This window comes from Leifsonia sp. GW821-FHT13C05, from assembly GCF_058806515.1.
Genome location: NZ_JBXAPT010000004.1, coordinates 165,581 through 220,467 on the forward strand (window position 1 = coordinate 165,581; position 54,887 = coordinate 220,467).

General features: G+C 69.0%; 56 protein-coding genes and 1 tRNA gene. 27 read left to right on the forward strand and 30 right to left on the reverse strand.

Annotation, left to right across the window (positions count from 1 at the left end; genetic code table 11):
* Positions 1–421: 421 nt before the first annotated feature.
* The 3 genes from AC1ROC_RS13040 to AC1ROC_RS13050 all read right to left on the reverse strand — a co-directional run bounded on the left by AC1ROC_RS13040 (position 422) and on the right by AC1ROC_RS13050 (position 2,954).
* Complete coding sequence (locus AC1ROC_RS13040; protein WP_493000627.1) at positions 422–979, reverse strand: hypothetical protein; 558 nt, start codon at positions 977–979, stop codon at positions 422–424.
* A 186-nt stretch (positions 980–1,165) separates the two neighbouring features.
* A complete protein-coding gene (locus tag AC1ROC_RS13045) occupies positions 1,166–1,930 on the reverse strand; it encodes a zeta toxin family protein (protein WP_493000629.1) in 765 nt (254 codons plus the stop codon).
* Positions 1,931–2,027: 97 nt separating this feature from the next.
* On the reverse strand, positions 2,028–2,954 hold the full coding sequence (locus AC1ROC_RS13050) for a hypothetical protein (protein WP_493000631.1): 927 nt from the start codon (positions 2,952–2,954) through the stop codon (positions 2,028–2,030).
* Positions 2,955–3,563: 609 nt separating this feature from the next.
* Here AC1ROC_RS13050 and AC1ROC_RS13055 point away from each other — a divergent pair.
* Positions 3,564–6,059: a DUF4268 domain-containing protein gene (locus AC1ROC_RS13055; protein WP_493000633.1), complete on the forward strand. Its 2,496-nt coding sequence runs from the start codon at positions 3,564–3,566 to the stop codon at positions 6,057–6,059.
* Between the two features lie 410 nt (positions 6,060–6,469).
* Here the strand turns inward: AC1ROC_RS13055 and arfB are convergent, their stop codons facing one another.
* Positions 6,470–6,907 carry an alternative ribosome rescue aminoacyl-tRNA hydrolase ArfB gene (gene arfB, locus AC1ROC_RS13060; protein WP_493000635.1) on the reverse strand — a complete coding sequence of 146 codons (438 nt, stop codon included), beginning with the start codon at positions 6,905–6,907 and terminating at the stop codon, positions 6,470–6,472.
* A 36-nt stretch (positions 6,908–6,943) separates the two neighbouring features.
* The gene (locus AC1ROC_RS13065; RefSeq protein ID WP_493000637.1) at positions 6,944–7,504 is read right to left on the reverse strand and encodes a dihydrofolate reductase family protein; all 561 of its coding nucleotides are present in this window, start codon (positions 7,502–7,504) and stop codon (positions 6,944–6,946) included.
* Between the two features lie 106 nt (positions 7,505–7,610).
* On the opposite strand from AC1ROC_RS13065, the gene AC1ROC_RS13070 reads away from it, so the two are divergent.
* The 3 genes from AC1ROC_RS13070 (at position 7,611) to AC1ROC_RS13080 (ending at position 8,804) form a co-directional block, all read left to right on the forward strand.
* On the forward strand, positions 7,611–7,838 hold the full coding sequence (locus tag AC1ROC_RS13070; protein WP_493000639.1) for an RNA-binding S4 domain-containing protein: 228 nt from the start codon (positions 7,611–7,613) through the stop codon (positions 7,836–7,838).
* On the forward strand, positions 7,835–8,395 hold the full coding sequence (locus tag AC1ROC_RS13075; protein WP_493000641.1) for an MOSC domain-containing protein: 561 nt from the start codon (positions 7,835–7,837) through the stop codon (positions 8,393–8,395). The genes AC1ROC_RS13070 and AC1ROC_RS13075 overlap by 4 nt, the downstream gene beginning before the upstream one ends.
* 61 nt (positions 8,396–8,456) lie before the next feature.
* On the forward strand, positions 8,457–8,804 hold the full coding sequence (locus tag AC1ROC_RS13080; protein ID WP_168689867.1) for a LysR family transcriptional regulator: 348 nt from the start codon (positions 8,457–8,459) through the stop codon (positions 8,802–8,804).
* 9 nt (positions 8,805–8,813) lie between these two features.
* Here the strand turns inward: AC1ROC_RS13080 and dinB are convergent, their stop codons facing one another.
* The 3 genes from dinB to AC1ROC_RS13095 all read right to left on the reverse strand — a co-directional run bounded on the left by dinB (position 8,814) and on the right by AC1ROC_RS13095 (position 11,210).
* On the reverse strand, positions 8,814–10,010 hold the full coding sequence (gene dinB, locus AC1ROC_RS13085; RefSeq protein WP_493000643.1) for a DNA polymerase IV: 1,197 nt from the start codon (positions 10,008–10,010) through the stop codon (positions 8,814–8,816).
* 104 nt (positions 10,011–10,114) lie between these two features.
* Positions 10,115–10,975, reverse strand: coding sequence for a CHAP domain-containing protein (locus tag AC1ROC_RS13090; protein ID WP_493000645.1), 861 nt, complete (start codon positions 10,973–10,975; stop codon positions 10,115–10,117).
* Positions 10,968–11,210 (reverse strand): hypothetical protein, encoded by a 243-nt coding sequence (locus tag AC1ROC_RS13095; protein WP_493000647.1) that lies wholly within the window; start codon positions 11,208–11,210, stop codon positions 10,968–10,970. Before AC1ROC_RS13095 ends, AC1ROC_RS13090 begins: the two co-directional genes overlap by 8 nt.
* A gap of 122 nt (positions 11,211–11,332) precedes the next feature.
* Here AC1ROC_RS13095 and AC1ROC_RS13100 point away from each other — a divergent pair, with 122 nt between their 5' ends.
* Entirely contained in the window at positions 11,333–12,469 is a 1,137-nt protein-coding gene (locus tag AC1ROC_RS13100) for an SRA domain-containing endonuclease (RefSeq protein WP_493000649.1), read from the forward strand.
* A gap of 9 nt (positions 12,470–12,478) precedes the next feature.
* On the opposite strand, the gene AC1ROC_RS13105 is transcribed toward AC1ROC_RS13100, so the two are convergent.
* From AC1ROC_RS13105 to AC1ROC_RS13115, 3 genes are read right to left on the reverse strand one after another with little or no spacing between them, the layout of a single operon-like run.
* Positions 12,479–12,922, reverse strand: coding sequence for an SRPBCC family protein (locus tag AC1ROC_RS13105; RefSeq protein ID WP_085370708.1), 444 nt, complete (start codon positions 12,920–12,922; stop codon positions 12,479–12,481).
* Between the two features lies 1 nt (position 12,923).
* The gene (locus tag AC1ROC_RS13110; RefSeq protein ID WP_493000652.1) at positions 12,924–13,391 is read right to left on the reverse strand and encodes an SRPBCC family protein; all 468 of its coding nucleotides are present in this window, start codon (positions 13,389–13,391) and stop codon (positions 12,924–12,926) included.
* Entirely contained in the window at positions 13,388–13,786 is a 399-nt protein-coding gene (locus AC1ROC_RS13115; RefSeq protein WP_493000654.1) for an ArsR/SmtB family transcription factor, read from the reverse strand. The genes AC1ROC_RS13110 and AC1ROC_RS13115 overlap by 4 nt, the downstream gene beginning before the upstream one ends.
* A gap of 147 nt (positions 13,787–13,933) precedes the next feature.
* On the opposite strand from AC1ROC_RS13115, the gene AC1ROC_RS13120 reads away from it, so the two are divergent.
* Positions 13,934–14,806: an aldo/keto reductase family oxidoreductase gene (locus tag AC1ROC_RS13120; protein ID WP_493000656.1), complete on the forward strand. Its 873-nt coding sequence runs from the start codon at positions 13,934–13,936 to the stop codon at positions 14,804–14,806.
* A gap of 125 nt (positions 14,807–14,931) precedes the next feature.
* Here the strand turns inward: AC1ROC_RS13120 and AC1ROC_RS13125 are convergent, their stop codons facing one another.
* Positions 14,932–15,615 (reverse strand): FadR/GntR family transcriptional regulator, encoded by a 684-nt coding sequence (locus tag AC1ROC_RS13125; RefSeq protein WP_493000658.1) that lies wholly within the window; start codon positions 15,613–15,615, stop codon positions 14,932–14,934.
* 168 nt (positions 15,616–15,783) lie between these two features.
* On the opposite strand from AC1ROC_RS13125, the gene AC1ROC_RS13130 reads away from it, so the two are divergent.
* The gene (locus AC1ROC_RS13130) at positions 15,784–17,289 is read left to right on the forward strand and encodes a 2-isopropylmalate synthase (protein ID WP_493000660.1); all 1,506 of its coding nucleotides are present in this window, start codon (positions 15,784–15,786) and stop codon (positions 17,287–17,289) included.
* Positions 17,290–17,346: 57 nt separating this feature from the next.
* Positions 17,347–17,991 (forward strand): DnaJ family domain-containing protein, encoded by a 645-nt coding sequence (locus tag AC1ROC_RS13135; RefSeq protein ID WP_434949140.1) that lies wholly within the window; start codon positions 17,347–17,349, stop codon positions 17,989–17,991.
* A gap of 87 nt (positions 17,992–18,078) precedes the next feature.
* Here AC1ROC_RS13135 and AC1ROC_RS13140 read toward each other — a convergent pair whose 3' ends face one another.
* The 3 genes from AC1ROC_RS13140 to AC1ROC_RS13150 are packed head-to-tail and all read right to left on the reverse strand — an operon-like array spanning position 18,079 to position 19,942.
* Entirely contained in the window at positions 18,079–18,774 is a 696-nt protein-coding gene (locus AC1ROC_RS13140) for a hypothetical protein (RefSeq protein ID WP_493000662.1), read from the reverse strand.
* A gap of 47 nt (positions 18,775–18,821) precedes the next feature.
* On the reverse strand, positions 18,822–19,355 hold the full coding sequence (locus AC1ROC_RS13145; RefSeq protein WP_493000664.1) for a DUF6114 domain-containing protein: 534 nt from the start codon (positions 19,353–19,355) through the stop codon (positions 18,822–18,824).
* On the reverse strand, positions 19,346–19,942 hold the full coding sequence (locus AC1ROC_RS13150; RefSeq protein ID WP_493000666.1) for a DUF6230 family protein: 597 nt from the start codon (positions 19,940–19,942) through the stop codon (positions 19,346–19,348). Before AC1ROC_RS13150 ends, AC1ROC_RS13145 begins: the two co-directional genes overlap by 10 nt.
* Before the next feature lie 125 nt (positions 19,943–20,067).
* Between AC1ROC_RS13150 and AC1ROC_RS13155 the strand changes: the two genes are divergently transcribed.
* Complete coding sequence (locus tag AC1ROC_RS13155) at positions 20,068–20,652, forward strand: TetR/AcrR family transcriptional regulator (RefSeq protein WP_493000668.1); 585 nt, start codon at positions 20,068–20,070, stop codon at positions 20,650–20,652.
* A 121-nt stretch (positions 20,653–20,773) separates the two neighbouring features.
* On the opposite strand, the gene AC1ROC_RS13160 is transcribed toward AC1ROC_RS13155, so the two are convergent.
* Positions 20,774–21,865 (reverse strand): LacI family DNA-binding transcriptional regulator, encoded by a 1,092-nt coding sequence (locus tag AC1ROC_RS13160; RefSeq protein WP_493000670.1) that lies wholly within the window; start codon positions 21,863–21,865, stop codon positions 20,774–20,776.
* Positions 21,866–21,957: 92 nt separating this feature from the next.
* Between AC1ROC_RS13160 and uriH the strand changes: the two genes are divergently transcribed.
* From uriH to AC1ROC_RS13175, 3 genes are read left to right on the forward strand one after another with little or no spacing between them, the layout of a single operon-like run.
* Positions 21,958–22,914 (forward strand): uridine-preferring nucleoside hydrolase UriH, encoded by a 957-nt coding sequence (gene uriH / locus AC1ROC_RS13165; RefSeq protein ID WP_493000672.1) that lies wholly within the window; start codon positions 21,958–21,960, stop codon positions 22,912–22,914.
* 5 nt (positions 22,915–22,919) lie between these two features.
* On the forward strand, positions 22,920–24,350 hold the full coding sequence (uriT, locus tag AC1ROC_RS13170; RefSeq protein ID WP_493000844.1) for a uridine transporter UriT: 1,431 nt from the start codon (positions 22,920–22,922) through the stop codon (positions 24,348–24,350).
* Positions 24,347–25,279, forward strand: coding sequence for a ribokinase (locus AC1ROC_RS13175; RefSeq protein ID WP_493000674.1), 933 nt, complete (start codon positions 24,347–24,349; stop codon positions 25,277–25,279). The genes uriT and AC1ROC_RS13175 overlap by 4 nt, the downstream gene beginning before the upstream one ends.
* An 84-nt stretch (positions 25,280–25,363) precedes the next feature.
* On the opposite strand, the gene AC1ROC_RS13180 is transcribed toward AC1ROC_RS13175, so the two are convergent.
* Positions 25,364–25,702, reverse strand: coding sequence for a hypothetical protein (locus AC1ROC_RS13180; RefSeq protein ID WP_493000676.1), 339 nt, complete (start codon positions 25,700–25,702; stop codon positions 25,364–25,366).
* 137 nt (positions 25,703–25,839) lie between these two features.
* Positions 25,840–26,673, reverse strand: a complete 834-nt coding sequence (locus AC1ROC_RS13185; protein WP_434949126.1) for a DsbA family protein — start codon at positions 26,671–26,673, stop codon at positions 25,840–25,842.
* A 191-nt stretch (positions 26,674–26,864) separates the two neighbouring features.
* On the opposite strand from AC1ROC_RS13185, the gene AC1ROC_RS13190 reads away from it, so the two are divergent.
* Complete coding sequence (locus AC1ROC_RS13190) at positions 26,865–27,491, forward strand: class I SAM-dependent methyltransferase (RefSeq protein WP_085369817.1); 627 nt, start codon at positions 26,865–26,867, stop codon at positions 27,489–27,491.
* A 16-nt stretch (positions 27,492–27,507) separates the two neighbouring features.
* On the opposite strand, the gene AC1ROC_RS13195 is transcribed toward AC1ROC_RS13190, so the two are convergent.
* The gene (locus AC1ROC_RS13195; RefSeq protein ID WP_493000679.1) at positions 27,508–28,941 is read right to left on the reverse strand and encodes an MDR family MFS transporter; all 1,434 of its coding nucleotides are present in this window, start codon (positions 28,939–28,941) and stop codon (positions 27,508–27,510) included.
* A gap of 104 nt (positions 28,942–29,045) precedes the next feature.
* Here AC1ROC_RS13195 and AC1ROC_RS13200 point away from each other — a divergent pair, with 104 nt between their 5' ends.
* The 4 genes from AC1ROC_RS13200 to AC1ROC_RS13215 all read left to right on the forward strand — a co-directional run bounded on the left by AC1ROC_RS13200 (position 29,046) and on the right by AC1ROC_RS13215 (position 35,213).
* Positions 29,046–29,645 carry an ArsR/SmtB family transcription factor gene (locus AC1ROC_RS13200; RefSeq protein WP_085369815.1) on the forward strand — a complete coding sequence of 200 codons (600 nt, stop codon included), beginning with the start codon at positions 29,046–29,048 and terminating at the stop codon, positions 29,643–29,645.
* Positions 29,642–30,904, forward strand: coding sequence for an MFS transporter (locus tag AC1ROC_RS13205; protein WP_493000681.1), 1,263 nt, complete (start codon positions 29,642–29,644; stop codon positions 30,902–30,904). Before AC1ROC_RS13200 ends, AC1ROC_RS13205 begins: the two co-directional genes overlap by 4 nt.
* Before the next feature lie 112 nt (positions 30,905–31,016).
* The gene (locus tag AC1ROC_RS13210) at positions 31,017–34,742 is read left to right on the forward strand and encodes an AAA family ATPase (RefSeq protein ID WP_493000683.1); all 3,726 of its coding nucleotides are present in this window, start codon (positions 31,017–31,019) and stop codon (positions 34,740–34,742) included.
* A gap of 315 nt (positions 34,743–35,057) precedes the next feature.
* Complete coding sequence (locus AC1ROC_RS13215; protein WP_179150799.1) at positions 35,058–35,213, forward strand: hypothetical protein; 156 nt, start codon at positions 35,058–35,060, stop codon at positions 35,211–35,213.
* A 6-nt stretch (positions 35,214–35,219) separates the two neighbouring features.
* On the opposite strand, the gene mscL is transcribed toward AC1ROC_RS13215, so the two are convergent.
* From mscL to AC1ROC_RS13230, 3 genes are read right to left on the reverse strand one after another with little or no spacing between them, the layout of a single operon-like run.
* On the reverse strand, positions 35,220–35,648 hold the full coding sequence (gene mscL, locus AC1ROC_RS13220; RefSeq protein ID WP_085369811.1) for a large conductance mechanosensitive channel protein MscL: 429 nt from the start codon (positions 35,646–35,648) through the stop codon (positions 35,220–35,222).
* 45 nt (positions 35,649–35,693) lie between these two features.
* Positions 35,694–36,026 (reverse strand): FmdB family zinc ribbon protein, encoded by a 333-nt coding sequence (locus AC1ROC_RS13225; protein ID WP_493000686.1) that lies wholly within the window; start codon positions 36,024–36,026, stop codon positions 35,694–35,696.
* A gap of 54 nt (positions 36,027–36,080) precedes the next feature.
* Complete coding sequence (locus tag AC1ROC_RS13230; protein WP_085369809.1) at positions 36,081–36,665, reverse strand: 5-formyltetrahydrofolate cyclo-ligase; 585 nt, start codon at positions 36,663–36,665, stop codon at positions 36,081–36,083.
* A gap of 59 nt (positions 36,666–36,724) precedes the next feature.
* Here AC1ROC_RS13230 and galU point away from each other — a divergent pair, with 59 nt between their 5' ends.
* The 4 genes from galU to AC1ROC_RS13250 all read left to right on the forward strand — a co-directional run bounded on the left by galU (position 36,725) and on the right by AC1ROC_RS13250 (position 39,707).
* The gene (gene galU / locus AC1ROC_RS13235; RefSeq protein ID WP_085369808.1) at positions 36,725–37,714 is read left to right on the forward strand and encodes a UTP--glucose-1-phosphate uridylyltransferase GalU; all 990 of its coding nucleotides are present in this window, start codon (positions 36,725–36,727) and stop codon (positions 37,712–37,714) included.
* A 22-nt stretch (positions 37,715–37,736) separates the two neighbouring features.
* Entirely contained in the window at positions 37,737–38,399 is a 663-nt protein-coding gene (locus AC1ROC_RS13240; protein WP_085369807.1) for a GNAT family N-acetyltransferase, read from the forward strand.
* A 114-nt stretch (positions 38,400–38,513) separates the two neighbouring features.
* Positions 38,514–39,584, forward strand: coding sequence for a hypothetical protein (locus AC1ROC_RS13245; RefSeq protein ID WP_493000689.1), 1,071 nt, complete (start codon positions 38,514–38,516; stop codon positions 39,582–39,584).
* 50 nt (positions 39,585–39,634) lie between these two features.
* A tRNA-Ala gene (locus tag AC1ROC_RS13250) sits at positions 39,635–39,707 on the forward strand.
* Between the two features lie 82 nt (positions 39,708–39,789).
* On the opposite strand, the gene AC1ROC_RS13255 is transcribed toward AC1ROC_RS13250, so the two are convergent.
* Positions 39,790–40,410, reverse strand: coding sequence for a LysE/ArgO family amino acid transporter (locus tag AC1ROC_RS13255; RefSeq protein ID WP_493000691.1), 621 nt, complete (start codon positions 40,408–40,410; stop codon positions 39,790–39,792).
* A gap of 69 nt (positions 40,411–40,479) precedes the next feature.
* Between AC1ROC_RS13255 and AC1ROC_RS13260 the strand changes: the two genes are divergently transcribed.
* Entirely contained in the window at positions 40,480–41,391 is a 912-nt protein-coding gene (locus tag AC1ROC_RS13260; RefSeq protein ID WP_493000693.1) for a LysR family transcriptional regulator ArgP, read from the forward strand.
* Positions 41,392–41,430: 39 nt separating this feature from the next.
* Here the strand turns inward: AC1ROC_RS13260 and AC1ROC_RS13265 are convergent, their stop codons facing one another.
* Both AC1ROC_RS13265 and AC1ROC_RS13270 read right to left on the reverse strand, forming a co-directional pair.
* A complete protein-coding gene (locus tag AC1ROC_RS13265; protein ID WP_493000695.1) occupies positions 41,431–42,591 on the reverse strand; it encodes an epoxide hydrolase family protein in 1,161 nt (386 codons plus the stop codon).
* An 89-nt stretch (positions 42,592–42,680) separates the two neighbouring features.
* The gene (locus tag AC1ROC_RS13270; RefSeq protein ID WP_085369802.1) at positions 42,681–45,560 is read right to left on the reverse strand and encodes an aminotransferase; all 2,880 of its coding nucleotides are present in this window, start codon (positions 45,558–45,560) and stop codon (positions 42,681–42,683) included.
* Positions 45,561–45,657: 97 nt separating this feature from the next.
* On the opposite strand from AC1ROC_RS13270, the gene AC1ROC_RS13275 reads away from it, so the two are divergent.
* Entirely contained in the window at positions 45,658–46,041 is a 384-nt protein-coding gene (locus tag AC1ROC_RS13275; protein ID WP_256921998.1) for a DUF3054 domain-containing protein, read from the forward strand.
* Between the two features lie 71 nt (positions 46,042–46,112).
* On the opposite strand, the gene AC1ROC_RS13280 is transcribed toward AC1ROC_RS13275, so the two are convergent.
* The 4 genes from AC1ROC_RS13280 to AC1ROC_RS13295 are packed head-to-tail and all read right to left on the reverse strand — an operon-like array spanning position 46,113 to position 50,476.
* Entirely contained in the window at positions 46,113–47,384 is a 1,272-nt protein-coding gene (locus tag AC1ROC_RS13280) for a DUF445 domain-containing protein (RefSeq protein WP_085369801.1), read from the reverse strand.
* Complete coding sequence (locus AC1ROC_RS13285; RefSeq protein WP_085369800.1) at positions 47,381–48,493, reverse strand: aminopeptidase P family protein; 1,113 nt, start codon at positions 48,491–48,493, stop codon at positions 47,381–47,383. Before AC1ROC_RS13285 ends, AC1ROC_RS13280 begins: the two co-directional genes overlap by 4 nt.
* Complete coding sequence (locus tag AC1ROC_RS13290; protein WP_085369799.1) at positions 48,490–49,668, reverse strand: acyl-CoA dehydrogenase family protein; 1,179 nt, start codon at positions 49,666–49,668, stop codon at positions 48,490–48,492. The genes AC1ROC_RS13285 and AC1ROC_RS13290 overlap by 4 nt, the downstream gene beginning before the upstream one ends.
* 52 nt (positions 49,669–49,720) lie before the next feature.
* Complete coding sequence (locus AC1ROC_RS13295) at positions 49,721–50,476, reverse strand: SDR family NAD(P)-dependent oxidoreductase (RefSeq protein ID WP_085369798.1); 756 nt, start codon at positions 50,474–50,476, stop codon at positions 49,721–49,723.
* Positions 50,477–50,536: 60 nt separating this feature from the next.
* Here AC1ROC_RS13295 and AC1ROC_RS13300 point away from each other — a divergent pair, with 60 nt between their 5' ends.
* Entirely contained in the window at positions 50,537–51,112 is a 576-nt protein-coding gene (locus AC1ROC_RS13300; protein WP_493000699.1) for a TetR/AcrR family transcriptional regulator, read from the forward strand.
* 13 nt (positions 51,113–51,125) lie between these two features.
* Complete coding sequence (locus AC1ROC_RS13305) at positions 51,126–51,920, forward strand: alpha/beta fold hydrolase (protein ID WP_085369796.1); 795 nt, start codon at positions 51,126–51,128, stop codon at positions 51,918–51,920.
* Between the two features lie 20 nt (positions 51,921–51,940).
* On the opposite strand, the gene AC1ROC_RS13310 is transcribed toward AC1ROC_RS13305, so the two are convergent.
* Positions 51,941–52,534, reverse strand: a complete 594-nt coding sequence (locus AC1ROC_RS13310; protein ID WP_085369795.1) for a TetR/AcrR family transcriptional regulator — start codon at positions 52,532–52,534, stop codon at positions 51,941–51,943.
* 100 nt (positions 52,535–52,634) lie between these two features.
* Between AC1ROC_RS13310 and AC1ROC_RS13315 the strand changes: the two genes are divergently transcribed.
* Positions 52,635–53,729, forward strand: a complete 1,095-nt coding sequence (locus AC1ROC_RS13315; protein ID WP_493000702.1) for an ABC transporter permease — start codon at positions 52,635–52,637, stop codon at positions 53,727–53,729.
* A gap of 41 nt (positions 53,730–53,770) precedes the next feature.
* The gene (locus AC1ROC_RS13320; protein ID WP_493000704.1) at positions 53,771–54,754 is read left to right on the forward strand and encodes an aldo/keto reductase; all 984 of its coding nucleotides are present in this window, start codon (positions 53,771–53,773) and stop codon (positions 54,752–54,754) included.
* Positions 54,755–54,887 lie beyond the last annotated feature (133 nt).

Here is a 54,887-nt window from a genome sequence, read left to right on the forward strand (position 1 = left end):
CGCAATGCGCCCTAACTTGGGAACGGATTGAGGAATTCCAAGACGCGCTTGATGCATTCGGCGAAATCTGTGATGCCTATTTAGGCTGAGTGGCCGGCGGCACAGAACTTGCCACCGCTTGAATGATCTCGGGGAGGTCGAAATGGGCTCGCGCACTGCGAATCGTATTTGCCGGCAAGTCCCGGGCCGAAGTGCTGAAGTGATGAAGTGCCTTAACCGAGGTGAGGTCAGGCCCACTCCAGGTCCTGGTGGGCTTCGACGCGGTGAGCGCGTGGCGTTCTACCAAGGGCGGTCCTGGTACTAGCGAGGGTCGGCGCTTTCCGCATGTTGCTCGCGCGGGACTCCACGTTGCGCAACCGACCACGGGACGGCGCACCAAACATTAGCGGCGGAGGTTTCGCTATTGAGTGCCGCGATTGAACTACTTGATGCGTGCGTAGCTCTGTACAAAGGGAAAGACCTTGTTGCGCACGATCGCCGCGAGCTTGTACCGCTGGCGGGACGTGATGGTGTCCTTCTTCCGCTTGTTGAACATCGTCAGCAGAAAATCGTAGTCGTTCCAGCCGTCGCCTTCGTTCCATTGGTCTGGTGTGAACACGTTCTCGTCGTAGAGCCACTCCAGCAGGGCACGAGAGAAGTACTGCGTGTCGAAGGACACGGGCCTGCCTGACTGGAGTGCGCTGCGAATTTTGGCAAGAGCCTCCAGGAGGTTAACTTCTTGATTGAGGTCGGTGCGGCCGAAGTGATTGATGCAGGAGCTCCCGATCGGGAACAGAGACTGGCCGGTGATGGAGTTCTTGATGGTGAAGAGCCTCACAAGATTGAGCTGCCCGCAGACGCAGATACCCGCGCCGCTCGGATCTTCCTCCAGATCGACGATCTGCCACTCGTTAACCGCGCTGCTCCAGTGCGTGTGATGTGACCTGGCCAGCACCGCGCGCTTCAAGTCGTCGAAGTTCGATGTTGTGCCACTCGTCATGGTTCGATTCTGGCCGAAACCGCGGGAAAATGGGCGAGAGCTGAACCGGACAACCCACGAGTATTGGGGCCGCTCGTCCGACGCACAGAGCAGAAACGACAGCGGCCTCCAACCAGGATCCGAGCATGAACCCCTCGGCAGTTAGTGCAGGGTTGTCATAACTGGCCGAGCGGTACTGCAGTCCGGCTATTTGGACCCCTCGATTCCAGCGAGCGAGCCCTCGTCCGTGCCGGGTCCGCGGGTACGGATTGTCTGCGTCGCAACACCGTCGCCGTTTTGGAACGTCCTCAGCTCGGTCTTCATCTGCTCGGAAAGAGCGAACATTACTTCAGCGTTCGCGCGACATCTCGTGGAACCGTCGGGAAGGTAAAGGTCCTTGATTACGCTGCTAGGGACAAATCTTCCGCCGAGGGCGTCAAACGGGTCGTTTCGTCCAACCCACCAGCGTTCAATCGACCGATCGAGCGCCGTCGAAAGATCGACCTCGACGTCCACGATGATTAGTTCCTGATACTCCGATGCGTTAAATGAGGTGAGCAGCACGCGAGGCTGTTCGTCCCACGCCAGGGTGCCTTGTACGATCACGTTCTCCCCTCGACGAAGGCAGATTTCTGTAAGATCGGCTGCGATCGCGGTCGATTCTCGATGCACGAGCGTCGCAAGCTCCCGGGGATGAACCGTCTTACCATCCGGGAGTTGCCGCTCGAGGAACGCATCGAACGTCCCGTTGATGAGCGAATCCTGAATCAGCATGTCTTTTATGACGTCGGCATCGATGTTGCGGTACAGATCGAAGCCGATGGGCAGGCCGCGTATTGCTGTTGTCTTCCCGGCGCCTGGAGGCCCTGCGGTTACAACTGCTGCTTTTCCATCGCGATCGACATCCTTTTGAAGTTCGAGGTACTCCCGACCGATCTTCGCGCCTCTTCTCACCCTCTCTGTGGGAGTCATCGTGTGGATCGTAGCGTTTGGGCCAGCCGCGTTATGCGGTCCTCCGGCTTGGCTAAGTAGCTCCAGCTCGTCCGCGACTTCGGCAGCTATCGGGGGTCTACCCATTTTGGGCCGCCAACGCGTCGATGCCGGCTAGAACGGCATCCAACTCCTCAGCGGTTATAGAACCCTCTGCAGCGAGTTGAATGAGCTGGTCGTAGCTGCCGGGAACGTATCCCCAATCTGGCGCATCGTCCGGAAATGAGCCAGCTTCGTAACGGTATGCGGCTAGCAAGCCGAGCAGCTGCGCGCGATCGACATGGCCTGCGAGGTAGTGATCGTAAATCTCGCGCGGAGTCATGGCGATTGCCCTCGGATCGGCGTCGATCTGTTGAAGCTGACGAAACACGTAAGTTTGCGGCCTGCGGAGGGACTCGGCAACTTGCCGCTGCGTTAGACCAGCCTCTCTTGCCCAATAGATCACTCGCAGGATGGCACGTTCACTGGTTCCGCGCGCGGCCGAGAACGTTGACAGCAAGTCGGCGATGACCACTTTGTTTGGGAGTCGTGGGCGTTCCGTATAACCGACATCTTCGACGTCAGTGAGCGAGAAAAGAACCGGTTTCAGGTCGAACGGCGACGACAGGCCCGCATACGGTGATGTGTAACTCATGCAACGCTGCGCCAGCCTGAGACTCTGGACGTTCTCAACGAGCCACGCACGCACTTCCGAGAGGGGTTCGCCGCTCAGCTCATGATCAAAAGTGATGCCGGCGCCACTCAAAAGTTTCCGGTTAGCGAGCGGGACTTGTAGAGCCTCGGGTGAAAGTACTGAATTCCAATAATCAGTCCGGCGCGCCACAGACAGCCCTAGAGTGCATGCCGCCGCCGCGAACGTTAGCTGGCTGCCGGCTCGATCCATCTCATCGCCCTCGATGCCCGCAGCGTCCTCCAAAAGAGTACGCAGCTCCTCCATTGCCCCCGCGTCTAGCAATTCGAGTGCGCGCAACGCGAGGTAGTGCGATTCGCCCGTGACAACCACCATGCCGCCCTCCTCCGTGATTCATTATGAATCATAGTAACCGAAGTCCTTCCACTTGACGCAAGTATCGGCGTAGCGACTGCGTTCCGCTCAGACCCAGAACATCGTTGTGCCAATCACCGGTCAAAGCTCGGAAAGTAGGTTCAGGACCACTGACAGCCCGGCAAGCCGACTGGAGTTTCCCGGCGCCCAGCTGCGCCGATCTACAGGCGGTTCAGGATCTCGCTCGTAGCCATCATCTGGTACCGGCTGATCGTGATCGGGGTCATGTACGTCTCCGCTTCCGCCGAAACGCGGGCTGACGAACTTGAGCATCCCGAAGCGCCCATGGCTAGAAGTGCCATCGTCCGAAATGGCGACGAGCGGATGGGCTCTCACATAGGCGCGTGACCTTCGCAAGAAGACACATCGGTTTCGGGCGTTGTGAGCGTATGGACTGGCACTCGCGAACGCGTTGGCTGTTATCGAATTCCCTTCAGCCAGTTCGAGGGATACGACCCGATAGAAACTGCCGCCGCTCCAAGCTGGGGTCCCGGCAAGATCGGAGTCGTTGCCGGTCGGCACTACGGTAGAGGCCGAGTGTTCCTGCAGTGAGCGCAACGCGGAGGATTGATGGTCAAGGCGGCAGAGACGAACCTGGCTGGTGTTCTCGAGGGCAAGAAGCAGTATCAAGTTCCGCTTTACCAGAGGGTTTACTCGTGGGGAACGAAGCAGCTCGACCAACTCTGGAGCGATGTCGTGGAGCTTGCGGCCGTCCGCAGAAACGAGCCCACTGCCACCCACTTCATCGGCTCGTTGGTACTCTCTCAAAGCCCGGACTATTCCGTCGTCGGCGTCTCTAAACTGCTCGTCGTCGACGGGCAGCAACGGCTGACGACTCTCACGCTCCTCCTCGCCGCGCTTCGCGACCACCTCATCGAGACCGGCGACTCCGAGCGCGCGAACGGGATCCAGGCGCAGTACCTGGTCAACGTTTACGACAAGGACAAGCCCGCGAAGGTGCTTCCGACGCAGGCGGATCGGGTTTCCTACCTCTCGGTGGTGCGATCGGCGCCCGACGCGGGACGCGGTGACAGAGTCGGCGAGGCGTACAACCACTTCCGAGCCAAGATCGCTGCCGCCGACGACCCAGATGACCCGCACGATCTTGAGGAGATTGAGAACGCAGTGGTCAATGGCCTCGCGCTTGTCGTCGTGACGGCAGAGCCTCGGGACAACGCCCACCGAATCTTTGAGTCGCTCAACAACACCGGTTTGCAGCTTACCCAGTCGGACTTGCTCAAGAACTACCTCTTTATGCGCCTCGGCGATCGCGGCGAGGACGTCTACGCGAGCATCTGGCTCCCTCTAGAGAAAAAGCTCAGTGCCGAAAATCTCGAGCTGCTGTTCTGGCTGGATTTAGTCCAGACCGACGAGCGTGCGAAGCAGTCCGACACCTATGTGGGACAGCAAAAGCGCCTCGAGAAGCTGCGCGGACCGTCCGAGATCGAGGCCGAGATTCTGCGAATAGCCAAACTCGGAGACGTCCTCGCGACGATTCTCGCACCATCGCTCGAGACCCATCCTGGTATCCGGCGGCGCCTCGCCCGCATCCGCGCGTGGGGATCGACCACTGCTTACCCCGTCGCCATGCGGATCCTAGATCGGCGAGCTGTGGGGACCGCTACCGATGACCAGGTACTGCGGGCCCTGACGTACCTGGAGTCGTACTTTGTTCGCCGCATCGTCATCGGGCGCGCGACCGCCAATCTCAACCGGACTCTCCTTCAGGCGGTGGGGGAAATCACCACCGGCGACGAAGTCGACATCTCCCTCCGCGACTTCCTCTCCCGCGGTCGCAAGTACTACGGGACAGACAGTCAAGTGCGCGAGGCGGTAGTGACAGTGCCGTTCTACTGGCAAGGTCGAGGCTCGCAGAAGAAGCTCATTCTGCAGTGGCTCGAAGAGTCCTATGGGGCCAAGGAAGTCGTAGACCCAAAGAACCTCACAATTGAGCACGTCTTGCCCCAGACGCTGACGGACTCGACACGTGAGACGTTTGCGCTGGGTCTGCCCGACGGCTCAGACGCTACATATGAGCACGAGCGACTTGTGCATACGATCGGCAATCTGACCCTCACCGGGTACAACAGCGAACTGAGCAACCGGCCTTTCGATGAGAAGCGGAGCATGCTCGCTGAAAGCGGCCTCCGATTGAACCAGGAGATTGCCGCCCACGAGGTTTGGGGCGGGGCACAGATCCAGAAGCGCGGTGCCGACCTGGCCGAGAAGATTATCGCGCTGTGGCCCGGCCCAGATGAGACACTGGCGACGGCAGGCGTCGATGAGCCCTCCGCGACACGTCGGTTGGTGGCATCGATCGTTGCTGAGATTCCTGCCGGACGCTGGACATCGTATGGAGAGGTCGCCCTGGTGGCTGGCTCCTACCCTCAACCCGTCGCGGCAGTCCTCACCAGCAATCTCATGCAGGGCGCGTGGCGAGTGCTACAGACGAGCGGAACTATCTCGCCGGGATTCAGATGGCTCGACCCGGACCGCACCGAGGATCCGCGCGAGTACCTGGAAGCCGAGGGCCTGATATTCGACGGCGACGGGCGCGCTGCCGCGGAGCAGTTCCTCAGCGGCGAGGAGCTCGCTGCACTGACGGGGTTGGAGATAGATCCGAATCGACGTAAGACGCCCACGTCGCGCCCTCTTCTCGAGCAGAGGAAGGCATTCTTCGAGCGAGTCCACGACCTCGGATCAGCGAAGTCGACCAGGGCCAAATCCTGGGGCAACGGCACGGTGAACAACTATGTTGATGTCCGCATCGGTATTGCGGGCGCGCACGTGGTTCTTTCCGCTACGATCCGTGAGCCGGCCGTCCACTGCAGCTTTTACATCGGTGACGACAAAGCCCTGTTCACACGGCTGCGCGCGCAACGTGACGAGATCGAGTCGGCCCTTGCTGTGCCGCTCGAGTGGAACTCAGACGATGGTCAGAAGTCGACCACCATCAGCTTGAGCAAAGAGGGCGATTGGCGCAACGAAGTCGAGGCACCTTCGCTCGCTTCTTGGCTTGTCGATATGGCTGAGAAATTTGCCGAGGTCTTTGCCGCTCGTATTTGACGAGTGGTTAACTGAGCTCGCTGCGTGGTTCCTATGGTGGCGCGAGCGGCATCCGAACGAGCAATGGCGGCCTCCCGCGACAACGATCGCCAGCGTTGCGAGGGGTTTCCCCGCAGGTATGTGACTGCCTCGCATTTCGCAAACGCCATTGTCCGCATCAAATTTGAGGCCCGGTCGTGTTCAGGCTGGTTTTGCCCACAATATGCCCACAACCGAGTGAGTTCGCATGTGATCGTAGTCATCTCTACGGGGTCGAAAAGCGCGGAATTCCGCGATTTTTGGCATCACGCGAACGGCTCTTGAAGGGTGATCGCAGTTTTCGAGTCCCTCCAGAGGAACCAGTCTGAGAACACCCATCTCCGGCCTGAACTCATTAGAAGGACAAATTCCGAGCGCACCGCCCGACCCACTCAGTCCTGCGGCGGCCGCCGCAGGCGCTTCACCTCGGTGCGGTGCTTCTTCGCATCCAAGCGTCGCTGCTTGACGCCGTGGCTGGGGCGCGTCGGCCGACGGGCGGCGGCCGGCGGGCGGAGGGCGTCGGCGACGAGGGTGGCGAGGCGGGTGGTGGCGGCTTCGCGGTTGCGGAGTTGGGCTCGGTGTTCGGAGGCCGCGATTGTCAGGGTTCCGTCGACGAGGCGGGTGCTGAGCCGGTCGAGGAGACGCTCTCGCTGGACGGGGGTGAGGGCGGCGGAGTGGGCGACGTCCCAGACGAGTTCTGCGCGGGAGTCGGCGGTGTTCACGCCTTGGCCGCCGGGGCCGGAGGAGCGGGAGAAGCGCCAGGACAGCTCGGAGTCCGGGATGGTGAGGCCGGAGGTGACCCGGAGGCCGGGGCGGTGGGCGGCGGGCATGGGTCCATCATCCTCTTGTCCGGCGGCGCCGTGCCGCTACGGGATGGGGCGGTAGCGCAGCGCGGAGACGCCGGAGCGGAAGTCCTGCCGCTCCACTAGGTCCAGGGAGATGTGCTCGCGCAGGCCGGAGAGCAAGGTCGGGCCGTGGCCGGCGAGGAGGGGCTGCACGACGAAGACGTACTCGTCGATCAGGCCCAGGTTCGCCAGCGCCAGGGGGAGCGTGACGCCGCCGACGAAGAGGCCGTTGCCGGGCTGCTGCTTGAGCCGCGTGACCGCATCCCGGAGGTCGCCGGGGAGGAGCTCGGCGTTCCAGTCGACGTCGGTGAGCGTGCTCGACACGACGTATTTTGGCGCGCCGTCGATGGTTGACGCGAAGGGGCGCTGCCAGTCGTCCATCCAGTCGGGCCAGGTGCCAGAGGCGGGCTTGCGCCAGGCTGACTCCATCATCTCGTAGGTGGTGCGGCCGAAGAGGAGGGCGTCTGCTCGCTGCAGCTCGGCGGTCCAGAAACGCATCGACTCCTCGTCGGGCGGGAGGCCCGCCTCGTGGTGGCAACAGCCGTCGAGGGTGACGTTGATGGCGTAGCGAAGTGGTCTCATCCTGTGCTCTCCCTTGATGCACACCGGACGCCGGATACCGGACACCGGTCCGCACCCAAACTACCGCCGGTGCCCGCTCCGGGATGCGGTGGGTTAGCATTTTCGAATGACGAAACCGGCACCGATCGACGACGTTCCGATCGACGGCGACGTCGTTCGGCTGGGGCAGTTCTTGAAGCTCGCCGGACTGCTCGACTCCGGCGGGGACGTCAAGGAGGCCATCATCGACGGGTTCGTGACCGTGAACGGTGAGGTCGACCGGCGCCGCGGACGGCAGCTGCATGTGGGCGACATCGTCGGGTTCGAAGGACGCAGGGTCCGCGTCAGCTCGTGACGGAGGCACAGGATGCTCGGGCGCAGGTCGTCGCGGTGAGCACGGACAGCGAGCACCGCTTCAGCAAGCGGGTGGTCGACCGGATCGTCCTCATCGAAGGGTGGGGCGTGGAGGGCGACGCCCACGCCGGGACCACGGTGCAGCACCGCTCCCGTGTCGCCCGGGATCCGTCGCAGCCGAACCTGCGGCAGGTGCACCTGATGCACGCCGAACTGTTCGACGAGGTCGCCGACGCCGGGTTCGAGGTCGCGCCCGGGCAGCTGGGGGAGAACGTGACGACGCGCGGAATCGACCTGCTCGGCCTGCCGACGGATACGCTGCTGCACCTCGGCGCCGACGCGTGCGTGCGAGTGACCGGGCTGCGGAACCCGTGCCAGCAGATCAACGGCTTCGAGCCGGGGCTGCTGCGCGAGGTGCTCGGGCGGGCCGAGGACGGTTCGGTCGAGCGGAAGGGCGGCGTGATGGGGGTCGTGGTTGCGGGAGGGACCGTTCGCCGGGGCGACACCATCCGGGTCGAGCTCCCGTCGGGCGAGCACAGCCCGCTCAGTCCGGTATGACAATGCAACCGCGGCGCGGGATCGCGGGCCACGCGCACCCGGGACCGATGAAGGGCCAGCCATGAACATCACACTGCTCGTTCGGTTCGTCGCCGTGGCCGAGGAGCTGCATTTTCCGCGCGCGGCACGGAAGCTCGATATTCCGCTGCCGTCGCTCTACTCGTCGATCGCGAAGCTGGAAGACGAGGTCGGGTCCCCGCTGTTCGTCCGCGGGGCGACGCCGACGAAGCTGACCGGCGCCGGGGTCCTCTTCCTCGCGACGGCTCGGGAGGAGATTGCGGCGGCCCCGCCAGCGGCCGGGAAGCCGGTGGCGCCGGCGGGCGGGAAGGCGAAAGCCTCGAAGGGCAAGGGACGCGCGCCCGCGGTCAAGGGGCAGCCGAAGCCGTTCAAGAAGCGCCAGGGGCGTTAACCCTCCGCCTCACTCGTGCTCCGGCAGCAGCGGGGTCGACCATCCGGGATCGCGGCCAAGCTGGGCTGCTCGGGAGACGGACGCTGCACCGAAGCGGTCGCGGACCGCGTCGAGGACGGTGTCGAGGCGGGCGCCGTCGTCCCAGTCGATCGGGAGTTCGGGCTGGAAGGTGTCCGACCGTCCCAGCTGGGACAGCGAGAGGCCGATGAGGGTGATGCCGCGCTGCGTGATCTCGGGCTGAGCCGCCGCCAGGAGGGTGCGGGCGATCCCGAGCAGCACGGAGGTCCGGTCGGTGGGGAAGCCGAGCGTGCGGGAGCGGGTGGCCTTGGCGAAGTCGCCGAAGCGGAGGCGGAGGACGACCGTGCGGCAGGTGCGGTCGCCGTCTCGCAGGCGGCGGGCGAGACGGTCGACGATCTGGGTCAGGATGGTGTCGAGCTCCTCGGGCGAGCGCGGGCGGCTGCCCAGGGCGCGCTGGGAGCCGATGGATCCGCGGCGCCGGGTCGCGTCGACGGGGCGCGGGTCGCGGAGGCGGGCGAGCGCGTGCAGGTGGGTGCCCGCTGCGCGGCCGAGGAGGCGTTCGGCTGTCGCCTCCTCGAGCTCGGCGAGCTGGCCGACGGTGCGGATGCCGAGGCGGTGCAGCTTCTCGGCGGTGACGGCGCCGACACCCCAGAGACGTTCGACGGGGAGGGGGAGAAGGAAGGCCTGCTCGCGGTCGGGCTCGACGAGGAGGAGTCCGTCTGGTTTGCTGACGGCACTGGCGACCTTGGCGAGGAACTTGGTGCGGGCGATGCCGACCGAGATGGCGAGCCCGGCCTCCGCGCGGACTCGCTCCCGCAGACGCGTCGCGATCTGCTCCGGCGTGCCCGCGATGCGCCGCAGGCCACCGACCTCCAGGAACGCCTCGTCGATCGACAGGCCCTCGACGAGCGGGGTGGTGTCGCGGAAGATGGCGAAGACGTCGCGGCTGGCGGCGGAGTACGCCTCCATCCTGGGCGGGACGACCACCGCATCCGGGCACAGCTCGCGCGCCTGCCTGCCACCCATCGCGGTGCGCACGCCGCGCGCCTTCGCCTCGTAGCTGGCGGCGAGCACGACCCCGCCGCCGACGATCACCGGACGGCCGCGCAGCTCGGGCGCATCCCGTTGCTCGACGGAGGCGTAGAAGGCGTCGAGGTCGGCGTGCAGCACGGTCGCCTCGCCCCGCATCCCGGTCCTCCGCTCGCTCGTGCGTCGAGAGCATGGTCGCACGGACCGCGGACACCGGCCGCGGGTAGCGGCGGCGGCGCGGTCCGTCGGTCAGCCGGCGACGACTAGGGGTTCGCCGCCAGCTGGTTCGTGAACGCCGAATCCTTGCCGAGCGCGAAGTCGATGAGCTTGCGGAAGCGGTCCGGTTCGATCCCGGCGCTCATCGCCTGCTCGACCGTGTCCGCCGTCTGGTAGTACAGCTGGTTCCAGTTCCGGGCCTGGGCGACACCGCCGTCCGCATCCGCGTTGGCGTACAGGATGTTGTTGGTGGTGCGGTCCCAGAAGATCACGACGAAATGAGGGAGGCCGGGCGGCGGGTTCGGGCAGTAGTACAGCCGTCCGCGGCCCTCCCTCCGGATGGCGGTCTTCTCGTTCTGCCTGGACTGGCCGATCGCGCCGATGGCGTTGCTGACCGCAGCATCCACGATCTGCCGGAGGTCGTCGAGGGAAGCCATGTCGAACTCGTCTCCTTGCCCCGGCGAACCCGTGTACGGCGGCCGGATGTAGCTCAGGATGTACCGCGCCGAGCGGGTGCGGTCGCGCAGGTCGTCGCCGGGGTTCGAATTCGTGCCCCGCGACGTGACGACGGAGCCGCCGGGAGACACGTCGACCACGATCTCGGTGTGGTCGTAGTCGCCGTCGCCGTTCCAGTCGAAGCCGATCACGTCGCCGCGCTGCACCCCGGAGGAACCGTCGTGGTAGACGCCGGCCTGGCGACCCCAGTTCTGGATCTGCGACACGTACGTGAAGTAGGGGCCACCGGACGGGGTCAGCCCGAACAGATAGAAGCTGACGCACGCGGCGCAGTCGTCGTATGCGCTGTTCCCGCTCGGCCACCACGGGTTCGGCCAGGTGACGCCCCAGACGCCGGGCGCGCCCATCGCGGCGAGCATGTCCTCGACGGTGCGGGGGAGCAGATCAGGCATCCTCGGGCACCTCCTCTCCGAAGCTGGAGCTGATCGCGGGAGGCGCAGGCGTGCGGTCGGCGTCGAGGGGAGCGAGGAGGTTGCCGGAGTCGTCGATGCGGCGATGTGCGTCGGACGGGACGGGCGGTAGGGGGTCGGCAAAGGCGCCGGCCGCGGGGTCGTCCGGGGTGTCGGCGGACGTGTCGCCGGAGGTGTCGCCGGGGGTGTCGTGCGGGGTGGGAGCGGCGTCGGTCATCGCATCCCCTTGTCTGGTGGTGTCGGGGTTACGAGAGCGATGGTAGCGCTGCGCGGGGGTGGGCGGAAGGGAGTGGAGCGAGCGAGCAAACGCAAACATCCGTGATGCAATAGCCTCGCGATATGCCAACAACGTCGCCCGCGAGCCTTTCGCTCGAGTTAGCGGTCTCGCAGAAGCGCGTGCGCGCCATCGCGCGGGAACTCTATGGCACCCTCCCCGAGGGCACGACGCGCTGGGAGCTCACGGAGGAGCAATCGGATGCGGTGCGTGCGCGGTTAGGCGGGCGCGCGACACGTACAGAACGATCGTGGACGCTCGAACCGGGAGATACCGTTCGACGTCGAGCAATTCACGAGGCGTATGGCGGTCAGCAACAAGGTGGGATCTCAACGCCCCGCAGCCTGCCGGACGTGCTTGTGTTTACCGACCCGAAGTCGGGTGCCCGATACGGATACGACGCATTCGAAGGGCTGCGAGGAGACGGCACATACGCATACACGGGGGAGGGGCAGCATGGCCAGCAAACCTTCGTGCGTGGCAATCGTGCGCTTCGAGACTCCGCGGAAGACGGAAAGACGATTCGGCTGTTCACAACCGCGGGCGTCTATGCCACGTACGTGGGCTCATTCGCACTCGCCGATCCGCCATTCGCGCTCCAAACAATTCCGGATGTCGACGGCGTACCCAGGGAAGGGATCATCTTCAACCTCGCTCCTCTGGATGCCGACGTTAAACTCCTGCCCTCCTATGGCGGACCGCTGGAGAAAGCCGAGGGCGCCCTCATGGACTACGCGGCGTTTCCGCGAGTATGGTCGCCACCCGACTACTCCGACGTCATACTCCCGGGCAGCAGCGCGCAGATGGACGCCGGAGAACGCGTCGTTTCCCGTGTTGAATTCGAGTTGCAAGCGGCGTTCGGGTCCTGGCTCATCGAGTCGGGGACGCCGCCCCAGCGCCTGCCACTTCGGACAGAAAACGTCATCATCGAACCGGATTTTCATGTTCCGGACCGGGGGTGGGTTGTCGAAGCGAAGAAGTCGTCAGCTCGCGGATATGTGCGCGCTGCGATTGGCCAGGTGCTGGACTACGTCTACGTCGCTCGGAAAGCCGGCATGACCGCGACACCCGTCATTCTTCTTCCAGGAAAGCCTGTTGCCGACCTCGTCGAGCTGATGGGCGAGCTCAGAATAACGCTTGTTGTGCGATCTGACGAGGCATTTGACGTTTTCGTCCCGAAGGAGAGGCGCGCAGGGCGATGAGCGCCCCCCTCAGTTCCACGCGTCGATCTTCTGATCGCGCGGCGCCGGCGCCCCCTTCCCGGTTTCGAGCAGCGACTTCAGGCTCAGCATGAACACGCCCCACTTCGTTGAACAGTGGTGCATGAACGGCACCGGCTCTGCCCAGCCCTCGTGGATGAAGCGGACCAGCGTGTATTCGCCGTCGCGTTCGAGGGAGAAGTCGACGTGGGTGCCGATCCATTCGGCCGGTCCGTCGACGACCTCCCAGCGCACGCGCGAGGCGGGGGAGAGCTCGACCACCTTCATGTCGATGTCGCCGGGCTCGAAGCGGAAGTGGATGACGCCGTCGACGGACGGGTCGCCGGAGGTGTTCTCTGTCCACCATCCGGAGAGTCCGTCGATGGTGGTGAGGGCGCGGTACGCGTCGTCGGGGGTGGCGTTCTCGACGCCGACCTGGTGCAGGATGTCGACCATGTCAGTTTCCTTTCGGTGAGTGGTGCGTCGGTGATTCGTGCGGTGATTGGTGTGTCGCGTATGCGTCGAGGCCGGTGAGGCAGTCTGTCCAGCCGTCGGTGTGCGCATCCACTGCTGCCTGGTGGGGGAGGCGTTCGTGGGTGACGATGACTTCCGTTCCGGATGCGCGGGGCTCGAAATCGACGGTGACCAGCGTCTCCTCGTCCTCCGTGACCGGCGAACGCCAGGTGAAGGCGAGGCGGCGGGGGCGGTCGATGGTTCGGTACGTTCCGCGGTGGACGATGGGCGCATCCAGGTTGTGCATGACGATGCGGAACTCGCCGCCGACGCGGGGGTCTGCGGTGACGTCGGTGTGGGTGGCGGTGCCCGGGCGCATCCAGACCGCCAGGGCCTCGGGGTCGAGCCAGGCGTCGAAGAGCGGTTCCGCGGCTGCGGCGATCAGGCGGGAGACGACAAGCTGGTCGGTCATGAGTGCTCCTCGGGGGTCGGGGTCGGGGCGACGTCGGTGGCGCCAGCGGCGGCGGCCCCGGTGGCCCCGCCTGCGCCGGTCACGAACCGGTCGAGCGCGGCCAGGCGGTCAGTCCAGAAGGCGCGGTAGTGGTCGATCCACTCGGCGGCTTCGGCCATCGGGTCGGCGTTGAGGGAGAGGACGTGGTTGCGGCCCTGGATGGTGCGGGTCACGAGACCCGCCTGTTCCAGCACGCGCACGTGCTTGGAGACCGAATTGAGGGAGATCGGGAAGTTGCTCGCGACCTCCGTGACGCGTTCGTCTCCGGAGGCGAGCCTGTTCAGGATCGCGCGCCGGGTGGGGTCGGAGATCGCCCCGAACACCCGGTCGAGCGTTGCTGCTTGATATTCACCCATGTGGGTGAATATAGCACCGACGATGGATGCGCGCCACCGCATCCTGGTCCCGCTGGACCCAGGATGACGGGGATACTGCCTCAGCGCGCACAGGAGGAGAATCGTAGGACTGTCGCCCGGCAGCGCGCCCCGCGGCAGAAAGGAACCATGTCCTCTTCGACCCTCCCCGGCGGCCTCTACACCGTCGGCGACCTCGAGGTCACCCGCGTCGGCTACGGCGCGATGCAGCTCGCAGGACCCGGCGTCTTCGGCCCGCCCGCCGACCGTGCAGAGGCGATCGCGGTGCTCCGCGAGGCGGTCGAGCTCGGCATCCGGCACATCGACACCTCCGAGTACTACGGACCGCACGTCACCAACGAGATCATCAGGGAGGCGCTCGCGCCGTACCGCGACGACCTGCACATCGTCACGAAGGTCGGCGCCCGGCGCGACGCACAGGGCGGCTGGCCGCCCGCCCGCACCCCCGACGAGCTGCGCACGCAGGTGCACGACAACCTCCGCACCCTTGGGCTGGATGCACTGGATGTGGTCAACCTGCGGATGGGCGGCCTCGAATCCCCGGAGCCCGGCAGCATCGCACCCCAGGTCGAAGCGCTGGCAGAACTGCAGCAGCAGGGACTCATCCGGCACATCGGACTCAGCACGGTCAGCTCCGAGCAGCTCGCGGAAGCGCAGACGATGGTGCGGGTGGTGGAGATCCAGAACTTCTACAACATCGCCAGGCGCGACGACGACGCGCTCATTGAGGAGACGGCCAGGCAGGGCATCGCGTACGTGCCGTTCTTCCCGCTCGGCGGCTTCACGCCGCTGCAGTCCGACGCGCTCGCCGACGTCGCAGCACGGCTCGACGCGACGCCGATGTCCGTGGCGCTGGCGTGGCTGCTGCAGCGCTCGCCGAACATCCTGCTGATCCCCGGCACCTCATCGGTGGCGCACCTGCGGGAGAACGTCTCGGGTGCTGGACTGCAGCTGCCGGTGGATGCGCTGGAGCAGCTGGACGCGATCGGCGCCGGGGTCTGACGCTGGTGCGGTGAGCGGGGGCGCGCGTCTGCGCTCCGATGGTCCCGGTTTCGCCTGCGCGCGACGCGTCGCACTCGTGCGCCGTATCTCCTGAGCGCGACGCGCCGACCTCGCACCCCGCGGCGTCAGCGCAGCGCGCGCACCAGGTGGTCGCCGAGCCGCCTGCTCGCCGCCGCGGCGGCGTCCGCGTCGCCCCGGCAGATCGCATCCACGATGGCCGCGTGCTCGTCGAGGTCGGCGCCGATCGGGCTGTCGTCGCCCGTCTCGAAGGTCGCGAGTTCGCGGGCGGCCCGGTCGAGCGCCGGCGCGAACTGTTCGAACAGCGCCACGATGACCGGGTTGCCCGAGGCGTCCACGATCGCCCGGTGCAGCTCGACGTCGGCCGCGGCGAACGCGTCAGGGCCGGCGGAGTGGGCTGCCGTGCGACGCCGTTCGGCGGTGCGCAGCGCATCCACGGCGGCCGGCCCGATGCGGAGGGCAGCCAGGCGCGCGGCCTCCGCCTCGAGCGCGACCCTCGCCTCGAAGACGTCGGCCAGCTCGGCGCGGCTGAGGAGGCGCTGCACCTCGGATTCGGCGACGAGCGCGAGGACGTAGACGCCGTCACCCTGCCGCGACGCCACCAGGCCGCGCGCGGCGAGCGTGCGGATCGCCTCGCGGACCGTCGAGCGGCCGACGCCGTACGACTCGGCCAGCGACTTCTCCGACGGCAGGCGCGTATCCACAGCCCACTCGCCGTCCGCGAGTCGTGCTGTCAGATCGTCCGCGACCCGGAGGGGAAGGGATGCGCGGTCGAGCGTTCGATCAGCCATGACTGCCTCCACTTGTCTGATGACCTGATTAATTCTATGCTGGCCAGATCATGTTCCGTCTCACGCTCCTCCTCCTCCTTCGTCGCCACGACGCGCGTTAGCCGAGACCGAGCGCCGTCGTGGGGGTATCGCGACGGTCGCAGGACACTTCTCGAAGGACAGCAGAACATGAGCGCCAGAATCACCAGCACGATCAATCCGACCTGGAACCCGCAGACCCCCAGCGGGATGCCGTACCGCAAATACCGTTCGCCGCACGACCGCGTGGCGTTGCCGGAACTCGCCGACCGCCGTTGGCCGGAGGCGCGGCTCACCGAGGCGCCGCTCTGGGTGCCGGTCGACCTGCGCGACGGCAACCAAGCGCTCGCCGACCCGATGGATGCGGCACGGAAGCGCCGCATGTTCGACCTGTACGTGCGCATGGGCTACAAGGAGATCGAGGTGGGCTATCCGTCGGCCAGCGCCACCGACTACGGTTTCGTCCGCGAACTCGCCACCGGTGACGCCGTGCCGGACGACGTCACCGTGGTGGTGTTCACCGCGGCACGGAGCGACCTCATCCGGCGCACCATCGAGTCGGTGCGCGGACTGCGGAAGGTCGTCGTGCACGTGTACATCGCGACGGCGCCGCTCTGGCGGGAGGTCGTGATCGGCCGCGGGAGACAGGAGCTCACCCGGACCGTGCTGGCCGCGGCGGAGGAGATGCAGCGCGGTGCAGACACCCTGCGCGGAACGTCCACCCGGTTCCAGTTCTCGCCGGAGGTCTTCAACCTCACCGAGTCCGACTTCGTCCTCGACCTGTGCAACAGTCTCACCGCGTTCTGGGACGCATCGCCGGAACGTCCCGTCACGCTCAACCTGCCGGCCACGATGGAGATCGGGACGCCCAACCTCTACGCCGACCAGATCGAGTACGCCGACCGCAACCTGGAGCGGCGCTCGGGCGTCATCCTGTCCATTCACCCGCACAACGACAGGGGAACGGGCGTGGCGGCCGCCGAACTGGCCATGCTCGCCGGGGCGCAACGCGTCGAAGGGTGCGTGTTCGGCAACGGCGAGCGAACCGGCAACGTGGACATCGCGACGCTGGCGCTCAACCTGTACTCGCAGGGGGTCGACCCGGGCATCGACTTCTCGGACATCGATGCGGTGAAGGCCGTGGTCGAGGAGTGCACGCGCATCCCGGTGCATCCCCGTCATCCGTACGTCGGCGAGTACGCGTACACGGCGTTCTCCGGCACCCACCAGGATGCGATCAAAAAGGGCTTCGCGGCCCGCGCGGTGGAGCTGGAGGCGGTGCAGGATGCGTCCGAGCACCGGTGGAACGTGCCATACCTGCACATCGACCCGGTGGATGTCGGCCGCGACTACGAAGCGGTGGTGCGGGTGAACTCGCAGTCGGGCAAGGGCGGGATCGCGTATGTGCTGAGCGCCGACCACGGGATCGAGCTGCCGCGTGCTGTGCAGGTGGAGTTCGCGGGCGTGGTGCAGCGGCGGGTGGACGCCAGCGGGGTGGAGATCACGAGCGCGGAGATCGTGCGGTTGTTCGAGGAGATGTATGTGGGGGAGATGGGTGGCGCGGTGGCCGAGCGGGTGGACGGCGGGCGCTACACGTTCGTTCGCGTGGTGACGGGGGAAGCGGAGCGCTGGGTGGCGGTGCCGAGGGCGGACTGACGGGCCCGGCCCCGCGCATCCATCGCCCGGGTGCGCGCGCCGTCGTACGCTGGAAGCATGGCGAAAGGTCAGGAGCACGGGGACTCCCGGGTCGAGGCCGCACGCTACCTGGTCGACCGTCTGGTCGACGAGGAGCGGCGGCAGGCGGGGGAGGAGCCGCGGGAGGAGAAGGAGCCGAGCAACACCGGGGCGCCGACGATGGATCAGCGTGCGCACGTCGTGGAGAACGCCATCCAGCAGGCCATCCGGCGCGGCGAGTTCGACAACCTCCCCGGCGCCGGCAAGCCGCTCGAGAACCTCACCGGCACGCACGATCCCGACTGGTGGATCCGGCGCAAGATCGAACGCGAACGCCTCACCGGCCTCGGCCCGCCAGCACTCACCCTGCGCACCGAGAACGAGCAGCTGGACGCGAAACTGGATGCGACGGGGTCGGAGGCGCGCGTGCGCGAGATCCTCGGCGACTTCAACAAGCGCGTCGTCGAGGCGCGGAGGCAACTGCAGGGCGGCCCACCGGTCGTCACGCCGACCAGGGACGTGGATGCGGAGGTCGCGCGCTGGCGGGACCGACGCGCCGCGCGCCTCCGGGCCGCGCAGCAGGAGCGGGAGCGGCAGGAGGCGGAGACCGAGGCGCTGACCTGGCGCGAGCGCCGGGCACGGCGGCTCGCGGAGCGGCGGCGGGCGGGACGCGACGGAGAGTAGGGCGTCTCGGACACCATGCGTCTCGGGCACCACGCGTCTCGGACACTCCGCGTCTCGGAAACCGGCGCCTGCAACCGGGCGCCCGCCCTACTCGGTCAGGTGCTGGTGCGGGTTGGTGAACGTGATCTGGTCGGCGGTGACGCCGACGAGTCCGAGGGTCACCTTCAGGAGTTGCGGGGGGAGGCCGTCGGCCGGGGGAGGCGTGCTGGCGCCGAGGGTGAGCGAATTTCCGTCTTTCCCGGTCGCGGTGACGGAGTCGAGGTAGACCTGCACGTTTCCGCGGAGGCGCATCCGGTCGGCGGTGGTCGCCAGGATCGGTCCTGTCGCCTTGCGGACGGTGAGGCTGAAGCCGTCGATGGTGATCTCGTCGGCGGCGAGCTTCAAAACGGGGATGCGGGTGCCGTCGGCGAGCGGGACGGTCACGACGCTGAGCGAGCGCAGACCGGAGAAGGAGAGGGAGGAGCTGCCGAGCTGCGCGGGCGGCTGGGTGAAGACCGGGGCGGCGGTGTCCGGGCCGGCGGGCGGCGCGGGGGTCGCGGGGGCCGCTGGGGCGCCCGGGGTCGGCTTCGGGGTCGGTGTCGGAGTGGTGCCGGGGATGGCCGGGGCCCCAGGGATTCCTGGAACGCCGGGCACGCCCGAGCCGCCCGTCGGCGTCGGCGTGGGGGTCGGGGTGGGTGTGGGTGAGCTGCAGTCCATCAGCAACGGGATGCACCACGAGCCCTCCGGCACGATCATCGGCGCGCGGGCGAACCCGAACCCGACGACCGCGACGGCGAGGAACACGGCGAGCGTTCCTCGCATCCGGTCGCGGCTGGGGTGATCGCGGCGGCTCAGGATGCTGCCCCTTCGTCGGCCCCTTCGTCGGCGCGGCGGAGTGCGGGGTCGCCCGCGGGGACGCCACCTGCCTCGTCGTTCGTGCGAGGCATCCACGCGACCGCGAGCACACCGCCGACGGTGCTCAGCAGCATCCCGATGAAGAAGCCGCCGAGGTTCACCCCGACCAGCGAATACACCGCGACCACCAGTGCGATCACGCCGTAGAAGATGCGGTGGGCTGGCATCGTGACGATGAGCACGCCGAGGAGCACCAGCACGATCGGGATGATCGTCGCCTGCAGCCCCTCGATGCCGAGCTGCACGTGGATCTTGCCGATGTCCAGCTGGCCGGAGAAGAACAGCTCGACGCCGCCGAGCGCGATCAGCAGGCCGCCGAGGAACGGACGCTGCCTGCGCCAGTGGGAGAAGCGGGACCAGGCGGTGGGGGTGGTGGAGTCGCTGTCGGAGGTGGAGGCGTGCTCGGCGCGCCCGGCCCGCGCCCGGCGCCTACCACCCACTCCCGCATCCCCGGTCGCGTTCAGAAGCATCCTTTGGATCCGTCCGTCAGCTGCACGTGCATCCCGGTCAGCGTGAACACCGACGCCTGGGTGCTCCACGCGGTCTGCTGCAGGTTGGCGATCTTCACCGTGTCGGCATCCTGGGCGAAGTCGCCCACCCCGCCCTTCGCGGCCGTGTTGACCGTAGAGGCGTCGACGCCGATCCGGATGTTGCCGAAGGTCGAGTCGCCTTTGAGGTCTGTCATCCCGATCTGCAGGTCGGAGGCGCTGGCCGGGGATCCGCCGCCGCCCGCCGTGATGAGGAGGCCGACCTTGCCCATCGGCGTGTCCGTGACGACCGACTGGCAGAGGTCGGCGAGTGTCGCCGATTTGATGTTGGCGATGGCGACCTGGTGGTCTGTGCCCGCCGTGTCGGGGGCGACGCCCGCGTACTGGCTGAAACCGGTCCCGTCGAGCTGCGATGCGCTGATCTGGAACTGGCTGCCGGACACCGCGAACGACACGGGGACGGCGCCGTTGGCGACACCCGCCATCAGCAGCGACGACACCACGGCCACGGGGGCGGCAGCGAGCACGACACGTCCGGTGTGGGAGCGGGTGAGTGAGCGGAACTTCATCGATCCTCCTCGTTTTGGGGTATTGACAGCGGCGGTGCTGGTCAGGTCGGAACCCCACGAGCGAGCATATTCACTATTGACGACTTGTCAATAGAGCGCGGGATGCGGGTGGCTAGGCTCGTCGCATGGAGATCGACCGGCGCACCCGCCTGACCCCGGATGAACGCCGGGCCCAGCTGGTCGCGCTCGGCGTCGCGTTCCTGGTCGACAACCCGCTGGATGCGCTCACCATCGAAGGCCTGTCCGCCCAGGCCGGCGTGTCGCGGGCGCTGCTGTTCCACTATTTCGGAACGAAGCAGGGGCTGCACCGCGAGGTGGTGCGCACGGCACGCGACAGCATGCTGCGCGCGACGCAGCCGCAGGAGGACCTGCCGCCGCTCGACCGGCTGCACGACACCCTCAGCAGGATCGTCCAGTTCGTGCGCGACCACCGCGGCACCTTCTACTCGCTGGTGCGCGGCGTGGCCAGCGGGGACACCGAGGTGCGCGAGGTGGTCGAGGAGGCGCGCACGGAGCAGGCGGAGCGGGTGATCGCGGTGTTCGTCGAGCTCGGCGTCCCCGACACCGAGCTGCTGCGCATCGCGCTGCGGTCGTGGGTCGCATTCGCGGAGGAGGCGCTGGTGCGCAGCGCCCTCGGCACCGACCTGGCCTCGGACGAGGTGGTCGCGTTCCTCGAGCGCAGCGCGCGCGCCGTCGTCGCCGCCCTCTGAAGCGCCCGCTGGCATCGCGCGCGCGCCTCCTGCGCCGAGATGCCAGTAACTGTCGCGCATCCCGGGCGTTTCGCGACAGTTACTGGCATCTCGCGGGATGGGGCGGGCGGCCGGGGCCGGGTCAGGCGGTGGAGCCGCGGGCGATGAGGGTCGCGATGAGGTCGGGTGGCGGGCCGGCGGCCGGGCCGGCGGCCGGGCCGCCGGCGGCGTCGGCGCCGTCGATCTGCGCGACCAGGCGGCGCGCCGCGGCGCGGCCGAGCGGCTCGCCGGGGAGCCGCACCGTCGTCAGCGGCGGCGCCGTCACGCGCGAGTATGGGAGGTCGTCGAAGCCCGTCACCGCCACGTCGTCCGGCACCGACAGTCCGGATGCGCGCGCCGCTTCGAGCACGCCGTACGCGTGCGTGTCCGTCGCACACACCACCGCCGTCACCCCGTCGGCCCGCCACTCCGGCCACGCCGCACCGAAGGCCGCCGCCGCCGCGCCGAGCTCGATGATGCTGCGGGCCGCATCCGGGGCGCTCACGGTCATCCCGTTGCGTTCGGCCGCGGCGGTGAGCTGCTCGCGGCGCAACTGGAAGGTGCGGGTGTCCGTGATGCTGTCGAGGTAGCCGAGTGTGCAGTGGCCGCGGGAGGCGAGGTGCGCGGCGAGCGCGTCGATCGCGTCGCGCATGTCGTAGTTGACGGCGGCGACGTCGGTGCGCAGCTCCGGCGCATCCAGGACCACCAGCGGCGCGTCGTCCCCGAGCTCGTCGAGGAACGCGTCGGAGGGCGCATCCACCAGGTAGCCGGCCGGCCGCAGCCCGGCGAACCTGCGCACGTCGGAGGCGGACGGCTGCACCCCGCTCTCCGTCACGGACAGCACGAGCTGGAAGCGTGGGCCGAGTTCCTGCTCGATGCCCTGGATCACCGAGCCGAAGAAGGGGTTCGACAGGTCGGGGGCGACCAGCACGACGAGGTCGGAGCGTCCGCGGGCGAGCGCGCTCGCCCCCTGGTCGACCACGTAGCCGAGCTCCGCGACCGAGGCGCGCACCCGCTCGATGTTGGCGAGGGAGACCCGCCCGTCCGTCTTGCCGTTGAGCACGAGCGACACCGTCGCCACCGAGAGCCCGGCGTGCGCGGCCACCTGCGCGGCCGTCACCCTGGTCGTCGCCCGGGATGCGCGGGGTGCGCTGGATGCGCCTGATGCGCGGGACGCTCGGGATGGGCGGGGCATACGTCGATGCTATCGGCGGGCGATTTCACGTCAAGCGCTTAACGTGATAAGCATTAAGCGCTTAACTCATCCCCCGACGAAGTGGAGCCCCCGTGGCCAATCCGGGCAAGAAAATCATCCTCGACTGCGACCCAGGGCACGACGACGCCATCGCGATGCTGCTGGCGCACGGCAACCCAGACATCGAGCTGCTCGCCGTCACCACCGTGGTCGGCAACCAGACGCTGCCGAAGGTCACGCGCAACGCGCTCGCGGTCGCCGAGATCGCCGGAATGATCGGCGTCCCGATCGCCGCCGGAGCGACCCGCCCGCTCGTGCGCACCATCGAGAACGCTCCGGACATCCACGGAGACTCCGGCATGGACGGCCCCGTCCTCCCCGAGCCGACCACCCAGGTGGATGCGCGTCACGCGGTCGACCTGATCATCGACACGGTCATGGCCAACGAGCCGGGCACCGTCACCCTCGTGCCGACCGGCGGCCTCACCAACATCGCGCTGGCCGTGCGCAAGGAGCCGCGCATCGCCGAGCGCGTGAAGGAGGTCGTGCTCATGGGCGGCGGCTACCACGTCGGCAACTGGAGCGCGGTCGCGGAGTTCAACATCAAGATCGACCCGGAGGCGGCGCACATCGTCTTCAACGAGAGCTGGCCGGTGGTGATGGTCGGTCTCGACCTCACCCACCAGGCGCTCGCGACGCCCGACGTCGTCGCGGCGATCGGCGCGGTCGGCACGAAGCCGGCGCGGTTCGTCGTCGAGCTGCTCGAGTTCTTCGGCCAGACGTACAAGGAGGCGCAGGGCTTCGACGCCCCGCCCGTCCACGACCCGTGCGCCGTCGCGTACGTGATCGACCCGAGCATCGTCCGCACCGTCAAGGTGCCCATCGACATCGAGCTCACCGGCACGCTCACCCTTGGGATGACCGTGGCGGACTTCCGTGCGCCCGCACCGGACGACTGCACCACCTGGGCGGCGACCGACCTCGACCACGAGCGCTTCTGGGCGCTCGTCGTCGACGCACTCGAGCGCATCGGGGAGGTCGGCGCATGAGCGGCCTGACCGCATCCACCGGCGCCACCCGCACCGGCTCCGGCCTGACGAGCGGCGGCAAGAGCCTCGCCGCTCTCACCGCCGCGCTGCTCGCCGCCTGCGTCGCGTTCCAGCTGAACGCGAGCATGCTGAGCCCGGTGCTCGTCACCATCGCGCACGAGCTGAAGACCGACGACGCCTCCGTCGGGCTGTCGCAGACCATGTTCTTCACGCTCGCCGCCCTGTTCTCGTTGTTCCTCCCGCGGCTCAGCGACATCGTCGGACGCAAGCGCATCCTGATCGGGATGCTCGTGGTGATGATGCTCGGAAGCATCGTCGCCGCCCTGGCCGTCAACCTGCCGATGCTGTACGTCGGCCGCGCGATCCAGGGCGTCTCCGGGCCGGTCGTCCCCGTCTGCCTGCTGATGCTGCGCGCCGAGATCTCCGACCCGAAGAAGTACGGAGCGGCGATGGGCCTGCTCACCGCTGTCAATGGCGGCATCGCAGGCATCGACGCCATCGCGGGCGGCTGGCTCGCGACCACGCTCGGCTTCCGTTCCGTGTTCTGGGTCATCGCGGTGGTCTCGGTTATCGCCGTGGCGCTCGTCATGATCTGGGGCGTCGAGTCGAAGCCGTCCGCCGGAACCCGAATGGACTGGTGGGGCGTCATCCCGCTCGTCGTCTCCATCGGCGCACTGCTGATGGCGCTCAACGAGGCGGGCAAGCTCGCCGCGGCCAACTGGGCGCTCGTCATCGGCGGCATCGTGCTGTCGCTGGTCGCGTTCGTGGTGTTCTGGTTCGTGGAGAAGCGCATCCGGGAGCCGCTGGTGCCGCCGAAGTACCTGCGCCAGCGCAGCACCTGGGCACTGCTGGTCACCACGCTGCTGACCATGACCGGCGTGTTCGCCGTCGTCAACGGACTCGTGACCTCGATCGCCCAGAACGGCGACGCCGGGTTCGGGATGCAGGCCGACCTCGCGTCGCTCGCCTTCCTCACCCCGTATGCGATCGTCGGCTGGATCGTCGGCCCGTTCGCCGGACGCCTCGCGCCGACGCTCGGCTACCGCACCGTGCTGCGCGTCGGACTCGTCGGCAGCATCGTGGCGACCCTGATCATGGCGTTCGTCGGCGTGCACTCGATGCCGGTGCTGATCGTCGCGACCGTGCTGATCGGCATCTGCTACGCCGGCATCGCGAACATCATGCTCAACGGACTCGGGATCGTGCTTTCCCCGGCCGACAACCCCGGCTTCCTGCCCGGCCTCAACGCCGGAGCGTTCAACCTCGGCGCCGGCCTCAGCTTCGCGCTGCTTCCGGTGCTGCAGGTCGTCCTCAGCCCCGCCGGAAGCACCTCGACGGTCGGCTACAGCGCCGGGATGCTCGTGGGAGCGGCGATCACGGTCGTCGCCCTCGCGGTGTCGTTCCTCATCCCGAAGCCCGTGACGGCGGAGGCATGAGCGGCGGTGGCACGACCGGCTCCGGCATCCTGATCGTCGGGTCGCTGAACGCCGACCTGGTCGTGCGCGCCGAGCGCTTCCCCGGGCCGGGGGAGACCGTGCGCGGCTCCGAACTCGTCACGCTGCCGGGAGGCAAGGGCGCGAACCAGGCCGCGGCGGCCGCGCTGCTGGGCGGCGACGTCCGGATGCTCGGAGCCGTCGGCGCCGACGCCCACGGCGAGCTACTGACCGGCTCGCTGCGCCGCGCGGGGGCCGACGTGGACGGGGTGCGCAAGATCGACGGCACCGCGACCGGCACGGCGATGATCACGGTGAACGCCGACGGCGAGAACACCATCGTGGTCAGCCCGGGCGCCAACGACCGCCTGACCGCCGAGGACGTGCGCGACAGCGACGCGTTCACGGGTCGCGGCGTGCTCGGGCTGTGCCTCGAGATCGACACGGCCGTCGTGGTCGCCGCCGCCCAGCGTGCGGCGGCCGACGGTGCGACCGTGCTGCTCAACCTCTCCCCGTACGCGGAGGTTCCGGACGCGCTGCTCGCGGCGACGGACGTGCTGCTCGTCAACGAGCACGAGGCATCGACGCTGCTCGGCGTCGACGTGGAATCCGTGGACGCGGCGGAGGTCGCATCCCGGCTCGCCGGTCAGGGCATCCGGCGCGCGGTCATCACCCGCGGGTCGGAGGGCGCGTTCGTGTTCGACGACGGCGACCACACCACGGTGCCGGCGGTGCCGGTCTCCGCGGTCGACACCACGGGATGCGGCGACGCGTTCATGGGAGCGCTCGCGCTGCGCCTCGCCGCCGGGGAGACGCTCGCGGCCTCCGCGGCGTTCGCAGCCGTCGTCGGCGCGTACGCGGCCACCGGCCCCGGCGCCCAGTCGTCGTACCCCACCATCGCCCAGCTGGAGGCCTTCCGCGCCTCCCGCTGACCCAAAAAATCGAGCCGGGAGTTATGTACGCGCCGCTCGGCGTGTCGCGTACATAACTCCCGGCTCGATGGCTTGGGGGTGGGGTCAGGCGTCGGGGTCGCGGGCGGCGTCGATGGCCGTGTCCGGGTCGGCGTCGATGTCGGCGGGGTCCGCGTGCTCGTCGTAGAGCGGGGAGGCCTCGCCCGGGGAGCCGCCCGTCGGGCCGTCGTTGCCGTCTCCGGCACCGGGCCAGACCGTCTCTCCGGCGACCGCGTCCGTGGTGACCAGGTCGTCCGCGAAGTCGGCGGCGGCGATCGGGTCGTCCGCCGCGTAGTCGACGTCGCCGTCGGCCGGGTCCACCCAGCCTGCCGTGTCTCCGGCGTCCGCGTCGCCGAGCAGGTCGTCGTCGAGGCCGTCGATGCCGTCGTCCGGGATGCGGTCCATGGTGTTTCCCTTCGCCGTCCGTGCTGAGTGTCCGTGCTGGTGTCCGTGCTGGTGCAGCGAACGCTACACCGCGCCGGCGAACGACAGAAGCGCCCGGTCAGAAGACCGGGCGCTCCCGTGCTGCGCTGCTGCGCGTGCTACTTCTTCGGCGTCGGGGTGGGGAAGGTCACGCTTCCGCTGGCACCGGCGTCCTTGACGGCCGTTCCGACGAACGACGCGAACGTGGTGGCGTCGGTGAAGCCGCCCGAGTAGCGCTGGCCGTTCACGAACACGGTCGGCGTTCCGAACCCGTTCGCTCCCCGCAGCTGCGGGTCGCTCACCGCGGAGGCGGTCCGGTTCGTGACGAACTTGGCGAACCGCTGGTCGTTGACGCAGTCGGTGACCTTCTGCGACGAGACCCCCTTGTCCTTGAACAGCTTCAGCATCTCCGCGTTGGTCAAGCCGGAGCCTGTCTGCTCATCCGGCTGGTTGGCGAACAGGGCGCTGTTGATGTCGAAGAACTTGTCCGGCTGGTAGTTGGCGACACAGGATGCGGCTGCCGCAGCCCTGGTCGAGTACTTCTTGTTCGTGGACGAGTCGAGGATCGCGACAGGGTGGATCTCCAGGGTCGCCTGGCCGTCCGCCATCCACTGCTTCATCTGGTCGGAGTTCGTGGTCTCGAACTGGTTGCAGTAAGGGCACTGGTAGTCGAGCCAGATCTGGATGTGCGCCGTCTTGCCGTCGAGTGTCTGCTTGGTCGGCGTCGGCTCGGCGCCCTTCGCGATGGCGGGCGTGGTCACCGCCTTGTCCGACGCGGTGAGCAGGATGCCGCCGCTCTGCATGTTCTTCGGGTTGGCGACGTTGTTGGCCGCGTTGACCCCGGCGAAGATGAACCCGCCGACGATCGCGAGCACGGCGACGATCCCGACGATCACCGAACCCTGCACGATGATCTTGCGGCGCTTGGCCTTCTTGGCGGCTTCCTCGCGCATGAGGCGGGCGTGCTCCCTCGCCTCTTCCCGGCGGTCGCGTTTATTCGGCCCCGAAGCGCCCCTGCCTGTTGCCATTCGGCTCAATCCCATCAACGGTGAACAGTTCCGTGACGATGTTATTGGCTGAATGCTTTGAAGGGGCTGTGCCGGTGCCGTAGCGTTGCAGAGATGCGAGACGAAGGTGAGCGACTGTGACGGCAGCGAAAGCTGAAGAGCCGGGAGGCTCCGGCAGCGGAACGGCCGGCCTCGATTACGCCGAGCGACTCCGCAGGCTCGACAACTCCTGGTGGAGGAGGACGCTCAACGTCCAGGCGCCGTACCGGTACAACATCCGGCACATGCACCTCGGCAGGGTCCTCGACATCGGCTGCGGTCTCGGCCGCAACCTCGCCCACCTCGGCAACAACGGCGTCGGCGTCGACCACAACCCCGAGTCGATCGCGACCGCACGCGCCCGCGGCCTCACTGCGTTCACGAGCGACGAGTTCCCGTCCTCTCCGTATGCGGTGCCCGGCAGCTTCGACGCCGCCCTCGTCGCGCACGTGGTCGAGCACCTGGATCCCGACTTCGCCGTGGAGCTCATCCAGAGCTACCTGCCGTACGTGCGTTCGGGCGGGCAGGTGGCGTTCATCACGCCGCAGGAGCGCGGATATCGCAGCGACGCGACGCACGTGACGTTCGTCGACTTCGATGGCCTGCGCGAACTGAGTGTGAAGCTCGGGCTGACGCCGATCCGGCAGTACTCGTTCCCGTTCCCTCGGGCCGCGGGCAAGGCGTTCCCGTACAACGAGTTCGTGATGCTGGCGCGCAAGCCGTAGCGAGACGAAGCGGTCCTCAGCTCGCCGGCGTGAACGCCACGTCTTCCACCCGCGAGCGCGGCATCGACGCCCCGGCGGCGATGGTCAGCGCCGAGACCACCGCGACCGACACGAACACCGCGGTCGCCGCGGCCTGAACCGTCGCGGGGTCGTGCTCGCCTCCGGCCGAGCCGGCGATGATCGAGTTGGCGATCGCGCCGAAGACCGCGACGCCGACCGCGCTGCCGATTGAGCGGGCGAACATGTTGGTGCCCGTCACGACGCCTCGTTCGTTCCAGTCGACGCTCGACTGGGCGGCGATCAGGGTCGGGGTGGCGATCAGGCCCATCCCGAGGCCGACGATGAAGCAGCTGATCGCGACGAATGCGACGCTCGGGTGCACGCTGGTCGCCGCGAGCGTGATCGCCCCGACGAGCGCGATGGCCGAGCCGAGCAGTGCGGTGTTGCGGAAGCCGATGCGCAGGTAGAAGCGTCCGGACTGGGAGGCGGCGATCGGCCAGCCGATGGTGAGCGCCGCGACCGCCAGGCCGGAGATCAGCGGCGTGACGTGCACCGTCCCCTCGAGGTAGGTGGGCACGTAGGAGGTCAGCCCGATCAGGATCGCGCCGACGCCGAGCGATACCAGCGTGGTCGTCACCAGCAGCCGCCGGGAGAACACCCAGAGCGGGAGCACGGGTTCCGCCGCGCGCCGCTCGACCAGCACGAACACCACCAGGATGAGGCCGCCCAGCACGAACGAGCCGATGCTCCACACCGAGTTCCAGGCCCAGCCGGTCCCGCCTTCGAGCACCGCCAGGATGAGCAGCGTCATGCCGGAGGTGAGCAGGATCGAGCCCGCGTAGTCGATCCGGTGCTTGCGGCGTTCGATCTTCTCGTGGAAGGTGCGCATCAGCATCCACCCGGCCAGGATGCACAGGGGCACGTTGACGAAGAAGATCCACCTCCACGAGGTGAACTCGGAGAACAGGCCGCCGAGCGTCGGCCCGACCACCGAGGAGATCGCCCAGACGCTCGCCAGGTAGCCCTGCGCCTTCGCGCGTTCTGCGACGGTGTAGATGTCTCCGGCGATGGTGACGGCCATCGGCTGGATGGCTCCGGCGCCGAGGCCCTGCACGGCGCGGAACGCGATGAGGGCCGGCATGCTCCAGGCGAACCCGCACAGCACGGAGCCGACGAGGAACAGTCCGATGCCGATGAGGACGATCGGCTTGCGCCCGATGGTGTCGGACAGCTTGGCGTAGAGGGGGACGGAGACGGCCTGCGCGAGCAGGTACACCGAGAACAGCCAGGGGAACTGCGAGAACCCGCCGAGGTCGGCGACGATCGACGGGACGGCCGTGGCCAGGATGGTCGAGTCGATGGCGACCAGTCCGGTGGTCAGCATCAGCGCGATCAGGATGGGCCCTCGCTCGGACCGGAATCCGATATTGGCCGTGGTGGTGCTCGACATCGCTCTCCCGCTCTGTTGCGTTCGTTAACGTTCTACAACAACGCGTTGCCCGGTCAACCATTCCCCGCTTGACGTGAAAGAACGGACAGCCGACAATGTGAAACATGTCTTTCACATCGAGCAGGCCCGAGGACCGGCGGCAGGTCACCGACGCCCGCGCGCTCCGTGCCCTCGCGCATCCACTGCGGCTCGCCCTGCTCAATCACCTGATGGCGTTCGGCACCCAGACGGCCAGCCAGTGCGCGGAGGTCGTCGGCTCCACCGCCTCCAACTGCAGCTACCACCTGCGCTCGCTCGCGCGCTACGGCCTGGTCGAGTCCGTCGACCCGGTGGATGGACGTGAGCGGCCCTGGCGCTCCACCGCCACGGGGCTGCAGTTCGGCAGCAGCGATGACCCGGCCACCGCCCTCGGCTCCGACACCGTCGAACGCGCCCTGGTCGAGAAGCAGATCGACGACGAGGCGGCGCTCACCCGCCGCGCCGTCGCCGGCCGCGACGCGCAGCCGGAGGAGTGGAAGGACGCGATGACGCTCTCCGGCTACGCCCTGCGCATGACGCCGCAGGAGCTCCGCGATCTCGGCGAACGACTGGATGCGCTCATCCGCCCGTACATCGGCCTCACCCGCGACGACGCCCCGGAGGGCAGCGACGTCGTCGCCCTCCACCTCAACGCGTACCGCCACCCGGATGCGAGGACATCGTGACGGAGACCCGGCCACCGCAGGCGGGGGAGCGGAAGCGCTCGCCGCTGTTCCGGCGCGACTTCGCCCTGGTCTGGGCCAGCAGCTTCATCTCCGACACCGGCGACTGGCTGCTGATGATCGCGCTGCCGCTGTTCGCGTTCGCCGTCACGGGCAGCGCGCTCGGCGCATCCACCGTTTTCCTGGCCGAGCTCGTGCCGATGCTCGTGCTCGGCAGCTTCCTCGGCGTGCTCGTCGACCGCTGGGACCACCGCAGGACGATGATCGTCGCCAACCTGCTCCAGGGCGCTCTGCTGCTCCCGCTGCTGGCGGCGTCCGCCGACCGGATGTGGATCGTCTACGTCGTCGCAGCGCTCGAGGCGTGCCTCGGCGCGATCGTCAACCCGGCCAAGCAGGCACTGGTGCCGCGCCTCGTCGACGACAAGCAGCTCGGCCAGGGCAACGCGCTGATGGCGGTGAGCGACAACCTGGCCAGGCTGATCGGGTCCCCGCTCGGCGGCCTGGCGTTCGTGCTGGTCGGGCTGCCCGGCGTGGTGGTGGTGGATGCGGCGAGCTACTTGCTCAGCGCCGGACTGGTCGCGCTCAGCCGGCCCCGTGCATCCACTGCGCCGGACGCCGACCACCCGCCGCTGCCGCGCGTGCACTTCCTGCGGCAGTGGCTCGATGGCCTCTCCACCATCCGCAGGGTGCGTCCGCTCGGCGCTGTGACGGCGATCACCACGCTCGGCCAGTTCGCGCAGGGCATCTTCCTGGTCCTCTTCATCGTGTACGTCACCGACCGGCTCGGGGCGAACGGCACCGAGGTCGGTCTGCTGCGCGGCGTGCAGGCCATCGGCGGCGTGATCGGCGGGCTGCTCAGCGGGGTGCTGCTGCGCCGGTTCGCCCCGCGCATCCTGGTCGGCGCCGGCTACCTCGTCTTCGGGGCGATCTCGCTGCTCACCTGGAATCTGTATCCGGTGACCACTGCCGTCGGCGTGTACGTCGGCCTGTTCATCGCCGTCGGCATCCCGGCCGTCGCCACCACCACCGGCCTGATCACGATCGTGCAGCGCGTCACGCCGCCGGAGGCGCTCGGCCGCGTATTCGCGTCGGTCACCACCTTCGGCGGCGCCGCTCAGGGCGCCGGGCTGCTGGTGGCCGGTTTCCTCGCCGAGCATTTCGACGTCGTCGCCATCCTGAACGGCCAGGCGCTCGTGTACATCGCCTGCGGATTGCTCGGCCTCGCGCTGCTCGGGGAGAGGGTGCGTCGCAGCGAGCGGTAGCCTGGACAGTGCCCTTTAGCGCGAAACTCGCCCGGATTGCAAGGGGAATACTGGAATCAGCCCGTAGGGTGGCCGTGTGTGGCGACTGGACAGGAAGAACGAGGATGACGACATGATGTCGGACATTCCGGACGATGACGCCCTCAACCCGCAGAACACCACGTCACCGCACGCGATCAGCCTCGGTGACCCTGCTCTCGTGGCCGGCAACATCGCCGAACCCGTGTGGCACAGGTGGCGTGAGGAGATCGCGACCCTCGGCGGCGCATCCCCTCTGCTGCACTTCGAGGACAGCCCGCGGACGCGCATCGAGCTGAGCTCGACGCATCCCGGCGGCCTTCCGCAGTTCATCACCGGTCAGTCGACGCTGCTGTCGAGCCTGATCCGCGACGAACTCGCTCTGCGCACCGCGCGCGCCGCCGCCAACGCGATCACGGCCAAGGGCATCGAGCTGCGCTCGGTGCGCGGCATCGAGTCCGTCCACCTGGCGATCGGTCTCGCCCAGTGGCGCCACGGCGGGGAGGAGTACACCGCTCCGATCCTGCTGCGCCCGCTCGCGATCCGCCGCTATGGCCGCGACTTCGAACTCAAGCTCAAGGGCCAGCCGTACCTCAACCCCGAGCTGGCGCGTGCTCTCGCCGAGCAGTTCCAGATCACCCTCGACGCCGACGCGTTCGTCGCGCTCGCGCTCACCAACGGCGTGTTCAAGCCGCAGCCCGTGATCGACCGCCTGCGCGGACTGACATCGCACCTGCCCTGGTTCAACGTGCAGCCGCGCCTCGTCGTGTCGTCGTTCGCCGATGTGGCGACCGCCATGCGGGCCGAGGCGGAAGACCTCGACAACGTGGTCCTGGATGCGCTGGCCGGCAACCCGTCCGCCCGCCGCACGGTCGAGAGTGCCTTCAACCCGGTGCAGCCCGTTCGTCAGGATGAGCGCCCTCCCGCCACGGACACGCTGCTGCTGGATGCGGACGAGGAGCAGGAGAACGTCGTCGCCCAGATCGCGGCGGGCAACTCCATCGTCGTCAAGACGCTGCCGGGCACCGGCGGAACGCAGACCATCGTCAACGCCGTCGGAGCGCTCGTCGCCCAGCACAAGCGCGTGCTCGTCGTGACCCCGCGCCGGTCGAGCATCGAGGACATCACGCACCGGCTCACCCAGGTGGGGCTGCCCGGCCTCGCCGTGACGCCGCGCACCCTCCGCCGCGACGTGATCCAGTCGATCGGCCGCAACGAAAAGGCCACGCAGCCGAAGGTCACCGACGTCGACGAGGCGCTCGTGCGCCTCCGCAAGGTGCTGCTCGACTACCGCTCTGCGCTCACCCGCCGCGATCCCGTGCTGAAGGTGTCCGTGCTGGATGCGCTCGGCGAGCTGTCCCGCCTCTCGCTGCTGCCCACCCCGCCGTCCACGACGGCGCGGCTGGACCGCGCATCCATCGAGTTGCTGGCGAACGACAGGCCGGCCGCCGCCGACGCGCTCATCCGCGCGGCCAGGCTCGGCGAGTTCCGCTACGGCCCGAACGACTCGCCCTGGTACGGCGCATCCTTCGGCACGACGGCCGAGGGCAACGCGGCGCACGAGCTGGCGAAGAAACTCAACCGCTCCGAACTGCCCCGCCTGCTCGAACGCGCGAAGTCGCTGATCGGCCAGACCAGGATGCGGCCGTTCGAGTCCATCGCGGAGCTCGGCGTCTACCTGCGCCTCCTGATGGATGTGCGCGAGACGCTCGACAAGTTCCAGCCGGCCGTCTACGACCGCTCGATCGCCGAACTCATCGCCGCGACGGCGACGCGCCGCGAGTCGCCGACCATGTCCGGCGCCAACCGCCGCCGCCTGCGCAAGCTGGCGCTCGAATACGTGCGCCCCGGCGTGCACGTCACCGACCTCAACGAGAGCCTGCGGCGCATCCAGCAGCAGCGCATCCTGTGGCAGCGGTTCGCCGCCGCCGGCGTGGTGCCGGAGGTGCCGGTGGGCATCGCCGACGTGCAGGTCGCGTACCAGCGCGTCGCGGAAGACCTCGCACGGCTCGACATCCCGCTGCGCCGCACGGGGACGCCGTTCTCTCTGTCCGTGCTCCCCGTCGACGAGCTGACCAGGCAGATCGCCGGGCTCGCCGCGGAGTCGGAGGTGCTCGCCAACCTGCAGGAGCGCACGGCGCTCCTCACCGAGCTGCGCGAGCGGAAGCTCGACCCGCTGCTCTCCGACCTGTCGCTGCGGCACGTGCCGGAGACTCAGGTGTCCGCTGAGCTCGAACTGGCCTGGTGGCAGTCGGTGCTGGAGACGCTGCTCGCCTCCGACCGCGCCCTGCTCAACGGCAACACCGGTGTGCTCGACCGCCTCGAAGCCGACTTCCGCCTGGTCGACGAGGCGCACGCCTCCGCCACCGGGCAGCAGCTCGCGTGGATGCTCGCAGAGACCTGGAAGATCGGCATCGTCGACTGGCCGGAGGAAGCTGCGGCGCTCAAGAAACTGCTGAAGAGCGACAAGACCACGGCGGCGACCCTCAACGAGGTCGCGCCGCACCTGGCACGCCCGCTCGCGCCGGTGTGGCTGGTGTCGCCGTACGAGGTGACCTCGATCAGCCAGGATGTCGCGTTCGACGCCGTCCTGCTCGTCGACGCCGGTGCATCCATGCTGTCGGAGAACGTGCCGGTCATCCGCCGTGCCCGCCAGATCGTGGCGTTCGGCGACCCGGTGACGCAGACGCCGTCTCCGTTCGACATCGGCGCGCACGAATACGGCACGACGGTCGACCAGGTGGACGTGGATGCCGCGCACGCGGGCTCGGCGCTGGCCCAGCTGTCCGAACTGCTCCCGGTCTACACACTCACCCGCAGCTACCGCGCGGGCGGGGAAGACCTCGCCGACCTCGTCAACCGCCGCTTCTACGGCGGGATGATCGACTCGCTGCCCTGGGCGGGAACCTACCTCGGCCACGGTAGCCTCACCCTCAACTACGTCACCGGCGGCCAGGGGATGCCGGACAGCGACACCGGAGCCGTGGAGAGCACGGACGCCGAAGTGTCGAAGGTGGTCGAGCTGGTGCTCGAGCACGCCACGGAGCGTCCCCGCGAATCCCTGATGGTGATCACGGCGAGCGAGCGGCACGCCGTGCGCGTCAACCAGGCCGTGCTGGCCGCGTTCGCCAAGCGCACGGAACTGGCCGACTTCATCCTGAAAGACAGGGCGGAGCCGTTCACGGTGGTCACGCTGGAGCAGTCGGTGGCGCAGAGCCGCGACCGCGTCATCTTCTCCATCGGATACGGCCGCACCCCGCACGGGCGCCTGCTCTCCAACTTCGGGGCCCTCGCGGAGCCGGGAGGGGAGCGTCTGCTCGCCGTCGGCATGACCCGCGCCCGCCGCGGCATGGACATCGTCTCCTGCTTCAAGCCGGAAGACATCGACGAGACCAGGATGCGCCACGGCATGGCCGCGCTCGCCCAGGTGCTCGGCGAGGCCGACCAGATCCAGGCGGCGACCGCCCAGTACCTCAGCCACGACGCGGACCCGATGGTGCTCGACCTCGCCAAACGCCTCACCAGGCGGGGGCTGGATGTGCAGCTCGGCTACCGCGGCAAGCTCGCGCTCGTCGCCTCCCACGCCGGACGCGCGGTCGCGGTCGAGACCGACGACGACGTCAACAAGGGCAGCCTCCGCGAATCCCTGCGCCTGCGCCCCGACGTGCTCCGCCGCCTCGGCTGGCACTACCTCCGCGTGCACAGCTTCGAACTGTTCGCCGACCCGGACGCGGTCGCGTCCCGGATCGCCCGGCTGATCGGCATCACCGAGCCGGACACGCAGACGGCCCCGATCTCGATCCCGGTGCAGCAGGGCTAGGTTTCGTCCGGGTAAGGTCGCTGCGACCGCAGCGGAACGTTCATCCCGTCAGGCCTAGCATCATTCTCGGGTACCATAGTTCATATGCCAGATATCGAGCAGGCTGACTATGAGCGAATGTTCGAGGAGTGGGACGCGTCGGAAGACAAAGCGGTGTGGGAGCACACTCACGCCGATTGCCTGCGCTAGCCACAGGAGGTCCCGGATTAGCGCGAGTTGGTTGCCGCTTTTCGCGGTCTAGACGTGGCGAGGGCGGTGTTCGATCGCGGCTACCCTGGGAGGGTGAGCGAGACGGGCAGGCGGAAGCATCGGCGGGTGCAGGTGGGTGCCGCGCCCGGGACCGATCCTGAGCCGCAGAGCGGGCAGGCCGGCGGGCCGCAGCGCGCGTCGGAGGACACCGACCGGGCGTGGAACGACCGGGGGGACAGCAACGACGAGCGGCTGCGGCAGGACGTTCCGCCGCACTGGTGACGCGCGCTACTCGGCGTGCTTTCCCGATGCGGACGGCGGGGCGGCCTGGGTCTGCAGCAGGTCGCGGATCTCGGTGAGCAGGTCGAGCTCGGTGATTGGGGCATCCGGTTCGACGACGCCCTGGTTGCGGAGCTTCTGCGCGCGGTTCTTCGCGAGGTTGATCGGGTAGACGAAGACGAAGTAGACGACGACCGCGATGATCAGGAACTGGATGATCGCGCCAAGCACCGCACCGAACTTGATCTGCGCGTCGCCGATGGTGAGGACCAGCGCATTGGTCAGATCGCTCGTCTTCGCGAACGCCCCGATGATCGGGTTGAAGATGTTCGTGACGATCGAGTTCACCACGGCCGTGAACGCAGCGCCGATGACGACCGCGACGGCCAGGTCGATCACGTTCCCGCGGAGGATGAACTCCTTGAATCCTTTGAGCATGGCCGGTTCCTTTCGAAAGGCTGGTGGTGCAGGGATCGAGGGGGACTAGCTGGACGACGTGGAGGCGGCCGGAGCGCTGGACGAGCCGGACCCGGAGGACGAGCCGGAACCGGACGAGGACGACCCGGAAGAAGAGGAACCGGACGACGACGAACCGGATCCCGCCGACGACGACCCCGGCCCCGTGCTGGAGCTCTTCGTCCCGCGCGAGTCCGTGCGGTAGAACCCGGACCCGTTGAACGTCACGCCGACCGTGCCGAACACCTTGCGCAGGCTGCCGCCGCAGGTGGGGCAGACGGTGAGCGCATCGTCGGTGAACGCCTGCTGGATGTCGAAGGCGGTCCCGCAGTCGCGGCACGAGTACGAATAGGTGGGCATTGTGTCAGGCTCCGGGATGGTCGGGGTGTCGGGCGGGTTCGCCCGGTGCTGCTGTCACGAGAACTGGACGATCCTGGTCGGGGTGACCGCGCCATCGACCGGTTGGTCGTGTCGTTCGCGGGGCACCTCGTCGACCAGCTCGGCGTCGAACAGCACAGCGTACACCGGGGGACATTTTTCCATGCTGCCGAGGGTCTTGTCGAAATAGCCTCTGCCCCAGCCCATCCGCATCCCGGATGCGTCGACGGCGGCGGCGGGGATCACGATCAGGTCCACGTCGTTGATGGCGATCGGGCCGAGCAGCTCTCCGACGGCCTCCGGCATCCCGAACAGGCCTTCCGTCTCCGTCTCGCCGTCGCCGGTCGTCCAGTCGAGCAGACCGTCCTCCCGCGAGATGGGGAGCAGCACCCGGATGCCCTGGGCGTGCATCCAGTTGAGGAACGGGCGGGTGTCCGGCTCGATCGGCGTGGACAGGTAGCAGGCGACGGAGCGTGCGGAGAGGTCGGTCGCGAGGTCGGTGAGGTTGCGGGTGATCCCCGCGGTCGCTGCAGCACGCTCGGTGCTGGTGAGGTTCTGTCGTCGTTCACGCAGTTCGGCGCGCAGTGCGCGCTTGCGATGGGCGGCAGTATCCGAATCCATAAGGGCAATCCTAAGAGATTGCATCCGGGGGTGCCGCGAATTGCCGATACCCTGAGCAGATGGCAACGCACGTCACTAAAGCAGTCATTCCAGCTGCGGGCCTCGGCACCCGCTTCCTTCCGGCCACCAAGGCCATGCCGAAGGAGATGCTCCCCGTCGTCGACAAGCCCGCCATCCAGTACGTGGTCGAGGAGGCGGTGGATGCGGGGCTCCACGATGTCCTGATGATCACCGGGCGCAACAAGAACGCGCTCGAGAACCACTTCGACCGCAACGCGGAGCTGGAGGAGACCCTCACCAGGAAGGGCGACACCGACCGCCTCGAGAAGGTCAACTACTCCACGGCTCTCGCCGACATGCACTACGTCCGTCAGGGTGACCCCAAGGGCCTCGGCCACGCCGTGCTGCGCGCGAAGATGCACGTGGGCCGCGAACCGTTCGCCGTGCTCCTCGGCGACGACATCATCGACTCGCGCGACGAACTGCTGTCCAGGATGCTCGAGGTGCAGCAGGAACGGAACACCACCGTCGTCGCGCTGCTCGAGGTCGACCCGAGCCAGATCCACCTGTACGGCGCCGCCGCCGTGGAGGAGACAGAGGACGACGACGTGGTGCGGATCACCGGCCTCGTCGAGAAGCCGGACCGCGAGCACGCGCCGTCGAACTACGCGATCATCGGACGCTACGTGCTGCGCCCGGAGGTCTTCGACGTGCTGGAGAAGACGGAGCCGGGCAAGGGTGGCGAGATCCAGCTGACGGATGCGCTGCAGTCGATGGCACAGGCGCCGGACTGGACGGGCGGCGTCTACGGCGTCGTCTTCCGCGGCCGCCGCTACGACACCGGCGACCGTCTCGACTACATCAAGGCGATCGTGCAGCTCGCGTCCGACCGTGAAGACCTCGGACCGGACCTGCGCCCGTGGCTGCGCGAGTTCGCGGCAGGCCTCGACGACGAGCCGGACGAGGTCCTGCCCGAGATGCCCGCCGAGCCCGCTGAGCCGCTGGAGTCCGCAGAGCCGGCGGAGTCCGTCGCCGACGCGGCCCGCTAGCCACACCGAGAAGGAGAGGTCCGTGGCGATCGTCGTACCGTCACTCAGCGAGGGTAAGGTCGGCCTCCGGCCCATCCGGCTCCGCGACGCCCGCGGTCTGGAGCGTTCCCTGCTCGACAACCGCAGCTGGCTGCGCCAGTGGGAAGCGACCAGCCCGTATGCGCCGATGTCGTTCGACACGCGGTCGAGCATCCGGTCGTTGCTCGCGAACGCGCGCGCAGGGCACGGGCTGCCGTTCATCGTCGAGTACGACGGGCAGCTCGCCGGTCAGCTCAACGTGTCGTCGATCACCTACGGTTCGCTGTCGAGTGCGACGATCGGCTACTGGGTGTCCGAGGAGTTCGCCGGTCGCAACATCACGCCGACGGCGGTCGCGCTCGCCACGGACTACTGCTTCTACCAGCTGGGCCTGCACAGGATGGAGATCTGCATCCGCCCGGAGAACGGCCCGAGCCTGCGCGTGGTCGAGAAGCTCGGCTTTCGCTACGAGGGGCTGCGCCGCCGATACATCCACATCAACGGCGACTGGCGCGACCACTTCTGCTTCGGCCTGGTCACCGAGGAGCTGACCCAGGGCGTGCTGCGCCGCTGGCTCGACGGCAACGCCCCACTGGATGCGGCGAGCATCCCGGCCGAGGACAGGGCGGCCGCGGCGATCCCGCTGCCGATCGCCCGCCAGCGCTGACCGAACCCTGCCAGCGCTGACCGAACGCTGCATCGGGCCTGAAAGAACTCTCCATCGCGAACACACCCGGCGCGCTGCCGGGGCGCCGGACGCGCGGCCCCCTACCGTAGAGGCATGACTGGGGACGTGATGGGCGGTGGGGTGGTCGTAGCCATCGCCGCTGCGCTGTGGCTGGCCTATCTCATCCCGGTGTGGCTGCGCAGGCGAGAGTACCTGGCGACGGAACGCAACGCGGTGAGGCTGCAGCAGACGCTGCGCATCCTCGCGGAGACGAGCGAGGTGCCGGAGCAGGTGCGCATGGAGGCGACGGCCCGCACCGTCGCCGAGCAGCAGCGCATCCTGAAGCGTGCAGAGCAGAAGAAGCTCGCCGAGGCGCGCGCCGCCGCCGCTGCGCACGCTCGCCGCGAGCAGGCCATCGCCGAGGAGGAGCGCCGCATCGCCGAAGAGGCGGAGGCTGCAGCCTCGCAAGCCATCGCCCTCGAACGTGCGGCCCGCGCCGCCGCCGCCCAGCGCGCCCGCGTGCTCGCAGTGGCCACCGCCGTGCCGAAACTGTCCCCGCAGCGCCGCCGTCGTCTGCGCCGCTCCCGCGGGCTGAGCACGCTGGTGCTCGTCGCGTCCGTGATCGGCGGCATCGTCGGAACCGCCACGCTGGTCTCCACCGGCGCCTGGCTCACCCTCGCGGTGTCCGCCGTGGTCGGCCTCCTGGCCATCGGGATGCTCGTCCGTCTCGCCGGCGCAGAGAACTCCGCGACCGCCTCGGCCGCGGTCCCGCTGGCCGCCCCGATCGCGCCCGCGCTCTACGACGACGCCCAGCACGACGTGCAGGAGGTCAGGGCTCCCCGCCAGGAGAGCTGGACGCCCCGCCCGCTGCCGAAGCCGCTGCACCTGTCCCGCGGCACCATCGCGGCCACCGCGATGGCGTCGATCGACGCGGCCACCGAACTCCGCCGGTCCGCCGCGCGGGCCGAGGTGGAGCGCAAGGCGGGGGAGCGCGTGCCTGCGCCGACGCCGCTGCGCCCGGTGGCTGTCGCACCCGCTGCTGCGCCTGCCGTGGCCGCTGCGCCTGTCGCCATCGCGCCCGTGCAGGAGCCGAGCCGCTACGCCAGCATGGGCCTCCTCGACGACCTCGACACCAACGCGATCGACCTCGACGCCGTCCTCCGCAGGCGACGCGCCGCGAGCTAGCCCGATTCGATTTCGACCCCGCGGGGTGCTATCGTTTCAGAGCAGTTCACGGGGCTATGGCGCAGTTGGTAGCGCGCTTCGTTCGCATCGAAGAGGTCAGGAGTTCGAATCTCCTTAGCTCCACCGGAACAGCGAGGGCCGCACTTCATCGAAGTGCGGCCCTTCTGCTTTTCCTGCACCGTGTCGCGCGCCTTCTCCCCGCCGCTCACACCACCAGCAGCACCGCCAGCACCACCATCAGCACCGCGATCGCACCGTCCAGGATGCGCCACGCCAGCGGCCGCGCGAAGACCGGGGCGAGGTAGCGGGCTCCGAAGCCGAGCATCCCGAACCAGAGGATGCTGGCGGTGACGGCGCCCGCGCCGAACACCCAGCGGCCCGGGTCGCCGTGGGAGGCGCTGAGTGAGCCGAGGAGCAGGACCGTGTCGAGGTAGACGTGCGGGTTCAGCCAGGTGAGGGCGAGACAGGTTCCGACCGCCGCGAGCAGGGTGGTGGAGGTCGCGGGGGCGCCGTTCGGGTCGAGGCGCTCGGGGCGCAGCGCGCGGCGGGCGGCGAAGACGGCGTAGAGCAGTAGGAAGGCGAAGCCTGCCCAGCGGATGATCTCAAGCGCGACGGGTGCCGAGCGGATGATCGCGCCGATCCCTGCGACGCCGGCGGCGATCAGGACGGCGTCGCTGGCGATGCAGATCAGCACGATCGGCAGCACGTGCTCGCGCCGCAGTCCCTGGCGCAGCACGTATGCGTTCTGCGCGCCGATCGCGATGATGAGGGAGGCGCCCGCGCCGAGGCCGGTGACGAAGATGGCGAGGGAGGAGGCGGGGGTCACAGGTTCGAGACTAGGCAGCGGAGTAGCTTCAGGGAAGCTAATGATTCTTACGAACCATTAGCATGGCTGATGATGGATGCCAGCACCGATCAGCTCCGCACGCTGGCCGCGGTCATCGACCACGGCACCTTCGACCGCGCCGCCGCCGCGCTGCACATCACCCCGTCCGCCGTCAGCCAGCGGATGCGCGCCCTCGAATCGCAGACCGGCCGCGTGCTCGTGCGGCGCAGCAAGCCGATCGAGCCGACCGCCGCCGGGCGCATCCTGCTCACGCTGGCCAGGCAGGTCGCGCTGCTCGAGAGCGAGGCGGTGGATGCGCTCGGCGCCGACGAGGCGGGCACGGGCGAGACGGGCGCGGGCTCGGGCGGCGCCGGAGTCGCCCCGCGCATCCCGCTGGTGGTGAACGCCGACTCGCTGGCCACCTGGGTGCTGCCTGCGCTGGCCGAGGTGCACGGTGTCGCGTTCGACATCGTGCTGGACGACCAGGAGCACACCCTCGACCGGCTGCGCGACGGCACGGCGATGGCCGCGATCAGCTCCGACAGCGAGCCGGTGCAGGGCTGCACCGTCACGCGACTCGGCGCGATGCGCTACCGGGCGGCGGCGAGCCCGGCGTTCGTCGCGCGGTGGCTGCCGGACGGCTGGACGCCCTCCGCGATGGCGGTAGCGCCGATGCTGGTGTTCGACAGGAAGGATGCGCTGCAGGACAGATACCTGGCCGCCCGGGCGCCGGACGCGCATCCATCCCGGCACTACGTCCCCGCCTCGGCCGAGTTCGTCCGGGCGGCGGAGCTGGGGCTCGGCTGGGGGATGCTCCCCGACCTGCAGACGGCGGAGCAGCTGGCCGACGGGCGCCTCGTGGTGCTCGACGCCGCGCCGCTCGACGTTCCGCTGTACTGGCACCAGTGGTCGCTGCAGTCGACCACGCTCGCCGCCGTCGCCTCGACGCTCGCGGCCGCGGCGCAGACGGCGCTGCGCTGACGCCGACCGGAAGCGCGAGTCGGCCAGAGGCAGGTCACCCTACGCCGTCGCGCGCACGACCTGAAAGAACGTGCGCATGTCGGCGGCCACCAGCTCGGGGGTCTGCTTCGCCGTGAAGTGCCCACCGGTGGGCAGGTCGTTCCAGAACCGGATGTCGGTGTACGTGCGCTCGGCGTAGCTGCGCGGGAAGCCGCGCTCCCCGTACTGGATGGACACCCCGACCGGAACGTGGATGCGCGGCATCGGGGTTTCCTGCGCGTCGTCGAAGTATGCGCGGAACGAGGTGCCGATCGTTCCGGTGAACCAGTAGAGCGCGATCGTGGTGAGCAGCTCGTCGGTGGTCCACCAGGTGTGCAGGTCGTCCGACCCGCTCCACTCGCGGAACTTCTCCAGCAGCCAGGCCGCGAGCCCGGCGGGGGAGTCCGTCAGGCCGACCGCGAGGGTGTCCGGCCTGGTCGACTGCTGGGCCGAGTACGCGCTGGCCCTCGCCCACTTGTCGCCCAGCCAGGTGACGAAGGCCTGCTCGTCGTCGGTGAGGTCTGCTGCGCGCTCCTTCGGCGGGAACGCGGCGTGCGTGGCGAACAGGCCGAGCACCGACTCCGGATGCAGGGCGGCGAGGCGGTCGCTGGTCCAGGTGCCGACGTCTTCTCCGTATGTGGCGTAGCGCTGGTAGCCGAGCACGTCGGTCATCAGCGTGTGCCAGCGCTCTGCGACGGCGGTCGAGACGAACGGCTCGGCCAGCGGCTCGGAGAACCCGAACCCCGGCAGCGACGGCACGACCACGTCGAAGGTCTGCCCCGAACCGTCGTCGCGGCTCAGCAGCTCGGCGAGCGGCAGCATCTCGATGAACGAGTACGGCCAGCCGTGGCTCAGCACGATCGGGATGGGGTCTTCCGCTCCGGATCGACGCTGCCCGCGCAGGTGCGCGAAGTGCACGACGTCACCGCCGATCACGGAGGTGAACTGCGGGATCGCGTTCAGGCGCGCTTCCGCCGCGCGCCAGTCGTAGTCGTCGCGCCACGTGTCCAGGAGCGTGCGGAGGGTCGGCAGGTCGACGCCCGCCGCCCACGGCGCCGCCGGCGTCTGCACGGGGTAGCGGGTGCGGGAGAGTCGCGAGCGCAGGTCGGCGATGTCGTCGTCCGGCACGGCGATGCGGAACGGCTCTGCGGGGGTGAAGGAGACGGCTGACGAGGCGACCATCCGCCCAGCGTATTCCCGGCCACCGACACCGCCGCGGCCGCCACCGACGCCGCCACCGACGCCGCCACAGCCGCCGCTACCGCCCCGCCTCAGAGCGTCGCGAGCACCAGATCCAGTGCATCCACGAACCGGTCGGCGCTCTCACGCGTGATGCAGAGCGGCGGCTTGATCTTGAGGACGTTCTTGTGGTCGCCCGTCGGCTGCACCACGCATCCCTCCGCCAGCATCCTGTCGCAGATCGTCGCCGCCTCCTCCGTGGCCGGTTCGAGCGTCTCGCGGTCGCGCACCAGTTCGACGCCGAGGTAGAGCCCCAGCCCGTGCACAGCGCCGATCAGGGCGTGCCGGTCGCCGAGCGCGCGCAGCCGCGCAGCGAGGTGGTCGCCGACCTCCGCGGCGTTCCGTTGCAGCTCCTCGTCGCGCATGATGTCGAGCACGGTCAGCCCGACGGTCGCGCTGACCGGGCTGCCGCCCGCCGACGAGAAGAAGCTGCCCTCCGCGGCGAACGAGTCCGCGATGGCCTTCGTGGTGATCACGGCGCCGAGCGGGTGCCCGTTGCCCATCGCCTTAGCCACCGTGATGATGTCCGGCACGACGTCCTGCTGCTCCGAACCCCAGAAGTAGTGCCCGAGCCTCCCGTAGCCGACCTGCACCTCGTCCGCGATGCACACGCCCCCGCGATCCCGGATGCGCTGGTACACGCCGCGCAGGTAGCCGTCCGGCAGCATCACCCCGCCGGCGTTGCCGAACACCGGCTCCGCGATGAACCCGGCGACGGACTGGCCGGAGGCGTCCAGGGCGGCGAGGTCCGCATCCAGGTCGGCCAGGTATGCCGGGGTGGAGTCCGCGCCCCGGTGGCGCCCGCGGAAGGTGTGCGGCGACGCGACCAGCTTCACCCAGTCGGGCCGGGTCTCGAGCGCGCGGGGGTTGTCCCCGATGGACGACGACACCGCATCCGCCCCGACCGTCCAGCCGTGGTACGCCTCGGTGACCGCGAGGATGGTCCGCCGTCCGGTGTGCGTCTGCGCCAGCCGCAGCGCCAGGTCGACGGCCTCGCTGCCGCTGTTCACCAGGAACACGGTGTCGAGCGGTGCGGGCGCGAGTTCGGCGAGGCGCGACGTGAACCGGGCGAGCTCCTCGTAGTGGAACCGCGAGTTCGTGTTGAGCAGCGCCCATTGGTCGCGCACCGCTTCGACGAGCCGGGGATGCGCGTGGCCGACGGCGGTGACGTTGTTCACCATGTCGATATAGCTCTGCCCGCGCGTGTCGATCAGGTGGTGCCGCCAGCCGCGCTCGATCAGCGGCGGCTCGGCGAAGTAGTGCTCCTGCACGGCGGCGAAGGTGTCGTCGCGGCGGGCGAGGGCGAGCTGCTCATCGCTCTCCGGCGCTGCCAGGTCGGCGCCGAACAGGGCGGACGGGTCCGGCGCGATCTCCTCCCACAGCCGGCGCGGGATGGCCGGGGTGACGAACGCGGGTGGGCGGCGCCCGCGCAGGCGGCTCAGCTGCACCGTGAGGGTGACGGCCGCGCCGATGCTCTCGCCGGCCGCCACCCGTGCGGTGGTGAGCGGACGGCTCAGCCCGTCGAGCCAGAGGTCGGCGTCGCCGCCGCGCAGCCGCCACGAGCCGTCCACGAGGGCGAGTTCTCCGGGGAACGGGGCGGCGATCTCGACCCCGCCCGGCGCATCCAGTGTCACGGCCAGCGCGCGGGTCGCCGACGCGGCGCTGCGGTCGATGGTCGCCCGGGTGATCCGATGCTCGGCGTAGCGGGTGACGGCGTGGCCGTGCGCGCGGCAGACGGCGGAGAGCACCTCAGTCTCAGCGTCGTGGTCGAGCCAGCGGCCGGCGTCGAGCGCGCGCGACGTGACGGAGAGGTCGGCGAGGTGCCGCTGGTCGGTCGACAGGGGGACGAGGGGAGCTTCGACGCCCACGACGCCGGTGGATGCGCGCTCCAGCCGCCAGCGCAGCGCCGCCTCGAACTCGTCCGGATCGATCCGCCGGGCGAGGTCGAACGCCAGCCACTCGTGCGCGCGGTTCTCGTCGGCGTACCGGTTGTCGCCGTCGAGCGCGACCTGCTGCTCACCGCTGACCACGAGGACGGCCCCGCGCAGCAGCACGAGCGGCCAGAGCGCGGCCAGGTCGGCGTCGTCGAGCGGGGACTCCGCCGCGAACGCCTCTGCGACATCCAGAACGGCGAGCGGGTCGGCGGGGACGTGGTGCAGCGCGCTCGTGACGGTGGCGGCCAGTTCGCCGACCAGCCAGCCGTCCGCGACGTCGCCGAAGTCGATCACGCCGGCGCCGTCCGCACCGCCCGCCAGCACGATGTTGTCGTCCGTCACATCCCCGTGCACCGCCTGCACGCGCAGCCGCGAGCGCAGCGGTGCCAGCCGGGCGAGCGCCGCGTCGGTCGCCGCCCGCACCGTGGCGCGCTTCGCCGGGTCGGCGACATGCTCGATGAGGAGGTCGACCACCTCGCCGCCGATCCGCGCATCCCATTGCGTCGTGCGGGCGAGCCCGGGATGCCGGAGCGGCGCCAGCCCGGCGGCCACCGCTCCTGCGAGTGTGCCGAGAGTGCGCAGCTGTTCCCTGGACGGTTCGGCCACGCCGGTGAGCGGTTCGCCGTCGAGGTAGCCGAGCATCCGGACGAGCAGCGTCTCGCCGTGCAGCTCCACCGCCACCAGGTCGCCGCCGTCCCGTGCGGGCACCACCTCCGGGATGCGCAGCCCCGACCCGGCGAGCGTCGCCATCGCCGCGTTCTGGGCGTGCAGCTCATCGGCCGAGAACACCGGATTGGCGAGCTTCAGCACGTAGCGGGCGGTTCCGGAGTCGATGAGGAAGTTGCGGTCCTGCTGGCTGCCGAGCTCGGTCGCCGACCCCTGCACACCGAAGTGATCCGCCGCGATGGCGACCGCGTCGTCTGCGGTCACGTGCGGCCGGGGGAGGGACGGCTGGGCGAGGAAGTCGAAGTTGGGCACGGGGGACTCCAGGGCTCGGCGTCAGGGTGACGACAGTCTAGTGACGGCGGGCCAGCATCCAGGCAATGCACGGGTGTCCGCGCGTAGCATCAACCCCGTGAAATCCTGGAAGACTCCGCTGCTGGCGTTCGTCGTCGACGCCGCGCTCGTGCTGGTCTTCGTGCTCATCGGTCGCCGCAGTCACGCGGAGGCGGCGAGCTTCACCGGGATCGTCGACACATACTGGCCGTTCCTCGTCGGGCTGCTCGGCGGCTGGCTGGTGACCATCGCCTGGCGACGTCCGCTCGCGATCCTCTGGCCGGGCATCCCGGTCTGGCTGATGACCGTCGCACTCGGGATGCTCATCCGCACCTCGGTCGGGCAGGGCATCGAGCCGAGCTTCATCGTGGTGGCGACCATCGTGCTCGGGGTGTTCCTCGTCGGCTGGCGCCTGCTCGCGCTGCCGTTGGTCCGGCGCCGCCGCCGCGCGCTCGCGCGCTAGCGCGTAACGAGACTCCAGTAACTGCGCCGCATCCCGGGCGTTTCGCGACAGATGGGGGCATCTCGCCGCGGCTAGGCGGGGAGCAGGGCCGTTGCGATGGTGAAGATGGCGAGCCCGGCGAGCGAGCCGACCACCGTGCCGTTGATGCGGATGAACTGCAGGTCCTTGCCCACCTGCAGCTCGATCTTCTCGGTGGTCTCGCTCGGATCCCACGCCGTGACCGTGTCGCTGATGACGCTCGCGATGTCGTGCCGGTACGTCGCGACCAGGTGCACGGCGGCGTCGGTGAGCCAGGTGTTGACCTTCGCGCCGAGCTCCCGGTCGGCGGCGAGTCGGGCTCCTGCGTCGGCCAGGGCCGCCTGGGCACGCAGCCGCAGTTCGCTCTCCGGGTCGGCCAGCGCATCCACGGCCGCCGCCTTGGCCGCCTGCCAGGCCGAGCCGGCCAGCTCGCGCACCCGGGGGTCGTCGAACGCGTGCTGCTTGGCGGCCTCGAGCTTGGCGATGGTCGCCGGGTCGTGCTGCAGGCGGTCGACCAGCTCGGCGAGGTAGCCATCGATGGCGGCGCGGAGCTTGTGCTGCCGGTCCGAACGCACCTCCGCGATGAACCGACGCACCTCCGTGTACACGCGGTCGTCCACCAGCCGGTCGACGAACGACGGCAGCCAGGACGGCAGGCGGGCCGAGACCACCGCGCCGAACGCATCCGGGTTGGCGGCGATCCAGTCGTCCAGCCGGTCGATCACCAGATCGACGGCTTCGTGATGACCACCGGAGTCCAGGATGCGCGCGCCCAGCCTGCCGATCGGCGGCGCCCACTCCGGCTCGATCAGGTGCGTGCGGACGACCGCCTCGATGGCGTCCCGCATGGTCTCGTCGTCGAGCATCGTCGCCAGCCCGCGCACCGCGGTCGACGCCTCGCCGACCACCCGGCGCGCGTTCTCCGGCTTCGCCACCCAGGCGCCGAGCGCCCCGGCGATGTCGATCGAGCCGAGCTTGCCGGCGACCACCTCGTCGGAGAGGAAGTTGGTCTCCACGAACTCACCGAGGCTCGCGCCGATCTCGTCCTTGCGGTTCGGGATGATCGCCGTGTGCGGGATGCGCAGCCCGAGCGGGTGCCGGAACAGCGCCGTCACCGCGAACCAGTCGGCGAGCGCGCCGACCATGCCGCCCTCCGCCGCCGCGCGCACGTAGCCGAGCCAGGCGAACCTGCTCTGCAGCGTGAACGCCACGACGAAGATCACCGCCATCAGCACGAACAGGCCGGTGGCGATCAGCTTCATCCTGCGCAGCGCCCTCAGCCGCTCGGCGTCGGACGGGCTCAGGATGCGCGTGGCCGCTGTCACTGGACGATGTGCAGCTCGCGGCTGGTGTTGTTGAGCCTCCGCGCGCCGGTCTCGGTGGCCACGACGATGTCCTCGATGCGCACCCCGAACCGCCCAGGCAGGTAGATGCCCGGCTCGATGGAGAAGCACATCCCGGCCTCGATCGGCCGCTCCTCGCCCTCCACCATGTACGGCGGCTCGTGCGTGGTCATGCCGATGCCGTGGCCGACGCGGTGGATGAAGTACTCGCCGTATCCGGCATCCCGGATCACCGCGCGCGCCGCACGGTCGATCTCCTGGCAGGCGACGCCCACCTCGACCGCCTCGAACGCGGCCTGCTGGGCGCGCTTGACGGTCTCGAACACCGTGCGCTCCTCGTCCGTCGGCTCCCCGACGTGGACCGTGCGGGTGGTGTCCGAGCCGTAGCCGTCCATGATGCCGCCGAAGTCCAGGACGACCATGTCGCCGTGCTCGATGGTGCGGTCGCCCGCCTCATGGTGCGGGTTGGCGCCGTTCGGGCCGCTGCCGACCACGGTGAAGTCGACCTGCGAGTGGCCGTGTTCGCGCAGCAGCCTGGCGAGGTCGGCCGCCACCTCGTTCTCCGTGCGTCCCTCGAAGCGCACGGACACGATCTGCTCGAAGGTCGCGTCCGCTGCAGCTCCCGCCGCGGCGAGCCGCTCGACCTCGTCGGCGCCCTTGACGGCGCGGAGCATGGGGAGCGCGTGCGAGATCGACTCGAACCGCGCATCCGGGAGCTTCTGCTGCAGCGCGAGCAGGTGCATCGCCCAGGCGGCGTCGGAGATCGCGTATCGTCCGTCCGGCTTCAGGAGGGCGGCGGTCGGCACGTATTCGTCCGTGCCGTCCGACCAGTCGACGAAGCGCACGGCGGGGGCTGCGCGGGTGGCGGCGGCGCTGTCGTGCTCGAGGATCGGGACGATCATGGTGGGCTCGCCGTCAGCGGGGACCACCAGCATCGTGATGCGCTCGGTGGTGGCGATCGGGAGGTAGTCGGCGAAGTACGCGAGATCGGGGCCGGGCGCGATGAGCAGACCGTCGAATCCGGCGGCGGCGGCGCTCCGTGCCCCTCGCTTCAGCCGCTCGGCGTAGTCCTCGGCGGTGTTCTGCGTCATGCTGTCCCTTTCGTGGTCTCGTCGGCCGGCCCGAGCCAGGCGTTCGCGACGGTGGAGTGCGCGGACTCGTCGTCCGACGGGTGGAAGATGCCGGCGAGCACGTCGCGGTACAACCGGCCGAGCTCGTTCCCGGCGAAGTAGGTGGACCCTCCGGACACCCGGATGGCCTGGTCGACCACCTGCCTCGCGGTCTCGGTGGCGCGGACCTTCAGGCCGACGAGCTTGGGGAACCACTGCGCTCCGTGGTCGGCCTGCCGGTCCACATCCCGGGCGATCGCGTCGAGCTGCGGCAGCAGAGCATCCTGGGCGATAGCGGCGTCCGCCACCCTCCACCGGATGTCCGGGTCTGACGCGTAGCTGCGCCCGTCGTTCTTGAGGCTCGTCCTGCGGTGCGCGGCGGCGACGGCGAGGTCGAGCGCGCGGGCGCCGATGCCGGTGTACACGGCCGCGAGCAGGATCTCGAAGTTGGCGAAGATCGCGAAGACGAGCGGGTCGGGGTTGGGGCCGGGATCGAGGCGGCGGACGATCCGGTCGGCGGGGGAGGCCGCGCCGTCGAGCACGGTCGTGTTGGACTGGCTGGCGCGCATCCCGAGCGTGTTCCAGTCCTCCCGGATGCTGAAACCGCCGCCGTCGCGGTTGATGAAGCCGTAGACGATCTTCGGTGCGTCCGCGCTCGTCGTGTCGAGGCCCATCGTGCCGAGCCGCGTCCAGGCGGGGGAGAGCGAGGTGAAGATCTTGGTGCCGTGGAAGCGGTACGAGCCGTCCTGTTGCGGCCGGGCGTCGGTGGTCGAGCCGAACAGCACGAGGTCGTTGCCCGCCTCGCTCAGGCCGAACGCGAACACCTCACCGGCGCCCGCCTCGCGCAGCAGGAAGTCGAGGGAGGAGTCTCCCCGGTCGTGCAAAACCTTGGCGACGCCGGTCCAGACGAGGTGCATGTTGACCGCGAGCGCCGTGGCCGGGGCAGCGCCCGCGAGGCGCACCTGTTCCCTCGCCACGCGTTCGAGGCCGAGGCCGAGGCCGCCGAACTCGGCGGGGACCAGCGCTTTCAGGTATCGGGCCTCGACCAGTTCGGCGAAGTCGTCGGCGAAGAACGCGTTCTCGGCGTCGTAGCCGGCGGCGCGGGAGCGGATGCGCTCCAGCAGCTCGTCGCTCAGCAGGGGGATGTGCTCGGTCACGCCTTCAGCCTAGGTGAGCGTGACCGAGCGCGCTCGGCCGGAATCCGCCCGGTTACTGGGCGGTGTATCCGCCGTCGACAAGGTGGTAGCTGCCGGTGATGAAGCTCGCGGCGTCCGAGGCGAGGAAGGCGACCAGTGCCGCGACCTCTTCCGGCTCGCCGAGGCGGCCGAGGGCGTGCTTGGACTCGAGGAAGTGCAGGGCGTCCGCATCCATCGCGGACTCGACCAGCGGGGTCCGGATGAACCCGGGACCGACGGCGGTGACGCGCACCTTCTTGTCCGCGTACTCGAGGGCCGCGTTCTGGGTGAGGCCCACCAGCGCGTGCTTGGCGGTGACGTACGCGGAGGAGCCGGCGAAGCCGACGCTGCCGAGGATGGAAGCCATGTTGACGATGGAGCCGCCGCCGTTGGCGCCGATGGCGTCGAGCTGCGGGCGCATCGAGTAGAAGACGGCGTTCAGGTTGATCTCGATGACTTTGCGCCAGCCGTCGAGCGAGTAGTCACCGACGGGGTTGGCCTCGCCGCCGATGCCGGCGTTGTTCACGGCGATGCGCAGGGGAGCGAGCTCGTTCGCCGCTGCGACGCTCGCGACGGCGAACTCGGGGTCCGTCACGTCTCCGATGAGAGCGGCTGCCGTGCCTCCCGCTGCCTGGATCTCGCCGACCACCGCGGTGGCGTTCGCCTCGTTCAGGTCGGTGACGAGCACGGATGCTCCGCTCTGCGCGAGGAGCAGGGCGACAGCGCGGCCGATGCCGGAGCCGCCTCCCGTCACGATCGCGGAACGGTTGGCGACGTCGTACTGAGCCATGAGTGAATCTCCTTTCAGTTATCCAACACATGTCGGATAACTCGATTGTACGATCGAAACATGGATGCGCGCCAAGAGAAGACCACCGCCAGACTCAGCGCGGCCATCCTCGCCCTCGCCACCGAGCATCCGGTCGCCGAGGTCACGGTCTCCGAGCTCGCGCGCACGGCCGGCGTGCACCGTTCGACCGTCTACACCTACGCGCCGTCGCCCACCGAACTCCTGCAGCGCGTGCTCACCGCGGAACTCGACGTCCTCCGCGCCGGCTACCTGGTCGACGTCGGCCCGGACGATGCGGTCTCCGCCGTGGCGGGCGTCACGCGTGCCGTGCTGGTGCACGTCGACGAGCACGACGCGATCTACCGGCGCGGGCTCGGAGCCGACAGCGGATCCGCCAGCCTGCACGCCATGCTCAGCGCGCACTTCCAGGGGTCGCTGGAGCTCTTGCTCGATCAGCACAGCATCACGGTGCCGGCCGAGACGCCGGAGGAGCGCCGGATGATCACCCGCTACCTCGCCGACGGCATCATCGGCGCCATCGACGTCTGGCTCGACGGCGACCGGCCCCGCCAGGTGGATGCGCCGATCGCCGTGCTCGACAGGGTGCTGCCCGCGTGGTGGCCGCACCGCGTGTGAGAGGGTGGGGCGCATGGGGCGAGTGAAGGACGCGGTCGGACGGCTGTTCCGGCGCGCTCCTCTGCTCCACGTCGCCGGCGACGAGGGGACCGGGCCCGTCGTGGTCCTGGTGCACGGCATCGCGTCGTCGTCGGTCACCTTCCAGAACCTGGTGCCGCTGCTCGAACCGACGCACCGCGTCATCTCGATCGACATCCTCGGCTTCGGGCGCTCCCCGACGCCGCCGGATGCGACGTACACGCTGGAAGAGCACGTCGCCGCCCTGCATGCGACGCTGCGGTCGCTGAAGCTCACGCATCCCTTCGTCCTGGTGGGGCACTCGCTCGGCGCCCTGATCGTCGCCAGGTATGCCGCCCAGTATCCGGACGCGCTGTCCCGGCTGGTGCTCGTCGGCCCGCCGATCTACGGCACCCCGGCGGAGATCGGCGACCGGCGGGTGCGCAGCAGGGTCAGTGCATACCTGCGCGCGTGGGAGTTCCTCCGCACGAACAAAGACTTCACGATCCGCAACGCGGCGATCCTCGCGAAGCTCCTGCCGATCAAGGGCGTGTTCGAGATCACGGAGAAGAACTGGACCCCGTTCGTGCTGTCGCTGAAGAACTGCATCGAGTCGCAGACCGTCGTCAGCGACCTGGCGCGGGTGCGCGTGCCGGTGGAGGTGGTCTTCGGGACGCTGGACGCGTTCATCGCGCCCGGCAGTCTCGCGGTGATCGAGGCGATGCGGCACGTCACGATGTACAAGGTGGACGGGAACGACCACATCATCCGGAAGCGGCTCGCCCGGGTGGTGGCCGCCGCCTGCGTGTGACGCGCCCTGTGTGAGGCGCCCTAGGCCGGCCGGATGCTCGACGCGGCGGCGAGGTACGCCGCGCTGTCGAAATCGTCGAACAGGGTGGTCTGCGTGACGTAGCCCTGCACGATGCCGACGTAGAGCGGTGCGTACCGCTGGGCCATGCGGTGTGCCTCGTCGTCCCCCACACCGAGCGATTCGGCGTACCAGGCGGTGAGGTAGTCGGTGAGCATCCCGCGCACCCGATGGCCGATGGAGTCGGTGATCGACCGCAGCTCCGGTTCGTGTGCGACCTCTCCCCAGACCTGCACGAGCATCCCGAGGTCGCCCACCTGGGCCGTCATCCCGCCGATGATGAGGCCGACGATCTCGCCGGGCGCCGGGAGCGGGGAGTGCGTCCTGGCCTCGGCGACCTCCAGGAAGCGGGCGTCGAGCACGTCGGTGATCACCAGCTGGATGATCTCGTTCTTGCTGCTGTAGTGGCCGTAGATCGCGCCGGCGGACAGCCCGGATTCGGCGATGATGTCGGCCATCGACGTGCCCTGGAAGCCGTTCCTGGCGAAGCAGCGCAGTGCGGCCTGGCTGATCTCGTGGCGCCGGGCCGCGCGGTGGGCCTCGGTGACTTTCGGCATCGTCCGCCTCGCTTCCTCGGGAAAAAGAATGTTCGTTCTTGACAGTAGCCGATGGCGTCCTCACAATAAAGAACGAACATTCTTTTTATTTGGAGTCGCCATGACCACGCCACCACCCACTCGCATCCCGCACACTCCCTGGGGTCGCGCCGTCGCCATCGCCGTCGCGGCGGCCGTGATCGTCGCGGTCGTGCTCCTGGCCTTCGTCTGGCCCACCATGACCTCCTCGGTGAAGGACGTGCCGATCGCCATCGCGGGCGACAGCGCACAGGTCGCCACCGTGCAGAAAACCCTCGAACAGAAGACGGACGGCGTCTTCGCCGTGACGGAGGTGAGCTCCCGCGCCGAGGCCGTCGACCGCATCCGGACCAGGGACGTGTACGGCGCCATCGTGCTCGGCCAGAAGCCGGAGGTGCTGACCGCATCCGCGAACGGCGCGGCGGTCAGCCAGATCCTCGGCCAGCTCGCCGGGCAGCTGCAGACGCAGGCCAACGCGCAGGCGGCCGCCGCGGTGCAACAGGCCGTCGCATCCGGTGCAGCACCGGCGGGGACCGTCGCGCCGACCATCACGGTGACGGTCACCGACGTGGTGCCGCTCGCCTCGACGGACGCCCGCGGGCTCGGGCTCACGGCTGCCTCCTTCCCGCTCGTCCTCGGCGGCCTCGTCGGCGGCATCCTGATCTCCTTCCTGGTCGCGGGCAGCTGGCGCAGGCTCGTGGCCGTCACCGCATACGGGATCGTCGGAGGACTCGGCATCGCGGGCATCATGCAGGCCGGCTTCGGCGTGCTGCAGGGCGACTACGGGATGAACGCGCTCGCCGTCGGCCTCGCGATGTTCGCGACAGCGTCGTTCATCGTCGGGATGAACGCCCTGATCGGCCGGGCGGGCATCGCGGTCGGCGGTGTGCTCACCATGCTGGTCGGCAACCCGCTGTCGTCGGCGGCGCAGCCCATCCAGTTCATGCTGTCTCCGTGGGGCGAGATCGGGCAGTGGTTCATGCCGGGCGCGTCGGCGACGCTGGTGCGCGACCTCTCCTACTTCCCGGATGCCGACACGCTGTTCCCCTGGCTGGTGCTGATCGGGTGGAGCCTCGTCGGGGTGATCGCGATGGTGGCCGGGCATTTCCGCGACCAGGAGGTGGTCGCCGCAGCCGTTCCCGAGCACGAGGAGTCGCGCGTGCTGCAGCCGGCGTGAGCGCCGGGACGTTCGCGCGGATGTTCGCGTAGCCTGGCGGTATGCAGCAGCGCACACTCGGAAGGACGGGCCGCACGGTCTCCGTCATCGGACTCGGAACCTGGCAGCTCGGCGCGGACTGGGGCGACGTCAGCGAAGCGGATGCGCTGGCCGTGCTCGACGCGGCCGTCGACTCCGGCGTGACCTTCTTCGACACGGCGGACGTCTACGGCGACGGGCGCAGCGAGCAGCTGATCGGCGCGTACCGTGCTGCGCATCCCGAGCTGTCGCTCACGGTGGCCACCAAGATGGGCAGGCGCGAGGAGCAGGACCCGGCGAACTTCACGCTCGCGAAGTTCCGCGAGTGGACGGACCGCTCCCGCGCCAACCTCGGCGTCGACACCCTCGACCTGGTGCAGCTGCACTGCCCGCCGACGCCGGTGTTCTCGAGCGACGCGGTCTACGACGCGCTCGACACGCTGGTCGCCGACGGCGCGATCGCGAACTACGGCGTCAGCGTGGAGACCTGCGACGAAGCGCTCACCGCGATCGCGCGACCCGGCACGGCGACGGTGCAGATCATCCTGAACGCGTTCCGCCTGAAGCCGCTCGACGAGGTGCTGCCCGCGGCCCGCGAGGCCGGGGTGGGGATCATCGCCAGGGTGCCGCTCGCCTCCGGGCTGCTGAGCGGCAAGTACACGGCGGACACGACGTTCGCCGCCGACGACCACCGCACGTACAACAGGCACGGCGAGGCGTTCGACGTGGGAGAGACGTTCTCGGGCGTCGACTTCGCCGAGGGAGTGGCGGCCGCCCGCGAGTTCGCGGCGCTGGTGCCGTCCGGGCTCACCCCCGCGCAGGCGGCGCTCGCCTGGGTGGCGCAGCAGGACGGCGTCTCCTCGGTGATCCCCGGCGCCCGCTCGCCGGAGCAGGCCAGGGCCAACGCGGTCGCGGGCTCCGCGGCGCCGCTCGGCGCGCCCTTCGAGGCGGCCGTCCGCGACATCTACGACCGCCGCTTCCGCGCCGCCGTCCACCCGCGCTGGTAGGGGGCACTGGGGGCGCGTTCCGCCCGCGTCCCGCCCGCGCCCGCACCCGGCGCGCGTCCTGCGTGCGCTCCGCTGTTGCGGAGAACTCGGCAGCGCGAGCGTACGTTCTCCGTCTGAGCGGACTTCTGCGCTG

Coding starts and splice junctions, on each gene's coding strand:
- AC1ROC_RS13040 (WP_493000627.1), bottom strand. CDS start 979: ATGACGAGTGGCACAACATCGAACTTCGACGACTTGAAGCGCGCGGTG.
- AC1ROC_RS13045 (WP_493000629.1), bottom strand. CDS start 1,930: ATGACTCCCACAGAGAGGGTGAGAAGAGGCGCGAAGATCGGTCGGGAG.
- AC1ROC_RS13050 (WP_493000631.1), bottom strand. CDS start 2,954: ATGGTGGTTGTCACGGGCGAATCGCACTACCTCGCGTTGCGCGCACTC.
- AC1ROC_RS13055 (WP_493000633.1), top strand. CDS start 3,564: ATGGTCAAGGCGGCAGAGACGAACCTGGCTGGTGTTCTCGAGGGCAAG.
- arfB (WP_493000635.1), bottom strand. CDS start 6,907: ATGCCCGCCGCCCACCGCCCCGGCCTCCGGGTCACCTCCGGCCTCACC.
- AC1ROC_RS13065 (WP_493000637.1), bottom strand. CDS start 7,504: ATGAGACCACTTCGCTACGCCATCAACGTCACCCTCGACGGCTGTTGC.
- AC1ROC_RS13070 (WP_493000639.1), top strand. CDS start 7,611: ATGACGAAACCGGCACCGATCGACGACGTTCCGATCGACGGCGACGTC.
- AC1ROC_RS13080 (WP_168689867.1), top strand. CDS start 8,457: ATGAACATCACACTGCTCGTTCGGTTCGTCGCCGTGGCCGAGGAGCTG.
- dinB (WP_493000643.1), bottom strand. CDS start 10,010: ATGCGGGGCGAGGCGACCGTGCTGCACGCCGACCTCGACGCCTTCTAC.
- AC1ROC_RS13090 (WP_493000645.1), bottom strand. CDS start 10,975: ATGCCTGATCTGCTCCCCCGCACCGTCGAGGACATGCTCGCCGCGATG.
- AC1ROC_RS13095 (WP_493000647.1), bottom strand. CDS start 11,210: ATGACCGACGCCGCTCCCACCCCGCACGACACCCCCGGCGACACCTCC.
- AC1ROC_RS13100 (WP_493000649.1), top strand. CDS start 11,333: ATGCCAACAACGTCGCCCGCGAGCCTTTCGCTCGAGTTAGCGGTCTCG.
- AC1ROC_RS13105 (WP_085370708.1), bottom strand. CDS start 12,922: ATGGTCGACATCCTGCACCAGGTCGGCGTCGAGAACGCCACCCCCGAC.
- AC1ROC_RS13110 (WP_493000652.1), bottom strand. CDS start 13,391: ATGACCGACCAGCTTGTCGTCTCCCGCCTGATCGCCGCAGCCGCGGAA.
- AC1ROC_RS13115 (WP_493000654.1), bottom strand. CDS start 13,786: ATGGGTGAATATCAAGCAGCAACGCTCGACCGGGTGTTCGGGGCGATC.
- AC1ROC_RS13120 (WP_493000656.1), top strand. CDS start 13,934: ATGTCCTCTTCGACCCTCCCCGGCGGCCTCTACACCGTCGGCGACCTC.
- AC1ROC_RS13125 (WP_493000658.1), bottom strand. CDS start 15,615: ATGGCTGATCGAACGCTCGACCGCGCATCCCTTCCCCTCCGGGTCGCG.
- AC1ROC_RS13130 (WP_493000660.1), top strand. CDS start 15,784: ATGAGCGCCAGAATCACCAGCACGATCAATCCGACCTGGAACCCGCAG.
- AC1ROC_RS13135 (WP_434949140.1), top strand. CDS start 17,347: ATGGCGAAAGGTCAGGAGCACGGGGACTCCCGGGTCGAGGCCGCACGC.
- AC1ROC_RS13145 (WP_493000664.1), bottom strand. CDS start 19,355: ATGCTTCTGAACGCGACCGGGGATGCGGGAGTGGGTGGTAGGCGCCGG.
- AC1ROC_RS13150 (WP_493000666.1), bottom strand. CDS start 19,942: ATGAAGTTCCGCTCACTCACCCGCTCCCACACCGGACGTGTCGTGCTC.
- AC1ROC_RS13155 (WP_493000668.1), top strand. CDS start 20,068: ATGGAGATCGACCGGCGCACCCGCCTGACCCCGGATGAACGCCGGGCC.
- AC1ROC_RS13160 (WP_493000670.1), bottom strand. CDS start 21,865: ATGCCCCGCCCATCCCGAGCGTCCCGCGCATCAGGCGCATCCAGCGCA.
- AC1ROC_RS13175 (WP_493000674.1), top strand. CDS start 24,347: ATGAGCGGCGGTGGCACGACCGGCTCCGGCATCCTGATCGTCGGGTCG.
- AC1ROC_RS13180 (WP_493000676.1), bottom strand. CDS start 25,702: ATGGACCGCATCCCGGACGACGGCATCGACGGCCTCGACGACGACCTG.
- AC1ROC_RS13185 (WP_434949126.1), bottom strand. CDS start 26,673: ATGCGCGAGGAAGCCGCCAAGAAGGCCAAGCGCCGCAAGATCATCGTG.
- AC1ROC_RS13195 (WP_493000679.1), bottom strand. CDS start 28,941: ATGTCGAGCACCACCACGGCCAATATCGGATTCCGGTCCGAGCGAGGG.
- AC1ROC_RS13200 (WP_085369815.1), top strand. CDS start 29,046: ATGTCTTTCACATCGAGCAGGCCCGAGGACCGGCGGCAGGTCACCGAC.
- AC1ROC_RS13210 (WP_493000683.1), top strand. CDS start 31,017: ATGATGTCGGACATTCCGGACGATGACGCCCTCAACCCGCAGAACACC.
- mscL (WP_085369811.1), bottom strand. CDS start 35,648: ATGCTCAAAGGATTCAAGGAGTTCATCCTCCGCGGGAACGTGATCGAC.
- AC1ROC_RS13225 (WP_493000686.1), bottom strand. CDS start 36,026: ATGCCCACCTATTCGTACTCGTGCCGCGACTGCGGGACCGCCTTCGAC.
- AC1ROC_RS13230 (WP_085369809.1), bottom strand. CDS start 36,665: ATGGATTCGGATACTGCCGCCCATCGCAAGCGCGCACTGCGCGCCGAA.
- galU (WP_085369808.1), top strand. CDS start 36,725: ATGGCAACGCACGTCACTAAAGCAGTCATTCCAGCTGCGGGCCTCGGC.
- AC1ROC_RS13245 (WP_493000689.1), top strand. CDS start 38,514: ATGACTGGGGACGTGATGGGCGGTGGGGTGGTCGTAGCCATCGCCGCT.
- AC1ROC_RS13260 (WP_493000693.1), top strand. CDS start 40,480: ATGATGGATGCCAGCACCGATCAGCTCCGCACGCTGGCCGCGGTCATC.
- AC1ROC_RS13265 (WP_493000695.1), bottom strand. CDS start 42,591: ATGGTCGCCTCGTCAGCCGTCTCCTTCACCCCCGCAGAGCCGTTCCGC.
- AC1ROC_RS13285 (WP_085369800.1), bottom strand. CDS start 48,493: ATGACGCAGAACACCGCCGAGGACTACGCCGAGCGGCTGAAGCGAGGG.
- AC1ROC_RS13295 (WP_085369798.1), bottom strand. CDS start 50,476: ATGGCTCAGTACGACGTCGCCAACCGTTCCGCGATCGTGACGGGAGGC.
- AC1ROC_RS13300 (WP_493000699.1), top strand. CDS start 50,537: ATGGATGCGCGCCAAGAGAAGACCACCGCCAGACTCAGCGCGGCCATC.
- AC1ROC_RS13305 (WP_085369796.1), top strand. CDS start 51,126: ATGGGGCGAGTGAAGGACGCGGTCGGACGGCTGTTCCGGCGCGCTCCT.
- AC1ROC_RS13310 (WP_085369795.1), bottom strand. CDS start 52,534: ATGCCGAAAGTCACCGAGGCCCACCGCGCGGCCCGGCGCCACGAGATC.
- AC1ROC_RS13315 (WP_493000702.1), top strand. CDS start 52,635: ATGACCACGCCACCACCCACTCGCATCCCGCACACTCCCTGGGGTCGC.
- AC1ROC_RS13320 (WP_493000704.1), top strand. CDS start 53,771: ATGCAGCAGCGCACACTCGGAAGGACGGGCCGCACGGTCTCCGTCATC.